This window comes from Aliidongia dinghuensis (assembly GCF_014643535.1).
Taxonomy (GTDB): Bacteria; Pseudomonadota; Alphaproteobacteria; order ATCC43930; family CGMCC-115725; genus Aliidongia; species Aliidongia dinghuensis.
Genome location: NZ_BMJQ01000008.1, coordinates 222,501 through 278,388, shown reverse-complemented (window position 1 = coordinate 278,388; position 55,888 = coordinate 222,501). Strand labels below are relative to the sequence as shown.

55 protein-coding genes (2 of these 55 only partly in view) are annotated in these 55,888 nt (G+C 65.9%); 28 read left to right on the top strand and 27 right to left on the bottom strand.

From position 1 onward, the window contains the following. Nucleotides 1–51: the beginning of a YicC/YloC family endoribonuclease gene (locus IEY58_RS16995; protein WP_189047867.1), read on the bottom strand. 822 nt of this gene lie to the left of the window's left edge; the window shows 51 of its 873 coding nt (coding positions 1–51); it begins with the start codon at nt 49–51; its stop codon lies beyond the left edge, outside the window. Between the two features lie 124 nt (nt 52–175). Here IEY58_RS16995 and IEY58_RS16990 point away from each other — a divergent pair, with 124 nt between their 5' ends. Next, complete coding sequence (locus IEY58_RS16990; protein ID WP_189047866.1) at nt 176–943, top strand: SDR family NAD(P)-dependent oxidoreductase; 768 nt, start codon at nt 176–178, stop codon at nt 941–943. 1 nt (nt 944) lies between these two features. On the opposite strand, the gene IEY58_RS16985 is transcribed toward IEY58_RS16990, so the two are convergent. The 6 genes from IEY58_RS16985 to fabD all read right to left on the bottom strand — a co-directional run bounded on the left by IEY58_RS16985 (nt 945) and on the right by fabD (nt 6,232). Next, complete coding sequence (locus IEY58_RS16985) at nt 945–1,586, bottom strand: glutathione S-transferase family protein (protein WP_189047865.1); 642 nt, start codon at nt 1,584–1,586, stop codon at nt 945–947. An 11-nt stretch (nt 1,587–1,597) separates the two neighbouring features. Next, the gene (mltG, locus tag IEY58_RS16980) at nt 1,598–2,575 is read right to left on the bottom strand and encodes an endolytic transglycosylase MltG (protein WP_189047864.1); all 978 of its coding nucleotides are present in this window, start codon (nt 2,573–2,575) and stop codon (nt 1,598–1,600) included. Nucleotides 2,576–2,598: 23 nt separating this feature from the next. Further along, a complete protein-coding gene (gene fabF, locus IEY58_RS16975) occupies nt 2,599–3,861 on the bottom strand; it encodes a beta-ketoacyl-ACP synthase II (protein WP_189047863.1) in 1,263 nt (420 codons plus the stop codon). A 103-nt stretch (nt 3,862–3,964) separates the two neighbouring features. Continuing rightward, on the bottom strand, nt 3,965–4,198 hold the full coding sequence (locus IEY58_RS16970; RefSeq protein WP_189047862.1) for an acyl carrier protein: 234 nt from the start codon (nt 4,196–4,198) through the stop codon (nt 3,965–3,967). 301 nt (nt 4,199–4,499) lie between these two features. After that, a complete protein-coding gene (fabG, locus tag IEY58_RS16965; protein ID WP_189047861.1) occupies nt 4,500–5,237 on the bottom strand; it encodes a 3-oxoacyl-[acyl-carrier-protein] reductase in 738 nt (245 codons plus the stop codon). A gap of 35 nt (nt 5,238–5,272) precedes the next feature. Then, complete coding sequence (gene fabD, locus IEY58_RS16960) at nt 5,273–6,232, bottom strand: ACP S-malonyltransferase (protein WP_189047860.1); 960 nt, start codon at nt 6,230–6,232, stop codon at nt 5,273–5,275. A 194-nt stretch (nt 6,233–6,426) separates the two neighbouring features. Between fabD and rpsF the strand changes: the two genes are divergently transcribed. The 13 genes from rpsF to IEY58_RS16895 all read left to right on the top strand — a co-directional run bounded on the left by rpsF (nt 6,427) and on the right by IEY58_RS16895 (nt 18,794). Next, the gene (rpsF, locus tag IEY58_RS16955; RefSeq protein WP_189047859.1) at nt 6,427–6,879 is read left to right on the top strand and encodes a 30S ribosomal protein S6; all 453 of its coding nucleotides are present in this window, start codon (nt 6,427–6,429) and stop codon (nt 6,877–6,879) included. Beyond that, nucleotides 6,879–7,166, top strand: coding sequence for a 30S ribosomal protein S18 (gene rpsR, locus IEY58_RS16950; RefSeq protein WP_189047858.1), 288 nt, complete (start codon nt 6,879–6,881; stop codon nt 7,164–7,166). The genes rpsF and rpsR overlap by 1 nt, the downstream gene beginning before the upstream one ends. 23 nt (nt 7,167–7,189) lie before the next feature. Further along, nucleotides 7,190–8,146: a DUF2232 domain-containing protein gene (locus IEY58_RS16945; RefSeq protein WP_189047856.1), complete on the top strand. Its 957-nt coding sequence runs from the start codon at nt 7,190–7,192 to the stop codon at nt 8,144–8,146. Then, nucleotides 8,139–8,696 carry a 50S ribosomal protein L9 gene (gene rplI, locus IEY58_RS16940; RefSeq protein ID WP_189047854.1) on the top strand — a complete coding sequence of 186 codons (558 nt, stop codon included), beginning with the start codon at nt 8,139–8,141 and terminating at the stop codon, nt 8,694–8,696. The genes IEY58_RS16945 and rplI overlap by 8 nt, the downstream gene beginning before the upstream one ends. A gap of 262 nt (nt 8,697–8,958) precedes the next feature. Beyond that, nucleotides 8,959–10,209 (top strand): SAM-dependent methyltransferase, encoded by a 1,251-nt coding sequence (locus IEY58_RS16935; RefSeq protein WP_189047852.1) that lies wholly within the window; start codon nt 8,959–8,961, stop codon nt 10,207–10,209. 75 nt (nt 10,210–10,284) lie between these two features. Continuing rightward, a complete protein-coding gene (locus IEY58_RS16930; RefSeq protein ID WP_189047850.1) occupies nt 10,285–11,814 on the top strand; it encodes a replicative DNA helicase in 1,530 nt (509 codons plus the stop codon). Nucleotides 11,815–11,851: 37 nt separating this feature from the next. Then, nucleotides 11,852–12,976: an alanine racemase gene (alr, locus tag IEY58_RS16925; protein WP_229743773.1), complete on the top strand. Its 1,125-nt coding sequence runs from the start codon at nt 11,852–11,854 to the stop codon at nt 12,974–12,976. Beyond that, nucleotides 12,977–13,750: an MlaE family ABC transporter permease gene (locus IEY58_RS16920; RefSeq protein ID WP_189047846.1), complete on the top strand. Its 774-nt coding sequence runs from the start codon at nt 12,977–12,979 to the stop codon at nt 13,748–13,750. Next, entirely contained in the window at nt 13,747–14,517 is a 771-nt protein-coding gene (locus IEY58_RS16915; protein ID WP_189047844.1) for an ABC transporter ATP-binding protein, read from the top strand. Before IEY58_RS16920 ends, IEY58_RS16915 begins: the two co-directional genes overlap by 4 nt. A 41-nt stretch (nt 14,518–14,558) precedes the next feature. Further along, nucleotides 14,559–15,962 (top strand): DNA repair protein RadA, encoded by a 1,404-nt coding sequence (radA, locus tag IEY58_RS16910; protein ID WP_189047843.1) that lies wholly within the window; start codon nt 14,559–14,561, stop codon nt 15,960–15,962. A gap of 8 nt (nt 15,963–15,970) precedes the next feature. Further along, nucleotides 15,971–16,636 carry a CvpA family protein gene (locus IEY58_RS16905; protein WP_189047841.1) on the top strand — a complete coding sequence of 222 codons (666 nt, stop codon included), beginning with the start codon at nt 15,971–15,973 and terminating at the stop codon, nt 16,634–16,636. After that, nucleotides 16,633–18,090 carry an amidophosphoribosyltransferase gene (purF, locus tag IEY58_RS16900; RefSeq protein ID WP_189047839.1) on the top strand — a complete coding sequence of 486 codons (1,458 nt, stop codon included), beginning with the start codon at nt 16,633–16,635 and terminating at the stop codon, nt 18,088–18,090. Before IEY58_RS16905 ends, purF begins: the two co-directional genes overlap by 4 nt. 2 nt (nt 18,091–18,092) lie before the next feature. Beyond that, nucleotides 18,093–18,794, top strand: a complete 702-nt coding sequence (locus tag IEY58_RS16895) for an SDR family NAD(P)-dependent oxidoreductase (protein WP_189047837.1) — start codon at nt 18,093–18,095, stop codon at nt 18,792–18,794. A 12-nt stretch (nt 18,795–18,806) separates the two neighbouring features. Here IEY58_RS16895 and IEY58_RS16890 read toward each other — a convergent pair whose 3' ends face one another. The 4 genes from IEY58_RS16890 to IEY58_RS16875 all read right to left on the bottom strand — a co-directional run bounded on the left by IEY58_RS16890 (nt 18,807) and on the right by IEY58_RS16875 (nt 23,753). Continuing rightward, a complete protein-coding gene (locus IEY58_RS16890; RefSeq protein ID WP_189047835.1) occupies nt 18,807–20,123 on the bottom strand; it encodes a sensor histidine kinase in 1,317 nt (438 codons plus the stop codon). Between the two features lie 187 nt (nt 20,124–20,310). Further along, nucleotides 20,311–21,696: a ribosome biogenesis GTPase Der gene (der, locus tag IEY58_RS16885; RefSeq protein WP_189047833.1), complete on the bottom strand. Its 1,386-nt coding sequence runs from the start codon at nt 21,694–21,696 to the stop codon at nt 20,311–20,313. A 70-nt stretch (nt 21,697–21,766) separates the two neighbouring features. Continuing rightward, nucleotides 21,767–23,086: an outer membrane protein assembly factor BamB family protein gene (locus IEY58_RS16880; RefSeq protein WP_189047831.1), complete on the bottom strand. Its 1,320-nt coding sequence runs from the start codon at nt 23,084–23,086 to the stop codon at nt 21,767–21,769. 28 nt (nt 23,087–23,114) lie between these two features. Continuing rightward, nucleotides 23,115–23,753: a tetratricopeptide repeat protein gene (locus IEY58_RS16875; protein WP_189047829.1), complete on the bottom strand. Its 639-nt coding sequence runs from the start codon at nt 23,751–23,753 to the stop codon at nt 23,115–23,117. Between the two features lie 395 nt (nt 23,754–24,148). On the opposite strand from IEY58_RS16875, the gene IEY58_RS16870 reads away from it, so the two are divergent. Together IEY58_RS16870 and IEY58_RS16865 are read left to right on the top strand one after the other, a co-directional pair. Continuing rightward, nucleotides 24,149–24,634 carry a response regulator gene (locus IEY58_RS16870; RefSeq protein WP_308422435.1) on the top strand — a complete coding sequence of 162 codons (486 nt, stop codon included), beginning with the start codon at nt 24,149–24,151 and terminating at the stop codon, nt 24,632–24,634. A gap of 178 nt (nt 24,635–24,812) precedes the next feature. Then, the gene (locus IEY58_RS16865; RefSeq protein ID WP_189047825.1) at nt 24,813–25,802 is read left to right on the top strand and encodes a phosphoribosylaminoimidazolesuccinocarboxamide synthase; all 990 of its coding nucleotides are present in this window, start codon (nt 24,813–24,815) and stop codon (nt 25,800–25,802) included. On the opposite strand, the gene IEY58_RS34725 is transcribed toward IEY58_RS16865, so the two are convergent. Both IEY58_RS34725 and IEY58_RS16855 read right to left on the bottom strand, forming a co-directional pair. Further along, on the bottom strand, nt 25,799–25,990 hold the full coding sequence (locus tag IEY58_RS34725) for a helix-turn-helix domain-containing protein (RefSeq protein ID WP_308422438.1): 192 nt from the start codon (nt 25,988–25,990) through the stop codon (nt 25,799–25,801). The two genes, IEY58_RS16865 and IEY58_RS34725, sit on opposite strands and share 4 nt — an antisense overlap. Nucleotides 25,991–26,046: 56 nt before the next feature. Beyond that, nucleotides 26,047–26,748, bottom strand: a complete 702-nt coding sequence (locus IEY58_RS16855; RefSeq protein ID WP_189047823.1) for a GntR family transcriptional regulator — start codon at nt 26,746–26,748, stop codon at nt 26,047–26,049. Between the two features lie 173 nt (nt 26,749–26,921). Here IEY58_RS16855 and IEY58_RS16850 point away from each other — a divergent pair, with 173 nt between their 5' ends. From IEY58_RS16850 to IEY58_RS16835, 4 genes are read left to right on the top strand one after another with little or no spacing between them, the layout of a single operon-like run. Continuing rightward, complete coding sequence (locus IEY58_RS16850) at nt 26,922–27,749, top strand: substrate-binding periplasmic protein (protein WP_229743772.1); 828 nt, start codon at nt 26,922–26,924, stop codon at nt 27,747–27,749. Between the two features lie 22 nt (nt 27,750–27,771). After that, a complete protein-coding gene (locus IEY58_RS16845; protein ID WP_189047821.1) occupies nt 27,772–28,437 on the top strand; it encodes an amino acid ABC transporter permease in 666 nt (221 codons plus the stop codon). A 10-nt stretch (nt 28,438–28,447) separates the two neighbouring features. Next, a complete protein-coding gene (locus IEY58_RS16840) occupies nt 28,448–29,107 on the top strand; it encodes an amino acid ABC transporter permease (protein ID WP_189047819.1) in 660 nt (219 codons plus the stop codon). After that, nucleotides 29,104–29,874, top strand: coding sequence for an amino acid ABC transporter ATP-binding protein (locus IEY58_RS16835; RefSeq protein WP_308422434.1), 771 nt, complete (start codon nt 29,104–29,106; stop codon nt 29,872–29,874). Before IEY58_RS16840 ends, IEY58_RS16835 begins: the two co-directional genes overlap by 4 nt. A gap of 99 nt (nt 29,875–29,973) precedes the next feature. On the opposite strand, the gene IEY58_RS16830 is transcribed toward IEY58_RS16835, so the two are convergent. The 9 genes from IEY58_RS16830 to IEY58_RS16790 all read right to left on the bottom strand — a co-directional run bounded on the left by IEY58_RS16830 (nt 29,974) and on the right by IEY58_RS16790 (nt 40,555). Continuing rightward, nucleotides 29,974–31,077 (bottom strand): quaternary amine ABC transporter ATP-binding protein, encoded by a 1,104-nt coding sequence (locus tag IEY58_RS16830; RefSeq protein ID WP_229743771.1) that lies wholly within the window; start codon nt 31,075–31,077, stop codon nt 29,974–29,976. Continuing rightward, nucleotides 31,013–31,900, bottom strand: coding sequence for an ABC transporter permease (locus IEY58_RS16825; RefSeq protein WP_189047817.1), 888 nt, complete (start codon nt 31,898–31,900; stop codon nt 31,013–31,015). Before IEY58_RS16825 ends, IEY58_RS16830 begins: the two co-directional genes overlap by 65 nt. 108 nt (nt 31,901–32,008) lie before the next feature. Then, a complete protein-coding gene (locus IEY58_RS16820) occupies nt 32,009–33,013 on the bottom strand; it encodes a glycine betaine ABC transporter substrate-binding protein (protein ID WP_189047816.1) in 1,005 nt (334 codons plus the stop codon). Nucleotides 33,014–33,187: 174 nt separating this feature from the next. After that, nucleotides 33,188–34,189: a GlxA family transcriptional regulator gene (locus IEY58_RS16815; RefSeq protein WP_189047814.1), complete on the bottom strand. Its 1,002-nt coding sequence runs from the start codon at nt 34,187–34,189 to the stop codon at nt 33,188–33,190. A 226-nt stretch (nt 34,190–34,415) separates the two neighbouring features. Then, nucleotides 34,416–36,977: a GcvT family protein gene (locus IEY58_RS16810; RefSeq protein WP_189047812.1), complete on the bottom strand. Its 2,562-nt coding sequence runs from the start codon at nt 36,975–36,977 to the stop codon at nt 34,416–34,418. Nucleotides 36,978–37,062: 85 nt separating this feature from the next. Next, nucleotides 37,063–37,947 (bottom strand): bifunctional methylenetetrahydrofolate dehydrogenase/methenyltetrahydrofolate cyclohydrolase FolD, encoded by an 885-nt coding sequence (folD, locus tag IEY58_RS16805; protein WP_189047954.1) that lies wholly within the window; start codon nt 37,945–37,947, stop codon nt 37,063–37,065. 48 nt (nt 37,948–37,995) lie between these two features. Continuing rightward, nucleotides 37,996–38,853: a formyltetrahydrofolate deformylase gene (purU, locus tag IEY58_RS16800; protein ID WP_189047953.1), complete on the bottom strand. Its 858-nt coding sequence runs from the start codon at nt 38,851–38,853 to the stop codon at nt 37,996–37,998. Continuing rightward, a complete protein-coding gene (locus tag IEY58_RS16795; protein ID WP_189047810.1) occupies nt 38,853–39,809 on the bottom strand; it encodes an electron transfer flavoprotein subunit alpha/FixB family protein in 957 nt (318 codons plus the stop codon). The genes purU and IEY58_RS16795 overlap by 1 nt, the downstream gene beginning before the upstream one ends. Further along, nucleotides 39,809–40,555 (bottom strand): electron transfer flavoprotein subunit beta/FixA family protein, encoded by a 747-nt coding sequence (locus tag IEY58_RS16790; RefSeq protein ID WP_189047809.1) that lies wholly within the window; start codon nt 40,553–40,555, stop codon nt 39,809–39,811. The genes IEY58_RS16795 and IEY58_RS16790 overlap by 1 nt, the downstream gene beginning before the upstream one ends. Nucleotides 40,556–40,825: 270 nt before the next feature. Here IEY58_RS16790 and IEY58_RS16785 point away from each other — a divergent pair, with 270 nt between their 5' ends. The 7 genes from IEY58_RS16785 to IEY58_RS16755 all read left to right on the top strand — a co-directional run bounded on the left by IEY58_RS16785 (nt 40,826) and on the right by IEY58_RS16755 (nt 50,000). Continuing rightward, nucleotides 40,826–41,893, top strand: a complete 1,068-nt coding sequence (locus tag IEY58_RS16785; protein ID WP_308422433.1) for a GlxA family transcriptional regulator — start codon at nt 40,826–40,828, stop codon at nt 41,891–41,893. A gap of 173 nt (nt 41,894–42,066) precedes the next feature. Then, nucleotides 42,067–43,320, top strand: a complete 1,254-nt coding sequence (locus tag IEY58_RS16780) for a sarcosine oxidase subunit beta family protein (protein WP_189047805.1) — start codon at nt 42,067–42,069, stop codon at nt 43,318–43,320. Between the two features lie 12 nt (nt 43,321–43,332). Beyond that, nucleotides 43,333–43,647: a sarcosine oxidase subunit delta gene (locus IEY58_RS16775; protein ID WP_189047803.1), complete on the top strand. Its 315-nt coding sequence runs from the start codon at nt 43,333–43,335 to the stop codon at nt 43,645–43,647. After that, entirely contained in the window at nt 43,644–46,676 is a 3,033-nt protein-coding gene (locus tag IEY58_RS16770) for a sarcosine oxidase subunit alpha (RefSeq protein WP_189047801.1), read from the top strand. The genes IEY58_RS16775 and IEY58_RS16770 overlap by 4 nt, the downstream gene beginning before the upstream one ends. Nucleotides 46,677–46,688: 12 nt before the next feature. Then, a complete protein-coding gene (locus tag IEY58_RS16765) occupies nt 46,689–47,246 on the top strand; it encodes a sarcosine oxidase subunit gamma (protein ID WP_229743769.1) in 558 nt (185 codons plus the stop codon). Between the two features lie 19 nt (nt 47,247–47,265). Next, on the top strand, nt 47,266–48,534 hold the full coding sequence (gene glyA / locus IEY58_RS16760) for a serine hydroxymethyltransferase (protein WP_189047800.1): 1,269 nt from the start codon (nt 47,266–47,268) through the stop codon (nt 48,532–48,534). An 80-nt stretch (nt 48,535–48,614) separates the two neighbouring features. Further along, on the top strand, nt 48,615–50,000 hold the full coding sequence (locus IEY58_RS16755; RefSeq protein WP_189047798.1) for an L-serine ammonia-lyase: 1,386 nt from the start codon (nt 48,615–48,617) through the stop codon (nt 49,998–50,000). 50 nt (nt 50,001–50,050) lie between these two features. On the opposite strand, the gene IEY58_RS16750 is transcribed toward IEY58_RS16755, so the two are convergent. Both IEY58_RS16750 and IEY58_RS16745 read right to left on the bottom strand, forming a co-directional pair. After that, nucleotides 50,051–51,151, bottom strand: a complete 1,101-nt coding sequence (locus IEY58_RS16750; protein ID WP_189047796.1) for a hybrid-cluster NAD(P)-dependent oxidoreductase — start codon at nt 51,149–51,151, stop codon at nt 50,051–50,053. Nucleotides 51,152–51,172: 21 nt separating this feature from the next. Beyond that, nucleotides 51,173–52,402, bottom strand: a complete 1,230-nt coding sequence (locus IEY58_RS16745; protein WP_229743768.1) for an aromatic ring-hydroxylating oxygenase subunit alpha — start codon at nt 52,400–52,402, stop codon at nt 51,173–51,175. 449 nt (nt 52,403–52,851) lie between these two features. Here IEY58_RS16745 and folB point away from each other — a divergent pair, with 449 nt between their 5' ends. Then, nucleotides 52,852–53,211 (top strand): dihydroneopterin aldolase, encoded by a 360-nt coding sequence (folB, locus tag IEY58_RS16740; protein ID WP_189047792.1) that lies wholly within the window; start codon nt 52,852–52,854, stop codon nt 53,209–53,211. A gap of 11 nt (nt 53,212–53,222) precedes the next feature. On the opposite strand, the gene IEY58_RS16735 is transcribed toward folB, so the two are convergent. The 3 genes from IEY58_RS16735 to IEY58_RS16725 form a co-directional block, all read right to left on the bottom strand. Beyond that, a complete protein-coding gene (locus tag IEY58_RS16735; RefSeq protein ID WP_189047790.1) occupies nt 53,223–54,038 on the bottom strand; it encodes an aminotransferase class IV in 816 nt (271 codons plus the stop codon). Then, nucleotides 54,035–55,426, bottom strand: coding sequence for an aminodeoxychorismate synthase component I (gene pabB / locus IEY58_RS16730; RefSeq protein WP_189047788.1), 1,392 nt, complete (start codon nt 55,424–55,426; stop codon nt 54,035–54,037). Before pabB ends, IEY58_RS16735 begins: the two co-directional genes overlap by 4 nt. A gap of 341 nt (nt 55,427–55,767) precedes the next feature. Next, nucleotides 55,768–55,888: the 3' portion of an ArsC family reductase gene (locus IEY58_RS16725; protein WP_189047786.1), read on the bottom strand. The gene runs 230 nt beyond the window's last position; the window shows 121 of its 351 coding nt (coding positions 231–351); its start codon lies beyond the right edge, outside the window; its stop codon occupies nt 55,768–55,770.

Genomic DNA, 55,888 nt, shown 5'->3' with positions numbered 1-55,888 from the left:
AACCCAGGCGAAGCCGTCCGTCTGGCCTTCGACCCGCGCGAAGCCGGTCATGCTCGAAACCGCCACGCCTGCCACCCCATCCCGTTTGAAACCACTTACCGGCTTATAGCCTCGCCTTCGGGATCGCAACAATCGTAGAGCGACAAATCCGACCTGCCATGCGATACAGCCGCGCATGCCTAAGAATTTCCGCAGCATCCTGATCACCGGAGCCAGTAGCGGGCTCGGCGCCGCCCTCGCCCGGCGCTATGCCGCACCCGGCGTGCGGCTGGCGCTGCACGGCCGCGACGAGTCGCGGCTCGCCCAGGTCGCGGCCGACTGCATCGGGCGCGGTGCACTCGTCGAGCAGATATCGATCGACGTCACCGACCAGGCGGCCCTTGCCGCCTGGATCGTCGCGATCGACGAGGCAGCACCGGTCGACCTGGTGATCGCGAACGCCGGCATCTCCGGCGGCACGTCGGGCCTCGGCGGCAACCGCGATCCATCCCGCCGCATCCTCGCCGTCAACATCGACGGCGTGTTCAACACGATCGAACCCATCCTGCCGCGCATGCGCGCCCGCGGCGCCGGCACGGTGGCACTGATGAGCTCGCTCGCGGGCTTCCGCGGTCTGCCGGGCTCGGCCGCCTACAGCGCCAGCAAGGCGGCGGTCCGCGTGCTGGGCGAATCGCTACGCGGCGACTATCTGCCGAGCGGCGTCGAGGTCGTGGTGATCTGTCCCGGCTTCGTCGTGACGCCGATGACGGCGCGCAACCGGTTCCACATGCCGTTCCTGCTGGGTGCCGAGCGCGCGGCCGAGATCATGGCGCGCGGCCTGGCCCAGGGCCGCGCCCGCATCGCCTTTCCCTGGCAGACCTATGTGCTGAGCCGACTGGTCGCAGCATTGCCAGCACCGCTCATCGACCGCTTCGTCGCTCGCCTGCCGCGCAAGGGCGCATAGCTCAAAGGACGCGCAGGTCCTCGTAGGACACCATGACGTGCTCACGGAAGGCCGCTCGTGCCGCGAGCCGATCATAGTAACGCCGCAACGCCGGGCGATCCGGCCGCTCGATCGCAATGTCGAAGTAGCGATAGAGGCAATGGCCGAACTGAATGTCGGCGAGCGTCAGATCGTCGCCGCACAGGAACCGACCGACCGCCAGCCGGTTCTCGGCGATGTCCAGATACTTGCCGAGCACGGCAAGTGCCTCCGCGATGAGCGCCGAATTTCGATCCCTGGGCGCGGTCCTGACGACGCGCCAGAAGACCGGAGCGGTAAATTTGAGCGCAATGTTGATCTTGGACCATTCGGCCCATTTGTCGACCTGGGCGCGCGCCGCCGGGTCTTGCGGCCAGAATCGGTCATCGGCATAGCGGCCAGCCAGATAGCGCAGGATCGCGCCGGTTTCCCACAGCGGCTCGTCGTCGCCGTCGCGCAGCACCGGCACGGTGCCGTTGGGATTCATCGCCAGGAATTCCGGCGTATCGTTGCCGCCGTACTTGTGGCCGATGTCGTGCCGCTCGTAGGCCAGCCCCAACTCGCCGACGCACCACATCAGCGCCTGGACGTTCGACGAGGTCTTCCGCCCCCAGATCGTCAACATTCTTGTCCCCGCTAGTTCTTCGGCGTCTGGATCTCGCGCCAATGCTGGACGGCTCGGTTGTGCTCGTCGAGCGTCGTCGAGAACCGATGGCCGCCCGAACCGTCCGCCACGAAATAGAGCGCGTCGGTCGCGGCCGGATCGAGCACGGCCTTCAAGGCCGCTTTCCCGGGATTGGCGATCGGGCCTGGCGGCAAGCCCTTCGTCACGTAGGTGTTGTAGGGCGACGGCAGCTCGAGATCCGCATGGGACAGGGTGCGGCCTAGCGGATGCTCGCCCTGGGTCAGCGCGTAGCTCACCGTCGGATCCGACTGCAGTCGCATGCCGAGCTTCAGGCGGTTGTAGAATACGCCGGCGATGAGCGGCCGCTCGGCCTCGACGCCGGTCTCCTTCTCGACCATCGAGGCAAGCGTCACCGCTTCCGCCGGATTGCCGAGCGGCAGGCCCGGCCGGCGCTGGGCCCACAGTTCGCCCACCAGCTTCGTCATGCCGCGATGCATCCGGTCGACCAGCGCCTGCCGCTTGTCGCCCCGGGAATAGAAATAGGTCGCGGGCAGCAGCTGCCCCTCGGCCGGCGTCTCGGCGATCTCGCCCGTGAGGGCATCCGCCTCGTTCACGAGCGCCACGATCTCGGGACTGGTCAGCCCCTCCGGCACGACCAGGCGATGGACCACCGTCCTGCCGGACCGCAGCAGGTCGAGGATGCCTGCGGGCGAGATGCCGGCCGGAAAGAGATATTCGCCGGCCTTGAGCTCGCCCGCACCGCCGCTCAACCGGGCGGCAAGCATGAACAGCCGGACATGGGTCAGGATGCCGGCCCCCTCGAGCGTACCGCCGATCGCCTCGGTCCCGCGGGGCTCCAGCACAATCGTCTTGGGTGCGGTAGAGGGTCCCGGCGCCTCGTACCAGCGAAGGCCCCCCCAGGTGCCCAAAACGCCGATCGCCGCCGCCAGGATGAATCCGGCGACGGCGATCGATAGGAGGCGACGCATCACGGGAACGCCGTGGCGCGGGCTCAGGGAGCCGGGGCGAAGATCAACGAGGCGTTGGTGCCGCCGAAGCCGAAGGAGTTCGACAGCACGTAGCGCACCCGCCGCTCCTTGGCGACCATCGGAACCAGGTCGATGTCACAGCCTTCCGACGGGTTCTCGAGATTGATCGTCGGCGGCACGACCTGGTCGCGCAGCGCCAGGAGCGAATAGATTGCCTCGACCGAGCCGGCAGCACCCAGGAGATGGCCGATCGCCGACTTGGTCGACGACATCGAGAGCTTGTAGGCGTCCTCACCGAACAGGCGCTTGACCGCGCCGACCTCGATGACGTCGCCGACGGGCGTCGACGTGCCGTGGGCGTTGATGTAGTCGATCTGGTCGGTGCCGAGGCCCGAGCGCTTGAGCGCCATCTGCATGGAGCGGAAGGCGCCGCTGCCGTCCTCGGCCGGGGCGGTCAGATGATAGGCGTCGCCCGCCATGCCGTAGCCGATGAGCTCGCCGTAGATCTTGGCGCCGCGCTTCTTCGCGTGCTCGTATTCCTCGAGCACGACGATGCCGGCACCCTCGCCCATCACGAACCCGTCGCGATCCCGGTCGAACGGACGGGACGCCCGGGTCGGCTCGTCGTTGAAATCCGTCGAGAGCGCGCGGGCGGCGGCGAACCCGGCGATGCCGAGCCGGCAGATCGCGGCTTCGGCGCCACCGGCGATCATGACGTCGGCGTCATCGTACTGGATGATCCGCGCGGCATCGCCGATCGCGTGCGCGCCGGTCGAGCAAGCCGTCACCGCCGAATGGTTCGGGCCCTTGAAGCCGTGCACGATCGAGATGTGGCCCGAGGCGAGGTTGATGAGCGCCGACGGGATGAAGAACGGGCTGACGCGGCGGGGCCCGCGCTCATGCAGCGTCACTGCCGTGTCGGAGATGGTGCTGAGGCCGCCGATGCCCGAGCCGACCTGGACGCCGGTGCGGTACTGCTCGACCTCGTTCGCCGGCTGCCAGCCGGAATCCTTGACCGCCTGGGCCGCCGCGGCAAGCGCGTAGACGATGAACTCGTCCATCTTGCGCTGGTCCTTGGGCTCGACCCAGTCGTCCGCGTGGAACAGATTGTCCGCGGTCGCACCGCGCGGCACGATGCCCGCGATCTTCGCCGGCAGATCGGACACATCGAAGGACTGGATCCGGTCAAGGCCGGACTTGCCGGCGGTCAGGGCCTGCCAATTGTGCTCGATACCAATGCCGAGCGGCGTAACCAGCCCCACGCCGGTAACTACGACACGTCTCATCTTAATCCACGCAATGGTTTCATCTTAAGGGCCTGAGCCCTTCCGTGGCTGAAGCCACGATTGGAATTGCCCCCGGAACGGAGCAATTCCAACCCCTGGATACTCAGCTATGCGCCGTAATGAAGCTCACCGCATCCTTGACGGTGACGATCTTCTCGGCCGCCTCGTCCGGGATCTCACAGCCGAATTCCTCTTCGAACGCCATCACCAGCTCGACCGTGTCGAGGCTGTCGGCACCGAGATCGTCGATGAAGCTCGCGTTCTCCGTCACCTTGGCCTCGTCGACGCCCAGGTGCTCGACCACAATCTTCTTAACCCGATCGGCGATGTCACTCATGTCTCTGTTCCTTGATGTAATGGCAATGATCTTTGGCGGGAAGACCGTCAGGCCCACAAAAAGGGCATGTGCACCCCTAGTCTGCACGGTCTTATGAGAGCAATCCGCTTCCTTGATCGGTCGAACTACACGACGCCAGGGCCCGGGCACCTGCCTGGCCGATGATCCGGTCGATCGCCGGGCCCCTCCTGCGGGCCGCTCGACATGGCCCTGCCGGACTCGGTCCCGCGACCGAAGGTGGCGTGCCTTAACATAGATTATTCCGCAATGCCAGTAGCCGCACTGCACCAAACTACCCGCATCAGACCATGAGCATGCCGCCGTTGACATGGATGGTCTGTCCGGTGACGTAAGCCGCCTCGTTGCTTGCGAGATACAACACCGCCGCGGCGATTTCGTCGGCATCGCCCATGCGGCCTGCCGGAATGCCGGCCAGGATCCGCTCGCGCTGCTGCTCGTTCAGCGCATCGGTCATGGCCGTCGCGATGAAGCCGGGCGCCACGCAGTTCACCGTGATCCCGCGCGAGGCGACTTCGACCGCCAGTGCCTTCGACATGCCGATGAGGCCCGCCTTGGACGCCACATAGTTGGCCTGGCCCGGATTGCCGGCAACGCCGACCACCGACGAGATCGAGATGATGCGTCCTTCGCGGCGCTTCATCATGCCCTTGAGACTGGCGCGGGCGAGGCGGAACGCCGCCGTCAGGTTGACCTCGAGCACGTCGGACCAGTCCTCGTCCTTCATGCGGATGGCAAGCCCGTCGCGCGTGAAGCCGGCGTTGTTGACCAGGATGTCGAGCCGGCCGAATTCCGTCTCGGCCTTCTTGATCAGGGCCTCGCCCGCTGCCGGGTCCTTGAGGTCGGCAGGCGCCGCCACCGCCCGCTCACCCAGCTCCGAGACGAGCTGGTCCAGCACCTGGGCGCGCGTGCCGGCGCAGAGGACGGTGGCGCCGGCGCCATGCAGCACGCGGGCGATGGCGGCACCGATGCCGCCGGTGGCGCCGGTGACGAGAGCGACCTTGCCGGTCAGATCGAACATTTGTGTTGTTCCCCTGGAATTGAAGCGCCAGCTGCTTAGAGCGTAGCCAGGAAGGCCTCGACGTCGGCGGGCGACCCGACCGAGCGCGTCGCGATGTCCTTGTCAATCCGGCGGACGAGGCCGGCCAGCACCTTGCCGGCGCCGAGTTCGACGATCTCGGTGACGCCCTGCTCCTTCAGATAAAGCACGGTCTCACGCCAGCGCACCATGCCGGTCACCTGATTGACGAGCAGCGTACGGATCGTTTCCGTCTCGCGCACGGCGCTCGCCGATACGTTCGCAACCACCGGGGCAGCCGGCACCGTCATTGCGATGGCGCCCAGCGCCTCGGCCATGACATCCGCGGCCGGCGCCATCAGCGGCGAATGGAACGGCGCCGAGACCGGCAGCATGATCGCCTTCTTGAAGCCCTTCTCGGCGGCAACCGCGACCGCCTTCTCGACGGCGCCCTTGTGGCCGGACAGCACGAGCTGGCCACCGCCATTGTCGTTCGCAACGGCGCAGATCTCCCCCGACGCCTCGGATGCCTCCTTGGCAATCGCGAGTCCCGTCTCGAGCTCGACGCCGAGGAGCGCCACCATGGCACCGGTGCCGACCGGCACCGCCGCCTGCATGGCCTGGCCGCGCCGCTTGACGAGGCGCACGGCATCGGCGAGCGCGAAGGTGCCGGCAGCGGCGAGTGCTGAATATTCGCCCAGCGAATGGCCCGCCACATAGGCGGCGCCCGCACCGAGATCGAAGCCACCCTCCTTCGCGAGCACGCGCGTGACCGCGACCGACATGGCGAGCAGCGCCGGCTGCGCGTTCTCGGTCAGGGTCAGGGTCTCGATCGGCCCTTCGGCCATCAGGCCCGAGAGCTTCTGGCCGAGGGCGTCGTCGGCCTCCTCGAAGACCTCCCGCGCGACCGGGAAAGCAGCGGCGAGGTCGACCCCCATGCCGACGACCTGCGATCCCTGCCCGGGAAATACCAACGCACGCTTCGTCACGATGTTCATGCCTTTCGATGGGCGAAAATGGCCGCAAGTGATAGCGCGGGCCAGAAGCGTGTCAAGCGCGCTTGCAGCCGAAATCGATTTGTGTATAGTCCGCGCCCTCAACTCCTTGCCGGTCGTACCGGCTGAGGTCCGTTTGGCTTTGCCGAAGGTTCGGCTGGCTTGGACCAGGAATAGCCATAAGGGGTTCACGCTAGATGGCGTTATACGAGTGCGTGTTCATCGCACGCCAGGATGTGTCCGGCACTCAGGTCGAGACACTGATCGAAACCTTCGCCCAGGTCATCGTCGACCAGGGCGGCACGGTTCCGAAGAAAGAGTACTGGGGTTTGAAGAACCTCGCGTACCGGATGAAGAAGAATCGCAAGGGCCACTATGCCCTCATGAACATCGACGCGCCGCCCGCCGCCGTGAAGGAGATGGAGCGGACGATGTCGATCAATGAGGACATCATCCGTGTGCTCACGATCCGCGTCGACGAGCTCGAAGAGGGGCCGTCGGTGGCGATGCAGAACAAGGGTCGGGCCGAAGAGCGTCCGCGTCGCAGCTTCGGCGATCGCGGTGGCTTCGGCGGCGAGCGTGGCGGCTTCGGCGGCGAGCGTGGTTTTGGTGATCGGGGCGATCGCGCCCCGGCGGGAGCGGTGGAATAATGCGTAACGTCGAACGTCCCCAGGGCCGCGAGGGCGAAGCCGCCCCGGGCGCCCGCCCGGCCGCGCGCCGTCCGTTCTTCCGCCGTCACAAGACCTGCCCGTTCTCGGGTCCGAATGCGCCGAAGATCGACTACAAGGACGTCAAGCTCCTGCAGCGCTTCATTTCCGAGCGCGGCAAGATCGTCCCGAGCCGGATCACGGCGGTGTCGGCCAAGAAGCAGCGCGAGTTGTCCCAGGCAATCAAGCGCGCGCGTTTCCTGGGGCTGCTGCCGTATCTGATTCAATAGGCCCGCGCACGTCCGGCGGCGCCATGTCGATCGTCCGATCGGCTGCGTTCGCCGTAGCAGGCGGCCTCGCGGCTGCCTTGCTGTTCGTGTCGCTGGTCAAGGGCAATGTCGGCGGCGTCATCCTCATGGGCATGACGCCTCTGCCGTTGTTTCTGGTCGGGTTGTCGCTCGGCATTGCGCCGGCGGCGATCGCTTCGGTGGTGGGTACCGCGGTCATCCTGGCGGTCGACACGCTCTACGGCATGGTGTTCCTTGCCGATTTTGCGTTGCCGGTCATGGTCGTGGTGCCGTTGGCGCTCTGGCGCCGACGGGTTGAAACGGAATGGCCCTCCGCGGGCCGCCTGGTGCTCGGCCTCACGGCATTGGCCGCGGTCGTCTTCCTTGCCTCCCAGCTGAGCCTTGTGGGTCAGCCGGGCGGAATGGAGGGCAGCCTGCGGGCCGCGGTCGGCACGCTCGCCAAGGAACTGCGGAATCAAGATCCGCAGGTCGGCGCGCAGGCGGAGGAGATGCTGCAGTCGGCGGTGCGCTGGCTGCCCGGCATGGGGGCGACGGTCTGGATGGGCTTGATCGCCGTCAACGGCGTCCTGGCCCAAGGCGCTCTCGCCGGTTTCGGCTGGGCGCGCCGTCCGGCGCCGACGATCGCGTCGATCACGGTCCCATGGCTCGTCCTGGTGCCGTTGGCCGCGGCGATCGCCGCGGCGGCGTTGGGTGACAGGTTGCCCTATGGCGGGGAGATCGCGTTCGCGGGATCGAACCTGTCGGTCATCCTGGCGGTGCCGTTTCTGTTTCAGGGCCTGGGCGTGATCCACGCCTCGGCCGCACGGTCGTCGAAGCGGGCCTGGCTCTTGGCCGGGGTCTATGTCGCGGTTCTTGTTTTTGGGTGGCCGATCCCGTTGATCGTCGCCCTCGGTGTGATCGAGCAATGGGTCGGGTTGCGGCGCCGGATCGCCGCAACGGACCAGGAGAAGAGTGATGGTTGACGTCATCCTGCTGGAGCGGGTCGAGAAGCTGGGCCATCTGGGCCAGATCGTTAAGGTCCGTCCGGGCTATGCCCGCAATTTCCTCCTGCCGCAGAAGAAGGCTCTGCGCGCGACCAAGGAGAACCTCGCCTATTTCGAGACGCAGCGTGCTGTGCTCGAGGCGAACAACCTGCGCCTCAAGGCCGAGGCCGAAGAAGTCGCCGCCAAGATGGGCGACCTCTCCGTCGTCGTGATCCGCCAGGCCGGCGAGACCGGCCAGCTCTACGGCTCGGTTTCGGCGCGTGACGTGGCCGACGGCATCGGCGAACTCGGCTACAAGGTCGAGCGCTCGCAGGTCTCGCTCGACCACCCGATCAAGACGCTGGGCGTGCACAAGGTGAAGATCACCCTGCACCCGGAAGTGTCGCTGATCGTCCAGGTCAACGTGGCGCAGTCGGCCGACGAAGCCGCGGCCCAGGCCAAGGGCCTGACGGCGGCCGATCTCGAGGCCGCTCGCGAGGCCCAAGAGGCCGAGGCCGAGACGGTTGCCGAGGAGACGGCCGAGGCCTGATCGCCCCGGCCAGCGTCCAGGTCGGTCGAGCTCTGCGGCGGTGGTCATTCGGCCATTGCTTTTCAAGGGCTTGATAGTCGACGCGAAGCTTGCTTGACTATTCGCGTCGGAGCCTGGCTCCGATGCGTGACGCCGCACGGGATATCGGCATCCTGTGCGGCGTTTTTGTTTTGCGATCCATTTTCCTTGCCCGCACCTTCCCGGTTGGGCCCGCCTCCGCGCCCCAACCCTGACGTTTCGACATGCAGAACGGGGGTAGCGTATGCTGTTGGCCCATCTGTTGCGTCACCTCATCCGTCGCGGACGGCTGACCGTCATCGATTCTTCCGGACGAACCCACATCTTCGGCGAGCTGCCCGGACCGGTCTCGACGATTCGCCTGCATACCAAGACGCTCGAGCGGCGCTTGTTCTTCAATCCGCGCCTGGCCGTCGGCGAAGCCTACATGGATGGCTCGATGACGCTCGTTGAGGGCGACATCTACGATTTCCTGAGCCTCCTCATGGGCAACATCTCGACCGCGCCCCGGTCGGTGGCGCTCTCGCCGCTCTATAACGGCGTTGATCGCTGGGCGCGCTGGATGCAGCAACATAATCCCGTCGGCCGCGCCCAGCAGAACGTCGCCCATCACTACGATCTCTCGTCGACGCTCTACGACCTGTTCCTGGACGCGGACCGGCAATATTCCTGCGCCTATTTCGAGCGGACGACCGACGATCTCGAGACGGCACAAGCCAACAAGAAGCGGCATATCGCCTCCAAGCTGCTCTTGAAGCCCGGCCAGAAGCTGCTCGACATCGGCTCCGGCTGGGGCGGGCTCGGGCTCTATCTGGCGCAGGCGGCGGGCGTCGACGTCACCGGCCTCACGCTCTCGACCGAGCAGCACAAGATGTCGAACGACCGGGCCGCCACGGCCGGGCTCTCAGACCGCGTGCGCTTTGAGATGCGCGACTATCGTCTCGACCAGGGCCGCTATGACCGCATCGTCTCGGTCGGCATGTTCGAGCATGTCGGGGTCAATCACTACGGCGAATATTTCGACAAGATCCACGACCTTCTGACCGATGACGGCGTGGCGCTCATCCACGCGATCGGCCGCCAGGACGGGCCCGGCACGACCAACCCCTGGATCCGGAAATACATCTTCCCCGGCGGCTACTGCCCGGCGCTCTCCGAGGTGCTGCCGGCGATCGAGCGCGCCCGCCTGCAGCTCATGGACATCGAGATCCTGCGGCTGCACTACGCCGAGACGCTGCGCCACTGGCGCCAGCGCTTCCTCACCCACTGGGAGAAGGTGAAGGCGCTCTACGACGAGCGGTTCTGCCGCATGTGGGAGTTCTATCTCGCGGCGTCGGAGGCGGGCTTCCGCGTCCAGGACTTGATGGTGTTCCAGATCCAGCTGGCGAAGCGCGTCGACGCGGTGCCGATGACCCGCGACTACATGAACGAGTGGAAGGCGGCGCATCCGCTCGTCTCGGCCCTGCCGCCGCGCCAGGCGGGCTGCGCCGACTGATCCCCGTTATCCACAGGCCTGTGGATGGAATAGCCGTGGTCTGAGCCGGCCGGTCGGCAGTAGGTTGTGGGCAACATGGACCCAGCCCGCTCGCCCGCGCCGGTCGTCCCGGCGCAGCCGGACGTCCCCGCCTATCGTACGCCACCGCAGAACCTCGAAGCCGAGCAGGCGCTTCTGGGCGCGCTGCTCGTCAATAACGCGGCCTATCACCGGGTCTCGGAGTTTCTCCGGCCCGAGTATTTCTACGAGCCGGTGCACCAGCGGATCTATGGCGCGGTCGAGAAGCTGATCGAGCGCGGCCAGATCGCGAGTCCCGTCACGCTGAAACCGTTCTTCGAGCAGGACGGCGCCTTGGTCGACATCGGCGGTGCGCGCTATCTGGCCCAGCTCGCGGCCTCGGTCGTCACCATCATCAACGCCGCGGACTACGGCCGGCAGATCTATGATCTGCACTTGCGCCGCGAGCTGATCGAGATCGGCGGCGACGTGGTCAACGAGGCCTACGAGCAAGACCTCGACCTCGACGCCAAGAAGCAGATCGAAGTCGCGGAAAAGAAGCTGTTCGACCTGGCGACCGCCGGCGCCGCGGACGGCGGCTTCCAGCCGTTCAAGCAGGCGCTGCTTTCAGCCACCGAAATCGCCGAGGCTGCCTACAAGCGCAACGGCAAGACCTCGGGCGTCTCGTCCGGCTTCCGCGACCTCGACAAGAAGCTGGGCGGGCTCCATCCGTCGGACCTGATGATCCTTGCGGGCCGCCCGTCCATGGGCAAGACCACACTTGCGACCAACATCGCGTTCAACGTCGCCCGCGCCTATCGCCAGGGCCGCGGCGCTACCGGCGAGGCGATCGCCGAGGACGGCGGCGTCGTCGCCTTCTACTCGCTCGAAATGTCGGCCGAGCAGCTGGCGACCCGCATCCTGTCCGAGGCCTCGGGCGTGTCGGGCGACAAGATCCGCCGCGGCGAGGTTTCGCGCGACGAGTTCGACCAGTTCGTGCAGGCCTCGCTCGAGCTGCAGAGCATCCCGCTGTTCATCGACGACACGCCGGCGCTGTCGATCGCCGCCGTGCGCACGCGCGCCCGGCGCCTGAAGCGCCAGCAGGGGCTCGACCTCATCATCGTCGACTACCTGCAACTGCTCCAGGGCACGCCCGGGCGCGGCGCGGAAGTGAACCGCGTGCAGGAGATTTCCGAGATCACCCGCGGCCTGAAGGCGCTCGCCAAGGAGCTGAGCGTGCCGGTCATTGCGCTCTCGCAGCTCAGCCGTGCGGTCGAGCAGCGCGAGGACAAGCGGCCGCAGCTCGCCGACCTCCGCGAGTCGGGCTCGATCGAGCAGGACGCCGACGTCGTCATGTTCGTCTATCGCGAGGAATATTACCTCGGCCGAGCGGAACCCGCGCGCCGACCCGAGGAATCCGCGGAAAAGCACTTGGAGCGCTATACCGAATGGCAGCAGCGCTTTAGCGCCGCCCATGGCAAGGCCGAAGTGATCATCGGCAAGCAGCGCCACGGCCCCATCGGCATCATCACCTTGAGTTTCGACGGTGCTACGACCAAATTTGGTGACTATGTCGGCGCCGACCACCTCCCCGAGATCCACGAGTAGCCCAGAGGCTAATGTCTCTCAGGCGCTGGCCGGCTGGGTGCCCCCAACCGTCGACGCGCCGCCCGGGGTCACCGGACTTATCACCGTCGATCTGCAGGCGATCGTCGACAATTGGCGCCAGCTCGCCTTTCGCGTCGGCCCCGGCTGCCTGACCGGCGCCGCGGTCAAGGCCGACGCCTACGGGCTGGGCGTGCTGCCGGTTGCAACCGCTCTCGCCGCTGCCGGCTGCCGCTGGTTCTTCGTCGCAACGCCGGACGAGGGCGTGACGCTGGCCCAGAGCCTGGCCAAGACAGCGCCCGACGCGCGCGTCGCCGTGCTGTCCGGCCCCATCCCCGGCACGGCGCGCGAGCTTGCCGCCTATGCGAACCTGCTGCCGGTGCTGAACGATCTTGGCCAGATCGCGGCCTGGCGGACGGCGGCGCCCGGCCGGCCGGCACTGCTGCAGCTCGACACCGGCATGGCGCGCCTGGGCCTGCCGCCCGAGGAGATCGATCGCCTCGCCGCCGACCCGACGCTCATCGAAGGCATGCCGGTCACGGCGATCATCAGCCACCTCGCCTGCGCCGACGAGCCCGACCATCCGTTGAACGCGCTGCAGCACGCGAGCTTCACGGCCGCAGCCGCCCGCCTGCCCCAGGCGATGCGCAGCCTCTCAGCCTCGAGCGGCATCTTCCTCGGCCCCGACTATCATTTCGAGCTGGTGCGCCCGGGGGCGGCACTGTTCGGCCTCAATCCGACGCCGACACAGGCGAACCCGATGCGTCAAGTCGTTGGGATCAAAGCAAAAATCCTGCAAGTTCGCGAGATTGACGCTGGACGGACCGTTGGCTATGGTGCGACCTACGCTGCAGACCGGCCGCGCCGGGTCGCGACGCTGGGCGTCGGCTACGCCGACGGCGTCCTGCGGGCCGGCAGCAATGCTGCGCGCGTCTTCCTAGGCCCGGTGGCCATTCCCGTCATCGGCCGCATTTCGATGGATCTCGTCACAGTGGATGTCAGCGCCGTGCCGCCGCAATGGGTGCTCCCCGGCGGCTTTGTCGATGTGCTGGGGCCGCAATACGGCGCCGACGATCTGGCCCGCGACTGCGGCACGATCGGCTACGAGGTGCTGACCCGCCTCTCCCGGCGCCTGATGCGCCTCTACGGACCGGTTGCCGCCTAGATGGGCGACATTCTCGCGACCATCGGTCGGTCGGCGCTCACCTTCTTCGCCAGTGTCGGGCGCCTCATCCTGTTTGCGGGCGTGGCCTTGAGCCACATCGTCCGCCTGCCGCTCTATTGGAAGCTTCTGCTGAGGCAGATGATCCAGATCGGCTACAACTCGCTGCCGGTCGTGGGCCTGACCTCGCTCTTCACCGGCATGGTGCTGGCGCTGCAGAGCCATACCGGCTTCTCCGGACTGGGCGGCGACGCGGCCGTGGCGCTGCTCGTCGTGCTGTCGGTGACGCGCGAGCTTGGGCCCGTCATCGCCGGACTGATGGTCGCGGGGCGCGTCGGCGCCGCCATCGCGGCCGAGCTCGGCACCATGAGCGTCACGGACCAGATCGCGGCACTCTCGACGCTCTCGACCAATCCGTTCAAATACCTGGTGGTGCCGCGCGTGCTGGCCGGCGTCGTCTGCATGCCGCTCCTGGTCGTGATCGCCGACATCATCGGCATCCTGGGCGGCTATATCGTCGCGGTCTACCTGCTCGACTACAATCCGTCGAGCTACCTGCACCAGACCTGGGTGGCCTTGAAGACGCCGGACGTCGTCTCGGGCCTGGTCAAGGCCGCGGTATTCGGCTTCATCGTGACGCTGCTCGGCTGCTATCACGGCTACCATTCGCGCGGCGGCGCCCAGGGTGTGGGTTCCGCCACGACCAATGCCGTGGTCTCGAGCTCGATCGTGATCCTGCTCATGGACTATCTCTTGACGTCGGTATTCTTCTCATGACCGCCAAGATCGTCATCCGGAACCTTTACAAGGCGTTCGGCCGCAAGAAGGTGCTGCAGGGCATCAATCTGGAGATTGACCAGGGCGAGAGCGTCGTCGTGATCGGCGGTTCCGGCTCCGGCAAGTCCGTGCTGCTGAAATGCATCTTGGGGCTGATCCATCCGGATTCGGGCGAGATCCTGGTCGACGGGCAGCCGACGGCCCGCCTGACAGGCTCGGAGCGCGCGCGGCTCATGGCGAAGTTCGGCATGCTGTTCCAGGGGGCGGCCCTCTTCGACTCCCTGCCCGTCTGGCAGAATGTCGCCTTCGGCCTGATCCAGGGTGAAGGCATGCGAGCGGCGGAAGCCAAGCGCGTCGCCATCGAGACGCTCGCCAAGGTCGGGCTCGGCGCCGACGTCGCCGACCTGACGCCGGCCGAGCTCTCGGGCGGCATGCAGAAGCGCGTCGGCCTCGCCCGCGCCATCGCCGCCAAGCCTGAGATCATCTTCTTCGACGAGCCGACGACCGGGCTCGACCCGATCATGAGCGACGTGATCAACGAGCTCATCGTCGGCTGCGTGCGCGACCTGGGCGCCACGGCGCTCTCGATCACCCACGACATGGCGAGCGCCCGCAAGATCTCGGACCGCATCGCGATGCTCTACCACGGCAGGATCATCTGGCAGGGCGAGACCGCCGAGATCGACAAGTCCGGCAATCCCTACGTCGATCAGTTCATCCACGGCCGCGCCGAAGGGCCAATCAAGATGGAGATCCGCGCGTCGTGATCGCGAGACGCGCGCCCCTGCCGGGCAGGAGCCACTGAGCCATGGCTCGCCCCCGCAGCCGGTTCGTCTGCCAGGAATGCGGGGCAGTCCATAGCAAGTGGGGCGGCCGCTGCGAGGCCTGCGGCGGCTGGAACTCCCTGATCGAGGAGGCCGAACCCGAGGGCCCGCCCAAGGGGCTGGGCGCATCGGGGGCGGCCAAGGGCAAGCGCATCGCCTTCGTCGGGCTCGAGGGCTCGAGCGAGGCGGCGCCGCGTCGGCTGACGGGGATCGCCGAGTTCGACCGGGTGTGCGGCGGCGGCCTCGTGCCGGGTTCGGCCCTCCTGGTCGGCGGCGACCCCGGCATCGGCAAGTCGACGCTGCTGCTGCAGGTCGTGGCCTCGCTCGCGCGCAACAACGCCAAATGCGTCTATATCTCAGGCGAAGAGGCGGTCGACCAGGTGCGGCTCCGCGCGAGCCGCCTCGGCGTCACCGACGCGCCGGTCGAGCTCGCGGCGGCGACCAGCATCCGAGACATCGCGGCCTCGCTCGACCACGCCCACGCTGCCGACATCGTCGTCATCGACTCGATCCAGACCATGTATCTCGACATGCTGGATTCGTCGCCCGGTACCGTCAGCCAGGTGCGCGCGGCAGCCCAAGAGCTGATCCGGCTCGCCAAGCGCGTGGGCTTCACCCTCATCCTGGTCGGCCACGTGACGAAGGACGGCGCCATCGCCGGCCCGCGCGTGCTCGAGCACATGGTCGATGCCGTGCTCTATTTCGAGGGCGAGCGCGGCCACCAGTTCCGCATCCTGCGCGGCGTCAAGAACCGGTTCGGGGCAACCGACGAGATCGGCGTATTCGAGATGACCGACGCGGGCCTGAGCGAGGTCGCGAACCCCTCCGCCCTGTTCCTGGCCGATCGCCATGGGGCCGTCAGCGGTGCCGCAGTCTTCGCCGGCATGGAAGGAACACGGCCGGTGCTGGTCGAGATCCAGGCGCTCGTCGCCCCATCGCCGCTCGGTACACCCAGGCGTGCCGTCGTCGGTTGGGACTCCGCGCGGCTTGCAATGGTGATGGCCGTTCTGGACGCACGTTGCGGCCTTGCAATCGGATCGAACGACGTATACCTGAACGTCGCCGGAGGCCTTAGAATTTCGGAGCCGGCGGCGGATCTCGCAGTGGCCGCGGCGCTGGTGTCGGCGTTGACGGGGCAGCCCGTGCCGACGGACATGGTCGTGTTCGGCGAGATCGGTCTGTCGGGCGAGATCCGGCCGGTCAGCCAGTCGGACGCACGGTTGAAAGAGGCGGGCAAGCTTGGCTTCGAACGCGCGCTCGGACCGGCGCGACGGGGACGACAGAAACCGGCATCGGCCGGCATCGTCCAGAACGAGATCGGTCATTTGCAGGAGCTCGTCGACATGTTCGACACCGAGCGCGTTACCACCCCGGCGATGAGGGCCTGAATACCGTCATGAATGTGCTCGACATCATTGTCGTCGCCGTGGTCGCGATCTCGGGCCTGTTCGCTTTCGTGCGCGGCTTCGCCCGCGAACTCCTGTCGATCGCCGCCTGGGTCGGCGCCTTCGTCGTCACGTTCTATCTGTTCGACCCGGCGCGCACTATCGCGCGCGGCTTCATGAAGCCGTGGCTCGCCGACGTGGTGGCTCCGGCCGCCGTCTTCGTGGTCTGCCTCATCATCTTTTCCATCGTCACCGGCGTGCTGTCGAACCAAGTCCGGCAATCGAGCCTCGGCGCCATCGATCGGGCGCTCGGCATGATCTTCGGCGTCGCGCGCGGCGTCCTCGTCGCCTGCGCCGCCTATCTCGTCATGACCCGGTTCCTCGCGCCCGAGGATCGCCCCAACTGGGTGGTCCAGGCCCATACCCAGCCCCTGCTCGAGGCCGGGGCGCAGCGCTTGAACGCGCTCATCCCGCGCAACGTGCTCGACCGCGGCACTCAGGCTGCGAGCGAAGCGGCCCAGAAAGTGAACCAGGCGAACCAGGTGAAGCAGGACCTGGACAAGCTCAACGCGCCGATGGGCGCCAACAAGGCCCCGCCCGCCGGCCCGTCCCAACAGGACGAGACCGATCTTACCCATCTCGTCGACAAAGCCCTGCAGACCGGATCAAAACCATGACGCTTACGACCGTGCCGTTCGACGACGACCACTTTCATGAAGAATGTGGCGTGTTCGGCGTGTTCGGACATGCCGAGGCCGCTGCCCTCACCGCTCTCGGGCTGCATGCGCTCCAGCATCGCGGCCAGGAAGCTGCCGGCATCGTCACCTACGACGGCGCCCAGTTCCACGCCCACCGCGGCCTGGGCCAGGTCGGCGAGAACTTCAGCTCGCCCGCGGTCATGGAGCGCCTGCCCGGCAACGCCGCGATCGGCCACAACCGCTATGCCACGACCGGCGAGGTCGCGATCCGCAACGTCCAACCGCTGTTCGGCGATTTCGAGTTCGGCGGCCTCGCCATCTGCCACAACGGCAACCTCACCAATTCCTACCAGCTCCGCAACCAGCTGGTCCGGCGCGGCAGCCTGTTCCAGTCGACCAGCGACACCGAGGTGATTATCCACCTGATCGCGACCAGTCTCCGGCGCACGGTGCTGGAACGGATGGTCGATTCGCTGCGCCAGGTCGAGGGCGCGTATTCGCTCGTCGCCCTGTCCAAGGAAGGACTCATCGGCGTGCGCGATCCGCTGGGCGTGCGCCCGCTCGTCCTGGGCAAGCTCGGCGATTCGCACGTGCTGGCGTCCGAGACGGTGGCGCTCGACATCATCGGCGCGGACTTCGTGCGCGACGTCGAGCCGGGCGAGATCGTCGTCATCAACGAGAGCGGCGTGCAGAGCCACCATCCGTTCGGCAACCGGCCGAGCCGCTTCTGCGTGTTCGAGTACATCTACTTCGCCCGCCCCGACAGCATCGTCGAGGGGACCGGCGTCTATGAGGTGAGAAAGCGCATCGGCATGGAGCTGGCGCGCGAGACCCCGGTCGAGGCCGACACGGTCATCCCGGTGCCGGATTCCGGCGTGCCCGCGGCGCTTGGCTATTCGCTCGAGAGCGGCATCCCGTTCGAGCTCGGCATCATTCGCAACCATTACGTCGGCCGCACCTTCATCGAGCCGACCGACCAGATCCGCCATCTGGGCGTCAAGCTGAAGCATAACGCCAACCGCCGCCACATCGAGGGCAAGCGTGTCGTGCTGGTCGACGATTCGATCGTCCGTGGCACGACCTCGCTCAAGATCGTCGAGATGGTCCGCCAAGCCGGCGCCAAGGAGGTCCATATGCGGATCTCGAGCCCGCCGACCAACAATTCCTGCTTCTACGGCATCGCGACGCCGGAGCGCGAGAAGCTGCTCGCCTCGCGCTTCGACACCGAAGGCATGGCGAAGTTCATCGGCGCCGATAGCTTGGCCTTCGTGTCGATCGACGGGCTCTACCGCGCCTTGGGCGAGGTGAAGCGCGATCCGAAGGCGCCGCGCTATTGCGACGCCTGCTTCACCGGCGACTATCCGATCCCGCTGCTCGACTTCGAGCAGGGCAGTCTCGCGACCAATCTTTCGCTCATGAACGAGATCGCCTGAACATGGCGGGCATTCGGGAAGAGAGTGGGCAGAGGGGTGGCCGGCTCGCCGGCCGCGTGGCACTCGTGACCGGCGCTTCGCGCGGCATCGGTGCGGCCGTTGCCCGCTGCTTCGCCGCCGAGGGCGCTCATTGCGTGCTGGTCGCGCGCACGGTCGGCGCACTCGAAGAGGTCGACGACCAGGTCCGGGCATTGGGCGGCAGCGCCACGCTGGTGCCGCTCGACCTGCGCGAGTTCGACAAGATCGACCAGATGGGCGCCGCCCTCTACGAGCGGTTCGGCCGGCTCGACATCCTCGTCGGCAATGCCGGCCATCTGGGCTCGCTCGGGCCGATGAGCCATCAGGACCCGAAGGTCTTCCAGCAGGTCATCGAGACCAATCTCCTCGCCAACTGGCGTCTTATCCGCGCGATGGAGCCGCTCCTGAAGCTGGCGCCGGCCGGCCGAGCGCTCTTCACCGGCTGTGCCGCGGGCCGCGAGCCGATCGCCTATTGGAGCGCCTATGCCGTGTCCAAGGCGGCGCTCGAGATGATGGTCCATGTCTGGGCGGCCGAGCTCACCAAGACGAACGTTCGCGTTGGCCTCGTCGACCCCGGGCCGGTCGCGACCAAGCTGCGCCGCACTGCCTTCCCAGGCGAGGACCAGGCCATCATGGCGCAGCCCGACGAGATCGCCAGCCTCTTCCTTGATCGCGTATTGGTTTAAGCGCGTACTGGTTTAGGCGAGCGCCGTCGCCGTCCGCCAGGGCGGCAGTTTGAAGACGACGCGCGTGCCGCGGCCCGGTGCGGAATCGACCGTCAGTTCGCCGCCATGCAGTTCGACGAAAGATTTGGCAAGCGGCAGGCCTAGGCCGACCCCGTCGCGCGTGCGCACGAACGCGCTTTGCACCCGCCCGAACGGCCTGAGCGCCACCGCCGCCTCCGCCGCCGTCATGCCGATGCCGGTATCCTCGACCGTGAAGGCGAACTCGCCGCCGGCCGTGCGCCCGACCCGGATGCCGACGCGCCCGCCGGCCGGCGTGAACTTGATCGCGTTCGAGGCGAGATTGATCAGCACCTGACGCAGCAGCCGCTCGTCGCCGATACACCAGGATGCATCGCTCTCGAACTCGGCCTCCAGCCGGAGGCCCGCGTCGCCCGCGCGCCCGCGCAGCATGCGGGTGCAATCATCAATCATGCGCCGGACATCGATGCGGGCTTCCTTGAGCTCGACCCGGCCGGCCTCAATGCGCGCGATATCCAGGATATCGTTGATGATGAGCAGCAGATGCTGCGCGCTGCTGTGGATGTCGCCCAGATATTCCCGGTATTTCGCGACGGTGACCGGTCCCAGGATCTCCTCGCGCATGATCTCGGAAAAGCCCATGATCGCGTTCAAGGGCGTGCGCAGCTCGTGGCTCATGCTGGCCAGGAACTCGGACTTCGCCCGGCTGCTGCGCTCCGCCGCGTCGCGCGCGTCGCGCAGCGCCTGCTCCATCTGCTTGCGTTCGGTGATGTCTTGGATGATGCCGTCGACGGCGATCGGCACGCCGACATCGTCGAGCTCAGGCGTGCCCATGGCATGGACATGGCGCATGTCGCCGTGGGCATCGACGATGCGGAAATCGAGCCCATACGAGCGGCCTTCCTGTGCCGAGCGCAGCTTGTCTCCGACCATCTCGAGATCGTCCGGATGGACCAGCGCCAGGAACCGCTCGAGCGAATTCGGCGCCATGCCCGGTGGATAACCCAGAATGCGGCAGGCCTCGGCCGACCAGGCGAGCTCCTGCGTCGCGAGCACGCGGCGGTAGCTGCCGAGCTGGGCCAAGGTCTGCGCCTTCATCAGCACCCGGCGCGACTCCGCGAGCTCGTTCGCCTGCTCCTGCCCCTCGTCCAGCAGCCGCACCAGCCACCAGGCGAGCGCCACGAGCGAGACCAACAGCAACCCGACGAAGCTCATCGAGAAGGCGAGTTCTCGCCGGTTGAGCGTCAGCCAATAGGCGGCACTCCCCCACACAGCGCCCAACGCCAACGCGGTGACGAGCACCGTCGCCATCACCACACGCCATCGTGCAGCCGGCCAGGCCAGACGGAGAAATGGGGGAACTGGCATTGCGATGCCTCGGGCGAACGTTCTTGGCAGCGGCCGTCAACGCCGAAAACAGCGGCACTGCCTCAATGTTGCACAACCGAGCGCTGCCGTCAGTTCCGATCGGACGATCGGAGGCGGCGGTATAGTCCGTCTAATCCTTATCTGCGTAAGGATTAGCCCCCTTGCGCAGCATGACGCGGATGGGCGTACCAGGCATATCGAAGGTCTCGCGCATAAGGTTGACCAGATAACGCCGGTAGGAGTCGGGTAGCTCACCCGGCTTGGACGAGAAAAGCGCGAAGGTCGGCGGACGGGTATTGGCCTGCGTCATGTAACGCAGGCGCAACCGTCGGCCGTCGACCAGCGGCGGCGGATGACGTTCCTGCACTTCCGCCAACCATCGATTGAGTTTGGGTGTCGGGATGCGGCGATTCCATACGGCGTGGGCGTCGAGACCAGCCTTCATCAACTTGTCGAGCCCGGCGCCGGTGGCACCCGAAACGGGAATGCAGGTAAGGCCCTGCAGCTGCGGCAGGGAAATCTGCAGCCGGTCGCGCAGCTTCTCGAGCGCTGCGGGTTTGTTCTCGATCAGGTCCCACTTGTTGACCGCAAGCACGATCGAGCGGCCCTCGTCCTCGATCATTCGCGCGATCGTCAGATCCTGCTTCTCCAGCATCTGCGTTGCGTCGACCACGAGCACCACCAGCTCGGCGAAGCGGATGGCGCGCAACGTATCGGCCACCGAGAGTTTTTCGAGCTTGTGCTCGATGACCGACTTGCGCCGGAGCCCTGCCGTGTCGATCAGCTTGATCGGCCGCCCGCGCCAGGCCCACTCGATCGCGATCGAATCGCGGGTGATGCCCGCCTCGGGCCCGGTCAGCAGCCGGTCCTCGCCGAGCAGGCGGTTGATGAGCGTCGACTTGCCGACGTTGGGCCGGCCGACGATCGCAAGCTGGATCGGCTTCGCCGGATCGTCCTCCACCGCCTCGCCATCAGCGGCCGACGGCGCGTCCGCCAGCGCCCCTTCCGCCGCGTCGACCGGCTCGCCGGCATAGGGGACCAGGGCGTCGAACAGGTCGCTCAGGCCCTCGCCATGCTCGGCCGAGATGGCGATCGGGTCGCCCAACCCCAGCTCGAACGATTCATAGGCGCCGGCGATGCCGCCCTTGCCCTCGGATTTGTTGGCGACCAGGAGCACCGGCACGCTGCGGCGGCGTAGCAGATCGGCGAAATGCCGGTCCATCGGTGTGACACCCGCCCGGGCGTCGATCACCATCAGCACCACGTCGGCATCATCGATCGCCCGCTCGGTCTGCTCGCGCATGCGGCCGGCGAGGCTCTGGTCGGTGACGTCCTCGAGCCCGGCGGTGTCGATCACGCGGAACTCGATGTCGCCGAGACGCGCCTTGCCTTCCCGCCGGTCGCGGGTGACACCCGGCAGGTCGTCGACCAGCGCCAGCCGCTGGCCGACCAGCCGGTTGAACAGCGTCGACTTGCCGACGTTGGGTCGACCGATGATGGCCGCCGTAAAGCTCATACTCTTCGCAGTCCTTCCGACCGGCACCCCTGCTCCGATGAGCAATGATGTGGCGCCGGTCTCTTCAGCTTCAGCGCAACGCGGTCAGCTGTCCATCATTGGTCATGAGGTAGAGCGTGTTGTCGGCGACAACCGGCGAGAGGAAGCTGCCCTCCGGCAGATCGATCCGCCCCAGCGCCTTGCCGGTGTAGGGCGACAGCGACCAGGCCTGGCCGTTCGAGGCGACGACGATCAGCCGGTCGCCCGCCAGGATCGGCCCGGCCCAATGGATCGGGCCGCTCTTGTCCTCCATGTCCTCCCACTGGTCGAGCTGGGTCAGCCAGCGGACGCGGCCGTCGGCACGCGTCAGGCAGATGACCTCGCCGCCGGTCGACAGCAGATAGATGAAGTCGCCGGCGACCCACGGCGTATAGGTGCCGCCGACCTCCTGCTCCCAGGCGCGCTCGCCCGTGCGCAGGTCGATGGACGCAACGCGGCCGGAATGGCTGACCGCGATGACGCGGCCCCGATCGATGACAGGACGGCCATGGATGTCGGCCAGCGTCGAGATGGCGTCGAACCGGCGCGTCGCGGCGAGGCTGTCCTGCCACACAGTGCGGCCGTTCTCGATGCGCAGCGCCACGAGCTCGCCCGAGCTGAACGGCACCACCACCGTGCCGTTCTCGACGGCCGGGCTCGACCCGCCCGCGAGTTCCGCCGTCTCCGGGATGCCGGCATAGGTCCACTGTTTCTCGCCGGTCGCCTCATTGAGCGCGAAGATCTCGTTGTCGACATCGACCACCAGCACATGACCGTCGGCGATCGTCGGCGCTTCGCGCATGGGAATGCCAAGGTTGGTGCGCCAGGCTTCCTTGCCGTCGGCCGCGTTAAGCGCCACCACCTGGCCGTAGCCGGTGGTGACGAACAGCTTGCCGCCATCGTACGAGATGCCGCCGCCCCAAGCCTGACCGTCGTTGTCCTCCGGCGCCACGTCGACCTGCCACTGCTGCTTGCCGTCGGCGGCGCGGAAGGCGGTGACCTGGGACTTCGAGTCCTTCGCATAGACGACGCCATCGGCCACGACGGGGCCGGCCAGCACCTCGGCATAGCGCGAGGCGCCCTCGCCGACGTCGGCCTGCCAGGCCTCCTTCAGGCTGTCGGACAGCGCCGGGTGCTCCATGACATGCGCCGGCACGCCGCTCGCCTGCGGCCAGTTCTGATTGACAGCCGGCCGCGGCAGCTCGACCTGCAGCGATGCCAGGTCGGGATCGGGTTCGAGCTGCTTCTCGAGCGCCAGGACGGAGATCCGTTCGCCCGGAATGGGATCCTTCTTCTTTTTGCCGAAGGTGTCGCAGGCGGCGAGCGCCAGCGGCAAGACCAGGAGAACCGTCAGTTTCTTCACGCTCAGCACCGATCGCAATCCTTGAGTTCCTCTGGCCTCAGTTCTTCAGGCCGTTGACGATTTCGGTGGCGCGCGCACGGACCGACTCCGGCGCACCCAGATCATCCGCCAGCCCCTGATAGGTCTTGAGCGCCGCGGCCTTGTCGCCGGCCTTCAATTGCGCGAGCGCCGTCACCTCGAGCGCGGTATAGTGCCACGGTCCCTCGGCGAGCGGCTTCATGCGGGTGATGACGTCCTCCGGCTTCGCCTGGTCGACGCTGTAGAGGCCGGCCAGCACGGTCGCGAGATCGCGATAAACCTGATCGACCCCGCCGTCGGCGGCAATCGCGTTCAAGGCTGCAAGCCCGCCGTCCTTGTCGGTTCCCTTGGCCTTGAGGGCAGCGGCCTGAATCCGAGCGAGCAAGCCGTAGCTGCCCTTGTCCGTCGCCGCGAGCGCCTCGAACCCATTAACAGCCTTGGCGGTATCGCCATCCCGGAGCTGGAAGCTGGTCTCCGCATATTTGAGGCCGAGCGCCTGGTACTGCTGCTGGCGCCAGTTCTGATAGGCGACGCCGGCAGCGGTTGCCACCACGATCAGGACGGCCAGACCGATGATGTATTTGCCGTAGCGCGCCCACAGCTTGGCCATACGGTCGCGCCGCAGGTCCTCGTCGATCTCTTGGAAGATGTCCGCCAATGCGAGACTCCAGGGGGTAGCGGTATTACAGCGAGGCCCGATTCCGGTCGGCGCAAGCGCACGGGCCGGCAAACGAACCACGAGAACGGGGCCGGACCATAGCGGGTCACGCCGCCGGACGCAATTGCGCGCCGCCGCAGCCATTCAGTGGCTCACCAGCTTCTGTAAAAGAAGCAGAAAGAGACACGGCCTACGCAAGAAAATACCAGTCCCTGGACCGAACAGCGACGCGAATTGAACTGCCGAACGCCATCGCTTTGTTTCAAAAGGTCGCATACCCGGCTGCACCCCCTCGTCCGGGGCCGAGCCGGCCCGAGCCCGCGCCGGAGACCGGAACCATTCAGCGAGATCGGTGTTTGCGTTCGCGTGTGTTGGGCCCGGAATCGGCCAGGCCCATGCGACACGCCTCGCGAGACTTTATGAGCGTCGCTCCTCCTGACGAGCCAAGCCCCGCCGCCGAGCCGGCGCCTCCTCAACCACGCGTCCTGATCGTCGAGGATGACTCGATGGTGGCGACCTATGTCGCCGATGTGCTCGCCGAGGCCGGCTTCGAGGTCGCCGGCGTCGCAGCGACCGCGTCCGAGGCCTTTACACTCGCGGCCGAGCGGCCCTGCGCGCTGGCCCTCGTCGACATCCGCCTGCCCGGACCGCGCGACGGCATCGAGATCGCAGGCGAGCTGCGCCGCCGCTTCGGCATCGGCGCCATCTTCTTGAGCGGCACCAGCGACCCGGACCATGTGGCGCGCGCCAAGCGCGTCAGCCCCTATGGCTTTCTGCAGAAGCCGTTCCTGCCGAGCCAAATGTTCAAGGCACTCGAGCAGGCGCTGAAGCAGCGCCGGGCCGAACGCGGCGAGGAGCCGTCGCGCCCGGGCCCTCGCTGATACAAAGCCCTTCGAAGGAAGCTGAACCGCCAAGCAATGGTTGCTCGGCAACCGCGCAATCATTGCCGAACCGACCTCGATGATTTGCGTTATGGTGGCGGCCGCATCGACCGGCGCTCCGCCATTCCGCGTGGGAGACGCCGCCCTTTCCGCCGTCGAGCAATCGGGAAATGGAACAATGGCGACGAACGACAAGCTGACGATTCAGGATCTCGCGGCCTATGCCCGCAACGTGCTGCGCGACGCCACCATCCCCGAACTGCCCAATCACTACCGCGGCAAGGTGCGCGAGAATTACGAGCTGTCGGACGGACGCCGGATCATCGTCGCGACCGATCGCTTGAGCGCCTTCGACCGTATCCTGACGGCCGTGCCGCTCAAGGGGCAGGTCCTGACCCAGATCGCCCGCTTCTGGTTCGACCGCACGCGCGACATCTGCCCGAACCACGTCATCGAATATCCCGACCCGAACGTGCTGGTCTGCCGCAACCTCAAGATCATGCCGGTCGAGATCGTCGTGCGCGACTACCTGGCCGGCACGACCTCGACCTCGATCCTGTCCATGTACAAGGCTGGCCGGCGCGACATGTACGGCCATCATTTCCCGGACGGCATGCGGCCCAACGAAAAGCTGCCGCAACCGATCATCACGCCCACGACCAAGGCGTTCGACGCCGGTCATGACGAGGAGCTGACGCCCGACCAGATCGTCACCCAAGGCCTGCTCTCGGCCGAGCAATGGGCGCATGTCTCGAAGCTGGCGCTGGCGCTCTTCGCGCGTGGCCAGGAGATCGCGCGCCAGCACGGCCTGATCCTGGTCGACACGAAATACGAGTTCGGCTTCGACGCCGACGGTAGCATCGTGCTGGCCGACGAGATCCACACCCCCGATTCGAGCCGCTACTGGTACGCCGAAAGCTATCCGGCCCGCTTCGCCACCGGTGAGAAGCCCGAAAGCTTCGACAAGGATTTCGTCCGCAGCTGGGTCGTCGCACGCTGCGACCCCTATGCCGATGCGATCCCCGAGATCCCGGACGAGATCAACCTCGAAGCGGCGCGCATCTATATCAGCGTCTACGAGCAGATCACGGGCGAGAAATTCCCGCTGCCGGCGGCCGACCAGCCGGTGCTGGAGCGGATCCGCGCCAACCTCGAGCGATATTTTTAACGGCGTAAGCCCTGGCCGACCTCTGCCCGCAGCCATCGGCGCAACGCTTCGATGGCCGCGGGCTTGGGGTTGTTCGCGCGCCACACGACGAAATGGGCGTGCACGTCGCTGATCGCGATGTCCGAGAGCCGTTCGCCGAGCTCGGCCTCGAGCGCGCGGACATGCTGGCAGACGGCGCTCTGGGTCAGCGCCAGTTCGTCCGCCGCGCGCGTGAAGGCGTCCAGATCGATCGGTAAGCGCCGGCTCAGTCCTCGTCGTCCGCCACCAGCTCCGGATGCGTCTGCCGGAGTGCCGTCGCCGTTTCGTCCACGATCGACAGATGGGCGCGCAGGACCGCCTCCGCGCGGTCGGCGTCGCGGGCGATCACCGCGTTCAGGATGGCGCAATGCTGGCGGATCAGCAGGTCGACCGGTGTCACGTCAGGCAGGCTCAGGAGCCGGATCCGGTCGAACTGCGCCTTCTGGCTCTCGACCACGGACCAGAGGTCGCCATAGCCGATGGCGTCGGCGAAGGCGCGGTGGAACCGGTCGTCGGCCTCTTTGAAGCGATGGGCGTCGCCGCCCGCCGCCTGCTGCTCCGCGATCGCGCGCTCCGCCTCTTTCAGGCCCGCGGCCGGCAGGCCCTGGCTCGCCGCCTCGCGGATGATCGCGAGCTCGAGCGCGCTGCGGATGAAGCGGGCGCGCTTGACACCCTTGAGCGAAATCCGGCTGACAAAGGAACCGCGCTGCGGCCGCACCTCGATCAACCCTTCGTCGACCAGGCGGAACAGCGCCTCGCGCACCGGCGTCCGGCTGGTCCGGAAGCGCAGGGCCAACTCGTTCTCGGATAGGCGCGCGCCCGGCAGCAGCTGCAGCCCGACGATCTCCTTGCGGAGCGTTTCGTAGATCGCGCTCGCGCCCGCCGGCATGGCCCCCGGCCTGGGCGAAAGCGCCCGCTTTTCACTCATGCCCCCTCCCGTCATCGCTCCCGGGGCCGGACGGCGCCGCTTGACAGCGCTCAACTTGTATACAAGTCTTGGCTCCGCTTGTCGACGCACGCGACCGCCCTGCCGGCGCGCGACGGGACGAGACCCGAACGCGGCCGAGAGAGAGCCGCCGGCCTCAAATGGGGGGAAGTCAGATGATTTCAGTGAAGAACGGCATGCTCGCCCTGGCCCTCGCCGCCGGTCTCGTCACGCCTCACGCCCGTGCCGACGAGCCGCTGCCGACCAACAGCCCGCGCGTCCAGGCGATCCAGAAGGCCGGGGTGTTCCGCGTCGGCGTACTCGCCAACCCGCCCTGGCTGGTCGAGAACACCAGCGGCAACGGCGACCAATGGTCCGGCCCGGGCTGGACGCTCGCCAAGGAATATGCGCGGCTCTTGGGCGTGAAGCTCGAGCCGGTCGCCGTTTCGCACGAGACCAAGGTGCCGGTGCTGGCGGCGAACCAGGTCGACATGACCATCTCGCCGCTGTCGGTGACGCCCGAGCGGCTCAAGGTCATCGATTTCGTGACATATTCGTCCACCAGCCTGTGCGTGTTCGGCCGGGCCGACAATCCCAAGGTCGCGAGCGCCAAGAGCATCGACGATTTCAACAAGGCCGGCGTCGTCGTCGCGTACTACACCGGCGGCGGCGAGGAGCATTGGGTGCAGCAGCGTTTCCCGAACGCGACGCTGCGTGGCGTCTCGACCGCCGGCACGGCCGCCCCGGTCGAGGAAATCATGGCGAAGCGCGCGGACGTGTCGCCGATCAACCGCATTCCCTGGGTCGCCCTCAACAAGAAGGTGAAGGGCCTGAAAGCCTTCCCCGAGGGCAACAACTGCCAGGACAGCAAGGAGATGGGCACCGACGTCGGCTCCGCCATCGACAAGAACCAGCCGGAATTCCTGGCCTGGCTCAAGGCGGTCGAAACCCGGATGCAGCCGCAGCTGACGGCCGAGGAAAAGAAAGCGATCGACGGCATGTGACGCCCCAGAAGTCGGCGGCATCATGGATTTCGACTTCTCACCGCTCGTCGACAGCTGGCGCTTCCTCGCCGCCGGGCTGGGACTGACGCTCCTCCTGTCCGTGACCGCAGTGCTGACGAGCTTCATCGTCGGCCTCGCGGTCGGCCTCGGCCGGCTCTACGGGCCGGCCTGGCTGCGCGTGCCGCTGGTGTTCTACATCGACTCCATGCGGGCCATTCCGGTCTTCGTCGTGCTGGTCTGGATCTATTTCTCCGTGCCGATCCTGACCGGCCATACGTTCCAGCCGTTCTGGGCGGCCTTGACCGGCATCACGATCCATGTCGCGGCCTATGTCGCCGAGATCGTGCGGGCCGGCATCGGCTCGATCCGCAAGGGCCAGTTCCAGGCCGGTCTGGCACTCGGCATGTCGCGGCCGCAGATCGTCCGCGACATCCTGCTGCCGCAGGCGATCGTCCGCATGCTGCCGGCGCTGGGCTCGATCGTCTCGGTCACGATCAAGGACACGGCGATCGCCGCGGTCATCGCCGTGCCGGAGCTGATGCGCCAGGCCGAGACCTTGGCCGGCGAGACCTATCGGCCGATCGAGATCTTCACGACGGTCATGCTGGTCTATTTCCTGATCATCTTCCCGGTCACGCGCGCGATCGACCGGTTCTACGGGCGCGTCGCCCATCTCGGCCGGTCATGAAGCTCGCCCCATGAAACTCGAGTGGTCCATCGTCTGGCAGAGCCGCTGGCTGCTCCTCGACGGGGCGCTCGTCACCGTGCTCCTGACCCTGCTCACCATGGCGATCGCGGTGCCGGGCGGCATCCTCTTGGCGCTCATGCGCGGCTCGCGCTTCCGGCCGGTGGCGCTGGCGGCGACCGGCTTCGTCGAGCTATTCCGCAACCTGCCGCTGCTGCTGCTGGTCTATTGGGCGTTCTACGTCATGCCGGTGCTGACCGGCTTGAGCCTCTCGCCGTTCACGACGGGCTTGACCGCCTTGTGCCTCAATGTCTCGGCCTATAATTCCGAGACGTTCCGTTCCGGCATCAACTCGATCCGCAAGGGCCAGACCGAGGCCGGTCTGGCGCTCGGCATGAGCCGCGGCGAAGTGTTCCGCCAGATCATCCTGCCGCAATCCTGGCGCCGCGTGCTGCCGGTCCTGGCCAGCACCTGGGTCTCGCTGTTCAAGGACACCTCGCTCGTCTCCGTCATCGCGGTCGGCGAGCTCGCCCATACGGCGATGCAGATCCGCTCCCAGAGCTTCCGCGTGCTCGAGATGCTGACGGCGATGGCGGCGATCTATTGGGCGATGGGCTATCCGCAGGCGAAGCTGGTCGACTGGATTCATCGAAAATATGGAGTGCGGGAATGACCGACTTCGCCCGCAAGAACGCCGACAAGGCGCCGATGCTGGTCTATGAGGACGTGCGCAAGCGCTATGGCGGCTTCACGGCCTTGGACGGCGTGTCGCTGCACGTCAATGCCGGCGAGGTCGTCTGCCTGATCGGCCCGTCCGGCTCGGGCAAGTCGACGCTCTTGCGCTGCACGAACGCGCTCGAGGCGATCGACGGCGGCGAGGTCCGGTTCGAGGGCGCGCCGCTGCCCAAGGCCGAGGCGGAGATCCGCCGGGTGCGCCAGCGCATGGGCATGGTGTTCCAGAGCTTCGAGCTGTTTCCGCACAAGTCGGCGCTCGACAATGTGGCGATGGGCCTCGTGACCGTGAAGAAGCTGGCGGCGGACGAGGCGCGCAAGCGCGCCCAGGCGCTCCTCGCCAAGGTCGGCCTCGCCGACAAGACCGCGAACTACCCGGCGAACCTGTCGGGCGGCCAGCAGCAGCGCGTCGCGATCGCCCGCGCGCTCGCCATGGAGCCGCACGTCATGCTGTTCGACGAGCCGACCTCGGCGCTCGACCCCGAGACGGTCGGCGAAGTGCTGAACGTGATGCGGGCACTCGCCGAGGAAGGCATGACCATGATCGTGGTCACGCACGAGATGAGCTTCGCACGCCGCGTCGCCAACTGGGTCGTCGTGTTCGAGCGCGGCCGCGTGCTGGAGCAGGGCCCGCCGCACCAGATCTTCGAGACGCCGACGGTCGAGCGGACCCGCGACTTCCTGAGCCACCTCGGTTGGAACGGCTAGAGCCGGGCGCGACGGGCTTGAGGCCGGTCAGTTGCCTTCGAGATCGGCAGTGAGCGGTTGAGCAGGCCCAAGCGGCGGGACCGGCCCTGCCATGACGGATCAGGCGGAACCCGTGACCATGGCCGAGAGGATTCGGTGAAGCGAAACCGTCCCGATCTGGACGTCATGTCCATTGGTAACCACGAGGTGATTGGCCCCGACGGACACCAGGCGCTCTGCCGCAGATTCGAGCACCGTGCCAGCCGGAACCTTGACGTGCCCGGCTGTTTCGCCCTCGACCACAGGGCTCATGATCGTCTCGACCTGGATCACGCGTCCGCGATTGACGTGGCGGACGAAGCTCATGATGTAGTCGTTTGCGGGCTTGAGCACGATATCTTGCGCGGTTCCCTGCTGGACGACCTCGCCATCCCGCAGGATCGCGATGCGATCGCCGAGGCGCAGCGCCTCGTCCAGATCGTGGGTGATGAAGACGATCGTCTTCTTGATCTCCTTTTGGAGATCCAGAAGGATCGACTGCATATCGATGCGGATCAGCGGGTCGAGCGCCGAGAATGCCTCGTCCATGAGCAGGACGGGCGCATTGTTGGCCAGGGCACGCGCGAGACCGACCCGTTGCCGCATGCCGCCGGAAAGCTGGTTGGGATACCGCGTCTCGAACCCTTTCAGCCCGACGCGTTCCAGCCAGTGCATGGCGGCCTCGACCTGCTTGGCGCGCGGCAGCCCCTGAACCTCGAGGCCATAGACCGTGTTGTCCAGCACGGTGCGATGCGGCAGCAACCCGAAATTCTGGAACACCATCGCGGTCTTGAGGCGCCGGAATTCGCGCAGCTCGCGGGGCGACATCTTCACCACGTCATCGCCGCCGACCAGGATGGTTCCGACGCTGGGCTCGATCAATCGGTTGATATGACGGATCAGCGTCGACTTGCCGGAACCGGAGAGTCCCATGATGACCTGGATGCCGCCGGCCAACATCGAGATGTTGATGTTCCTGAGACCGACCACATGGCCGTGGTGCTGGATCATCTCCGTCTTGGTGATGCCCTGTTCAAGCAAAGGGACCATCTTCTGGGGATTGACGCCGAAGATCTTCGAAAGACCCTTGATTTCGATCCCGTAGCAGTTTTGCGGAGCCTCAGCCATGGACGACCTCCCGGTGCTTCTGGAGCCGCCGGCCGAAGGCCTGACTGACGCGGTCAAAGATGATCGCGATGCCGACGATAGCCAAGCCATTGAAGACCCCGAGCGTGAAATATTGATTGGCGATGGCCTTCAGCACGGGCTGCCCAAGTCCCTGCACGCCGATCATGGAGGCGATGACGACCATGGCGAGCGCCATCATGATCGTCTGGTTGATGCCGGCCATGATGGTCGGCAGGGCGAGTGGCAGCTGCACGTTCTTCAAACGCTGCCAGCTGGAAGAGCCGAACGCGTCGGCCGCCTCCAAAACCTCCTTGTCGACAAGGCGAATGCCGAGATTGGTCAATCGGATCATCGGCGGTATCGCGTAGATGACCACGGCGATCAGGCCCGGGACCTTGCCGATGCCGAGCAGCATGACCACCGGTATCAGATAGACGAAGCTCGGCATCGTCTGCATGACGTCGAGCACCGGATTGATCGCGCTCTGCAGCCTGTCAGAGCGCGACATGGCGATGCCAATGGGCATGCCGATCACAATCGAAAGCACGGTGCAGACGAAGATCATCGATATGGTCTTCATCGTATCGTCCCACATGTCGAAAAGGCCGATAACGACGAGGGTTGCGATGCTGCCAAGCACGATCCGCCAGCTATGGCTGGCGAACCATGCGATGGCAGCGATCAGCAGCAGAATGATCGGCCACGGCGTGGTGAGCATGAATTGTTCGGAATGGATGAGAAACTGCTGGAGCGGATTGAAGAAGGACTCAATTCCATCTCCATAAGCACGAGTAAAGGCGCGGAAGCCTTCATCGATGCCCTTCTTTAGCTTCTGGAGGAAATCATCGTCCAGATGCGGGAAGCTCGATAACCATTCCATAGCTGCTGTACCTTTTTGCACCGTGCTCTTTCCGGGCGAATCGCGCCGCGCCCGAGCACAAAGCCGAGCCACCGCCTCCGTTCGAGTCAGAAGACCCGGGTGTCAGGTCTACCTCACGGCCTTCTTGATCTTTTCAGCCGCATCCGCGGACACCCACTTGATCCAGATCGGCTCGTTGTTCTTGATGAAGTATTTCGCCGCATCATCGCCGGTCGCCTGGTTGTCGGTCATCCAGGCGAGGAGCTTGTTCACGGTGGTGGTCGACCAGCCACGAGCCTTCAAATAATTCATCACCGGCTCACCGGCCTTTGCCGCGAAACTCACCGACACCAGCGTCTGAACATGATCCTTCGACCAGGCGTTCGGCTTCGGATCCGGGCAGGTGGCAACGGTGTTGCAGCGCTTCCACTCGGCCGCATCGTGGGGGACGCCGGCGTCGAGCCTCACCATGTCGTATTTGCCGAGAATGGAGGTCGGGGACCAGTAGTAGCCCAGCCAGCCTTCCTTGTGCTCGTAGGCCTTGGCGATCGAGCCGTCGAGGCCGGCGGCAGAACCGGTATCGACCAGCACGAAGCCGGCCTTCTCCGCGCCATAGGCCTTGAAAAGCTGTGTCGTGACGACCGTCCCACCCCAGCCCTGCGGGCCGTTTATGACGGCACCCTTCGAGTGGTCCTCGGGTGCAGGGAACAGCTCGGGATGCTTGAGCGCATCGGCGATCGTCTTAATGTCGGGGTGAGCATCCGCGACGTATTTCGGGATGTACCAGCCCTGAATCGCGCCGTCCGTAATAGAATCGCCGGCGACGATCAGCTTCTTTTCGGTAACGCCGCGCTGCACGACGTCCGGCAGCAGATCGACCCACCCTTCCGGTGCGATGTCCGGCTTGCCCTTCTCGGTCATCGCGGTAATCGTCGGTACCGTATCGCCGACAATCACGGTGGCGTTGCAGCCATAGGCCGTGTTGAGGATGAACTTGTCCACGCTGGCCAGCGCCTCGGCGCTTTGCCAATTCATGCTGGCGATGGTCACTTCGCCGCATTGAGCCGCCTTGGCGGTTGTGGCCGAGGCGGCGAGCCCGATGGTCAGGCACGCTGCTGTCGCAAGATACTTCATTTGTTTTACCTCCCGTGGCGGTTTGGTTGACAATTATCGGCGCCACCACATTCGCCGACAGTCTTAGGCAGTAAAAACTCAACAGATTTAGGCAGAAAAGCGTCCAAGTCACCGGTACGAATACGCGGCAATATTTTATTCTTTTTGGTTCTTCGCGCCCTGGAGCAAGCCTGCCTAAGCAGCGCCGAGGGCTAAACTCTTATGTTTTCGCGTCTGCTGAGGCGAACAGCCGTAAGTTTCCCGGTAGCATTTCGAGAAATGAGACGCTGAGCTAAACCCACTCGCGATGGCCACCTCGACGATCGGGGTCGTCATCTGCGACAGCAGCAGCTTGGCGCGCTCCAGCCGCAGCTTCATGTAGTAGCGCGCGGGCGAGCAGCTGAGCTCGTTCCTGAACAGGCGCTCGATCTGCCGCCGCGTAAGCCGTATCCCCACCATCAGCTCGTCGACCGGAAGCGGCTCCGTCAGCGTCTCCTGCATTCGCTCGATCAGGCTCGTGATCTCGGGGTGAAGCGCTCCAGTTCGGCGAGCGAACGGCAGCCGCTGCCGGTCCGAGGGACTGCGGACGCGGTCGACGAACGCGAGCTCGCACACGCCGCTGACGACGACTTCGCCAAAATCCCGCTGAATGATGTGAAGCATCATGTCGAAAGATGCCGTCCCGCCGGCACAGGTGTGAATGCCGCCATCGATTGCGAAGAGACTGGTCCTGACGCAGGCACCTCTGAATTGTTCGACGAAGCTCGGAAAGTTCTCCCAATGGATCACGCATTTTTTGTCGTCGAGCAGCTTCGCCCGGGCGAGGATATGCGCTCCCGTGCACAGGCTCGCGATCGCCACCCCGTTCTGCCGGCACTCCCGCAACCAAGCTTCCGTCGGCTTGTTGGCATGCCGTTCCACATGGTGGCCGGCACAGATCACCGTCATGAAGGGCCGCTGCCCGCGCGCGAGCATCTGGCGCTCGGCCGCAACGTCATTGTCGGTGTCGAACGAAACGCCACAACTCGCCCAAACCTTGCCGCCGTCGGCAGAAACGAGCCGCCAGGCATAGGCTTCGTACCCAAGGACGTAATTGGCCAGTCGCAGCGCTTCAACCGCAGATGAAAAGGCCAGCAACGTGAAGTCAGGCACGAGATAAAATACGAACAAACGTTGCCTGGTAACGACGGTGTCCATGGCGCTTCACCACTAAGCCACGAGAGGCAGTACACGTCTTGGGAAGGGGCACATCATCAGTCTGCGATAGGATATCCCGCACCCCGAAGCTCGAAAGAACATTTGCGTCACAATCACGGTCGATTTGGGACAGCCGGGCGCCCCGGGCCGCTGCCCGTTCGCCATCACCGGACGGAGCCGCATTCTCCTTAGGGAGAAGGCGGGCCCCGATCGGCGCGTGAAAGTCTCAGCTTCTCGGCTTCAGGTTGTCCGGGTCATAGAGCGGCTTGTAGCCGACCGAGGCCACTTCGACCGGATAGAGCTCCCCGAAGTACTCGACCACCAGCTTGCGCCCTGCCTGGCAATGGGACCAGGGCAGGTACGCGAGCGCGATGTTCTTTCCGATCGTCGGCCCGAAGGCGATCGACGTCGTGTAGGAACGACGGCCGTGCGCGTCGACGAGAGTCTCGCCCGTTTCCGGCTCGATGACCGGCAACGTGCCGACCGGATACCGCGCCACCCCCGTCTTATCCACATTGTTGATCATTACCAGCGTGCATAGCATGGCAGGCTGATGCTCGCGCGCCCGGTACTCGAGGTGCTTGGCCTTGCCGCAAAACTCGGCGTCCTTGACCTTGGGGCGGGCGAGATCGGCTTCGAGCAGATTGTATTCGGTCAGTAGATCGGCGTTTTGCAGGCGAAGGCTTTTTTCCATGCGGCGAGTATTCGCGTAAGTCTCGACGCCGACCGCGATCACACCGGTCGAGCGCAGCGCATCCCAGACGGCGAGGCCATCCTCGTAGCGCATGTGGAGCTCCCAGCCCTGCTCGCCCACATAGGAGATGCGGAAGGCGGTCACATCTTTCCCGGCAATCCGGATCGGCTTGATTGCGGCGAACGGAAAATTCGCCGACAGGAGTCCGTCGGGGTCGTCGACCACCTTCTGCAGGTTCACGCGGGCATTGGGCCCCCAAAAGCCGATGGTGACGAACCTTTCCGAGACATCGGTGATCGTGACATCGAAGCCTTTGTCCTCGGCCGTGCGCTTCAGGTAGTTGAAGTCGCGCGGGCCCGCATCGGCACCGTCCACGATGCGGCAACGGTCCGCCATGCGGAAGACTGTCAGGTCGGCGCGCACCATGCCTTCCTGATCCAGGAAATGCGTATAGATGCCCTTGCCGATGTTGGCGTCGCCACCGATCTTCGCGGCGCAGACCCACTCCATCAAGGCGACGTGATCGGGTCCTTCGACATCGTACATGGCGAAGTGCGAGAGGTTGATGATGCCGCAATCGTCGCTGAGCGCCAGATGCTCGGCGTTGGACACGCGCCAGAAATGCCGGCCGTCCCACTCGTTCTCGCGTACCGGCACACGGTCGGCATACTTGTCCAGCAGGTGTTCGTTGGCCGCATAGCCATGCGCGCGCTCCCAACCGCCCAGTTCCATGAAATAGCCGCCGAGCGCCTTTTCACGCTCGTAGAACGGGGAGCGGCGGACATTGCGCCCGCCGGCGAACGGCTCGCGCGGGTGGACCGCCGGGTTATAGATCTTCATCGCGGTTTCGGTGCACCGCTCGAAGATGTGCTGCTCTTCCAACTGGTGCGGATTGAAGCGCGCATAGTCGATGCGGTTGTGGTCGATCGGCGTCCGGCCGTCCGTCATCCAGTCGGCGATCAACTTGCCCATGCCGGGCCCGTCCTTCACCCAGATGCCGACGGCGTACCAGAGCCCCCTCACCTTCTGGCTCTCGCCCATGGACGGGCCGCCATCCGTGGTGGTCTGCAGCAGGCCGTTGAACGAGTGGCCCTCGTTGTAGCCAAGCTCGCCCAGGATCGGCGTCAGCTCCATGGCGCGCTCGAGCGGCGCCAGGATCTGCTCCATGTCGAGATCGCGCTGCGAAGGCGACAGCCGCGCCTCCTCCTTCTCCAGAAGATCGCGCGGGTGCACCAGGCGCGGATTTTTCTCCTCGTAATAGCCCCACTCGATCTGCCCGCCTTCAGCAGTTCTGGGATCGCCCGTATCGCGCATATAGGCCGAGTTGCCCTGATCCCGCAGCAAGGGCCAGCCGATCTCCTTGCCCGTGCCGGCGAACTCGTTATACGGACCGAAGAAGGTCAGCGGATGATCGACCGGCATGACCGGCAGGTCCTCCCCGGCCATCGCCGCGATCAGCCGGCCCCAGAGGCCGGCGCAGACGACCACGTAGTCGGCCCTGACCGTGCCGCGGTCGGTCACCACGCCCGTGATCCGACCCTTCTCGATGATGAGCGAGCGGGCCGAGGTGTTGGCGAAGGCGGTGAGCTTGCTGGCGGCAACGCCCTGGTCGACGAGCTTGCCGGTCACGGTCTGCGAGCGAGGGATGACGAGGCCGGCGTCGGGGTCCCAGAGTCCGCCCTGCACCAGGCTCTCCTCGATCAGCGGAAATTTTTCCTTGATCTCGGCCGGCTCGATAAGGCGGGCCCTGGTGCCGAAAGCCTTGCCGGACGCGACCTTGCGCTTGATCTCGTCCATGCGCGCATCATCGCCGACGCGCGCGACCTCGATGCCGCCGACACGCGCGTAATGGCCCATCTTCTCGTAAAACTCGATGGAGTAGAGCGTGGTCCAGCACGACAGGAAGTCGTGGCTCGTCGTGTAGCAGAAATCCGAGGCGTGCGCCGTCGAGCCGATGTCGGTCGGGATCGCCGACTTGTCGATGCCGACAATGTCGGTCCAGCCGCGCTCGATCAGATGATGGGCGACGGAAGCGCCGACGATCCCGCCCAAGCCGACGATGACGACCTTCGCGGTCTCCGGGAAACCTGTCATGGCACACTCCTCTTAGTATGGGTGGCGGGACCGTAAGCGGATGCGGGCGAACGAGCGAAGCGGCGCTCCCATCTCCTGGGCGCGGCTAGCATAGTTGCGGCACCGCCAACCGGCTTCTGCGGTGCGCCGCCACCACCGTGTTGTGCATCAAGGTCATGATGGTCATCGGCCCCACGCCGCCCGGCACAGGCGTGATCGCGGCGGCCGTCTGCATCGCAGCCTCGAACTCGACATCGCCGACAAGCTTCTTCTTGCCGCCCCGCTCGACGCGGGTGGTTCCGACATCGATCACTGTTGCGCCGGGCTTGATCCAATCGCCCTTGATCATCTCGGCCTGCCCAACAGCGGCCACAACGATGTCGGCCTGCCTGACCTTGTCCGGCAGATTGCGGGTTCGGGAGTGCGCGATGGTGACCGTGCAATTCGCCCGCAGCAGCAAGGCCGCCATGGGCTTGCCGACGAGGATCGAGCGGCCGACCACGATCGCATCGAGGCCCGACAAGTCCCCCAGTTGGGCCTGGAGCAGCATGAGGCAGCCGAGGGGCGTGCAGGAGATGAGACCGGAGAGGCCGGCCGTGAGCCGCCCGGCGTTTTCCGGATGCAACCCGTCGACGTCCTTGCTCGGGTCGATCGCTGAAACGACCGCATTCTCGTCGAGGTGCTTCGGCAGCGGAAGCTGGACGAGAATGCCGTCGACCGCGTCATCCGCGTTCAAATCCGTGACGAGGCGCAGCAGGTCCTCCTGCTTCGTGTCGCTCGGGAGGATATGCTCGAAGCTGCGCATGCCGAGTTCGCGCGTCTTCAGCACTTTGCTGCGCACATAGATTTCGCTGGCGGGATCAGAGCCGACCAGGACGACGGCGAGCCCGGGCAGACGGCCAGTTGCGGTATTGAACGAGGGAACCGCTGCCGTGATCTTGCTGGCAAGACCGTTGGCATAGGCCTTCCCGTCGATGATTTTGGCACTCATTGGCTTCTCTTCCGGGATCTTCGTGAGGGCCTGATCCACCGCTCGCAGCTATGGCGCGAAGACGACGGTGCGGTGGCGGTTCAGCATGACCCGCCCTTCCAGGTGATACTTGACCGCCCGTGCGAGGACGCGTGCTTCGATATCCCGCCCCGCGGCAACGAAGTCCTCCGACGTCATGCCGTGGCTGACGCGCTCCGTCTCCTGCTCGATGATCGGCCCTTCGTCGAGATCCGCCGTCACGTAGTGGGCCGTGGCGCCGATCAGCTTGACGCCGCGCTCATGCGCCTGGTGATAGGGCTTGGCGCCCTTGAAGCTCGGCAGGAACGAATGGTGGATGTTGATGATCATGCCGAACAGGCGATTGGACAGCGTGTTCGACAGCACCTGCATATATCGAGCGAGGATGACGAGCTCGGCCCCTGTCTCCCTCACGAGATGCAACAGCCTTTCCTCCTGCTCGTCCTTGTTTTCCTTGTTCACCGGCCAGTAGTGATAAGGGATATTCTTGCTCTCGGCCGAGACCCGCGAACCTTCGTGGTTCGACACGATGGCGACGACTTCCGCGTTCAGCCAACCGACCTGGATCTGATAGAGCAGATGCAAGAGAGCATGGTCGAACTTGGAGACCATGATGATGATCTTTGGCCGGCGCGACAAATCGTCGAGACCGACCTTCATGCCGAAGCGCTCCGACGCCGGCTTCAAGGCAAGCTCCAGCGCGGCCCGATCGACGGTTGCCGGCGTGCTGAACGCGACCCTCAGGAAAAACCGGTTGGTCTGCCGATCCCAGAATTGATTGGATTCGACAATGTTGGCGCCCCGGGCCGCCAGCTCCGTCGTCACAGCGGCGATGATGCCGGCTTGGTCGTCGCAGGTCAGTTTGAGGAGGAAGGAGTTCTCGGACATCATGACTTGCCTTCTGGCAGCGTTGCTTGAAGTTCCCGATCCAGCTGCGGCAGGATTTCGAACAGGTCGCCGACCAGGCCGTAGTCGGCGATCCGAAAGATCGGCGCCTCCTCGTCCTTGTTGATGGCGACGATGACTTTCGAGTCCTTCATGCCGGCCAGATGCTGGATGGCGCCGGAGATGCCGACGGCGATGTAGAGTTCGGGCGCCACGATCTTGCCGGTCTGGCCCACCTGCCAGTCGTTCGGCGCGTAGCCGGCATCGACCGCCGCCCGCGACGCTCCCATGGCGGCGCCGAGCTTGTCGGCGACCGGTGCTATCACCTTGGCGAAGTTCTCGGCTGAACCCAGCGCACGGCCGCCCGAGACGACGATCTTCGCCGAGGCCAGCTCCGGGCGATCGGACTTTGCAACCTGCTCGCCCTTGAAGCGCGAGGAGCCTGGGTTCGCCGCGCCGGAGACGATCTCGATTGCAGCCGAGCCGCCCTCGCCGGCCGCCGCGAAGGAGGCGGTGCGGATGGTGAGCAGCCGCTTCGCCTCGGTGCTCTGCACCGTCTGGATGGCGTTCCCGGCATAGATCGGGCGCTCGAAGGTGTCGGGCGAGACGACCTTGATCACGTCCGAGACCTGCATCACGTCGAGCAAGGCGGCGACGCGCGGCAGCACGTTCTTGCCCGCCGTGGTCGAGGGCGCGACGATGGCGTCGTAGCCATCGGCCAGGCTGACGATCAGCGCCGCGAGCGGCTCGGCCAGCGCGTGGCCGTAAGCCGGGTCGTCCGCCAGCAGCACCTTCTCGACGCCGGCAAGCTTGCCGGCGGCGTCCGCAACAGCCCTGGCGCCTTCGCAGGCAACGAGGATATGGACGGGCGCGCCCAACTCCTTGGCGGCGGTCAGTGCCTTCGCCGTCGCGTCCTTGAGCGAGCTGTTGTCGTGCTCGGCGATCAGCAGCGTGGTCATCAGATCACCCCGGCGGCCTTGAGTTTGGAAACGAGTTCGGCGGTATTCGCGACCTTGACGCCGGCGGTGCGACCGACGGGCTCCGCCGTCTTCAGGACCTTGAGGCGCGGACTGACGTTGACGCCGAGCGCCTCGGCCGTCGTCTCGTCGAGCGGCTTCTTCTTCGCCTTCATGATGCTGGGCAGCGAGGCGTAGCGCGGCTCGTTCAGGCGCAGATCCGTGGTCACGATGGCCGGCAGATCGAGCGAGACCGTCTGCAGGCCGCCATCGACCTCGCGCGTCACGTCGACCGAACCGTCGCCGACCACGAGCTTCGAGGCGAAGGTCCCCTGGGGCCGGCCGAGCAGGGCGGCCAGCATCTGGCCGGTCTGGTTGCAGTCGTCGTCGATCGCTTGCTTGCCGAGGATGATAAGGCCAGGGTTTTCCTGCTCCGCCACCTTCTTCAGCAGCTTGGCGACGGCCAGCGGCTCGACGACGCCATCGACCTTGACCAGGATGCCGCGATCGGCGCCCATGGCGAGGCTGGTGCGGATCGTCTCGGCGGCCTGGGCCGGGCCGATCGAGACCACGACCACTTCCGTCGCCTTGCCCGCCTCTTTCAGACGCAGCGCCTCTTCGACCGCGATCTCGTCGAACGGGTTCATCGACATCTTCACGTTGGCGAGCTCTACACCGGCGCCATCCGCCTTCACACGGATCTTCACGTTGTAGTCAACCACCCGCTTTACGGGCACCAAGACCTTCATATTTGGTTCCCTTTTTACCGGCTTATTACGCAAGAACCTGGGAAAAGGTGACGTTGTCTATATTTTATTTGGAGTTCCATCTTGCGACCGGGGCGCGTGGCATCGCTCCGTTCGAAAGCATCAGTCGAGGACATGAAGACGAAGGTCGAGCCTTGGCTCATTCCCACGCGATATGATGGGAATATTGCGACATTGCCCGATGCTGGACAGAATATTTGCGTCAAAGTAGGATGATCGGCACGACATGCGCTGCATTCGACATGCGCTGCGATGGGAGAGCGTATGGAAGTTGCCAGCGAAAGCGGCATCGCCTCTAGGAACCTTGAGACCGGCCGGCACTGGAGGGCATCCGCGGCCAGGCCACGCCTGTCAGTGGGATTTATCCTTGCCCGGCGCTTCACGCTTTGCGCCTTCGCCAATTTCGTCGACGTCCTCCGGCTCGCCGCCGATGAGGGCGATCGCAGCCGGCAGATCCTGTGCCGTTGGGCAATCCTGTCCGACACGATGAGCGCGCTGCCGTCGAGTAGCGGCGTGCTGGTGCAGCCGAACGAGCGGCTGGGCGACCCGAGGGATTTCGACTACATCGTCGTCGTCGGCGGATTGATCGACGAAATTCCCAATCTGAGCCCGGAATACACCCGATATCTGCGGCGGGCCGCCGAGGCCGGCGTGCCGCTGGTCGGCGTCTGCACCGGCGCCTTCATCCTGCACCGGGCCGGCCTGATGGATGGCTACCGCTGCTGCATCAGCTGGTTCCATCATGCGGATTTCCTCGAGCAGTTCGACGGGCTCGAGCCCGTTTCCGACCAGATCTTCATCGTGGATCGCGATCGCCTGACCTGCTCGGGTGGGGCAAGTTCGGCCCATCTCGCAGCGTATCTCGTGGAGAAGCATGTCGGTTGCGCGCAGGCGAGCAAGAGCCTGCACATCATGATCATCGACGAGGCGATGAGGGCCGAGAAGCCTCAGCCGGGCATTCCGCTGACCCTCAGAACCGACGATCCGGTGGTCAAGAAGGCCCTGCTGCTGATGCAGCAGAACTTCGACATGCCGCTCTCGGTGGCCGAGATCGCGCGGCGTTTGGGAACGGGCAAGCGCCAGCTGGAACGGCATTTCAGGCACGCGCTCGGCAGTTCGCCACAAGCGGCGTGCCTAGAAATGCGGCTGTCGCTCGCCCTTCATCTGCTCGAACACTCAGAAAAATCGGTGGCACTCATCGCCGCGGAATGCGGCTTCTGTGACACGTCCCATCTCAGCCGGATGTTCCGCCGCCGCTTTGCCGCGACGCCGCAGGAATTCCGCAAGGCGCACCCAGCGGCTTCGCTGGCCGAGGCATAGAAGCTGTCCCTGAAGCATTGAGCAGTTTGGGGGCTCGCGATATGCCCCCCCGCCCGCCGCCGCGGCCGCTGACCGCCCGCGCGTCGTATGGGTGACATCCATCTGACGCAAATATTCTGTCCCGCACCCGGCGGTGCCGCAATACTTCGGCCAAGTAAAATTCCGGGGGCACGATGACCCGCTTTTCCTTTCTGTCGCTGCTTTCCAACGCGCTCACTGCCAACAAGAACTGGCAGCCGCAATGGCCCGACGCCGAGCCGAAGGCGGAGTACGACGCGATCATCGTCGGTGCGGGCGGCCATGGGCTTGGTGCCGCCTATTACCTCGCCAAGGAGCACGGCCTCACCAACATCGCCGTGATCGACAAGGGCTGGCTGGGCGGTGGCAATACCGGCCGCAACACCACGATCATTCGCTCCAACTATCTCTATGACGAAAGCGCCATGCTCTATGAGCATGCGATGAAGCTGTGGGAAGGCCTCGCCCAGGAGCTCAACTACAACGTCATGTTCTCGCAGCGCGGCGTGATGATGCTCGCGCACAATGTTCATGACGTGCAGAGCTTCAAGCGTCACATCCACTCGAACCGGCTGAATGGCATCGACAACGAGTGGCTGACGCCGGAGCAGGCCAAGGAATACTGCCCGCCGCTCAACATAGCGGCCAACGCCCGCTATCCGGTCATGGGCGCCGCACTCCAGCGCCGCGGCGGCGTCGCCCGCCACGATGCCGTGGCCTGGGGCTACGCCCGCGGCGCCGCAGCGCTGGGCGTCGACATCATTCAGAACTGCCCGGTGACGGCGATCCGCCGCGGCGTGTCCGGCGGGGTCATCGGTGTCGAGACCGCCAAGGGCTTCATCAAGGCGAAGAAGGTCGCGGTCTCGGCCGCCGGCAACACATCGGTGGTGATGGATACGGCCGGCGTGCGGTTGCCGCTGGAGAGCTTCCCGTTGCAGGCGCTGGTGTCGGAACCGGTGAAGCCGATTTTCCCGTGCGTGGTCATGTCCAACACCGTGCACGCGTATATCTCGCAGTCGGACAAGGGCGAGCTCGTCATCGGCTCCGGCACTGATCAATACATCTCTTACAGCCAGCGCGGGGGCCTGCCGCTGATCGAGCACACGGTGGCGGCGATCTGCGAAGTGTTCCCGATCTTCAGCCGCATGCGCATGCTGCGCAAATGGGGCGGCATCGTCGACGTGACGCCCGACCGCTCGCCCATTCTCGGCAAGACGCCGGTGCCCGGCCTCTATGTCAACTGCGGCTGGGGCACGGGCGGCTTCAAGGCGACGCCGGGCTCGGCGCATGTGTTCGCCCACACCATCGCGCGCGACGAGCCGCACCCGATCAACGCGCCCTTCACGCTCGAGCGCTTCACCACCGGTCGACTGATCGACGAGGCGGCCGCTGCCGCCGTCGCCCACTGAGAGCACCCAAACATGCTGCTCATCCGCTGCCCCTATTGCCAGGCCGAGCGCCCGGAACTCGAATTCACCTATGCCGGCGAGGCTCACATCGCCCGTCCGCTCGATCCCTCGAAGCTGACGGACGATGAGTGGCGGGATTTCCTCTACACCCGCTCGAACCCGCGCGGCATCCATGCCGAGCGCTGGCGCCACCAGCACGGCTGCGGCCGGTTCTTCAACGCGTTGCGCGACACCGTCAGCGACAAATTCCTGGCGACCTACAAGGCCGGCCTGCCCCGCCCGAGCGAACTTCCGAGCGAAGCCGAACTCGAGGAAGCCCGGTCATGACCAGCTATCGCATCCCCGGCCGAGGCCGGATCGACTACGGCAAGAAGGTCCGCTTCACCTTCAACGGCATCGCCTATGACGGTTTCGAGGGCGATACGCTCGCCTCGGCCCTGCTCGCCAACGGCGTCCATCTCGTCGGCCGCTCGTTCAAGTACCATCGGCCGCGCGGCATCCTGTCGGCCGGTTCGGAGGAGCCCAACGCGCTGGTCGGCACCGATCGCGGAGCGGGCCGGTTCGAGCCCAACACACGGGCAACCGTGCTGGAGGTGTTCGATGGGCTTCGCGCCAGCAGCCAGAACCACTGGCCATCGCTGGAGCGCGACATCGGCGCGGTCAACGACGCGTTCCACAGGCTGTTCGCCGCCGGCTTCTACTACAAGACCTTCATGTGGCCGAAGTCGTTCTGGAACAAGGTCTATGAGCCGTTTATCCGAGGTGCTGCCGGCCTCGGCAAGTCGCCGACGGAGCCCGACCCGGACAGCTATGCCAGCCGTTTCGCTCATTGCGATGTGCTGGTGATCGGCGCAGGTCCTGCGGGTCTTGCGGCGGCACTCGAAAGCGGCCGCAGCGGCGCCAAGGTCATGCTCGTCGACGAGCAGGCCGAGCTCGGCGGCTCGCTTCTGTCCGAGACGGACGCCACGGTCGATGACCTGTCCGGATGGGGCTGGCTCGCGAACGTCACCGCCGAGCTCGCGGCGCTGAAAAACGTCACGGTCCTGCCCCGCACCACGGCGATCGGCTATTACCACCAGAATTTCGTCGGCCTCTGCCAGCGCTTGACCGACCACCTCGCCAACCCGCCGCAAGGCGCGCCGCGCGAGCGGATGTGGAAGGTGCGCGCCAGGCAGGTCGTGTTGGCGCAGGGTGCCATCGAGAAGCCGCTCGTCTTCGACGGCAACGACCGTCCGGGCGTCATGCTCGCCGGTGCCGCGCGCAGCTATCTCAACCGCTATGGCGTCAGGGTCGGCGAGCGCCCGGTCGTCGTCACCTCCCATGACAGCGCCTGGCTGGCGGCCTTCGATCTGGCCCGGGCCGGCGTCAAGGTGGCGGCCATCGTCGACATCCGGCCCGCGGTTGCGAGCCACCTGACATCGCAGGCCGCCACGCTGGGCATCGAGGTCCTGCTCGGTTGGACCGCGACCGCGACCAGCGGTCGGCTCCGCATCGCCGCCGTGCGCGTCAATCCGGTGAGCCGTGCCGGCGCGGTCGGCGAGGCCCGAACGATCGCCTGCGATACGCTGCTGATGAGCGGCGGCTGGACCCCGAGCGTGCACCTGTTCTCGCACACGAAAGGCAAGCTCGAGTGGAACGAGGAGCTTCAGGCCTTCCTGCCGGGCGAGCACGCGGAGGCAAGCCGCTGTGCCGGTGCCTGCAACGGCTCCTTTGGCCTTGCGACAGCACTGGGCGAAGGTGCCGCGGCGGGGCTGGCAGCGGCGGCCAATGCCGGCTTCAAGGCTTCGGCCACAAGGGTGGACCGCGCGGCCAAGACCAGGGTCGAGATCTACAGGGTCGAGGGTGAGGAGCGGCTCACCGGCGTCAGCAATCGCGAATTGCCGACCGACCGGAACGCGTCGAGCGCCAGGGCCTTCGTCGATTTCCAGAATGACGTGACCGCAAAGGACATTCGCCTGGCGGTGCGCGAAGGCTTCAGGTCGATCGAGCACATCAAGCGCTACACCACGACGGGCATGGCGACCGACCAGGGCAAGACGTCCAACATCAACGGCCTCGCCATCGCCTCGGATGCGGTCAAGAAGCCCGTACCCGCGGTTGGCCTGACCACCTTCCGCCCGCCCTATACGCCAACCACGTTCGGCGCGTTCATCGGCTACAACCGCGGCGAATTGTTCGAGGTCACGCGCAAGACGCCGATCGACGGCTGGGCCGAGGAGAACGGCGCCGTCTTCGAGCCGGTGTCGCTCTGGCGCCGCGCCTGGTACTTCCCGCGCAAGGGCGAGGACATGCATGCCGCCGTGGCGCGGGAATGCAAGGCGGTGCGCGAGTCGCTCGGCATCTTCGACGCCTCGACCTTGGGCAAGATCGAGATCGTCGGCCCGGACGCGGCCGAATTCATGAACCGGATGTACACGAACGCCTGGACCAAGCTCGCCCCCGGCCGCTGCCGCTATGGCGTGCTCCTGGGCGAGGATGGCTTCATCCGCGACGACGGCGTGATCGGCCGCCTGACCAGCGACCGCTTCCACGTGACGACGACCACGGGCGGTGCCGCCCGCGTGCTGGCCATGATGGAGGACTACCTCCAGACCGAATGGCCGGACCTCAAGGTCTGGCTGACGTCGACCACCGAGCAATGGGCGGTCATCGCGCTCAACGGCCCGAACGCGCGCCGGCTGATCGAGCCGCTCGTCGAAGGCATCGACCTCTCCGACGAGGCGTTCCCTCATATGTCGGTGGCGGAAGGCCGCATCTGCGGCACGCCGATGCGGCTGTTCCGCGTGAGCTTCACCGGCGAGCGCGGATACGAGATCAACGTGCCGGCGCGCTTCGGCCGCGCCATCTGGGAACGGCTTTATCAGGCGGGGCAGGCCTACGGCATCACGCCGTACGGCACCGAGACCATGCACGTTCTCAGGGCCGAAAAAGGCTACATCATCGTCGGCCAGGACACGGATGGCACGCTCACGCCGGACGACGCCGGGCTTGGCTGGGCGATCGGCAAGACGAAGCCGGACTTCGTCGGCAAGCGCTCGCTCGCCCGGCCGGACATGCTGAAGCCCGACCGCAAGCAGCTCGTCGGCCTCTTGACCCAGGACCCGAAGGTCGTTCTGGAGGAAGGCGCCCAGATCGTGCTGGATCCGCACCAGCCGCTGCCGATGAAGATGGTCGGCCACGTCACCTCCGCCTATTGGAGTGCCGCGCTCGGACGCTCGATCGCCTTCGCGGTGATCGAAGGGGGACGGGCACTCGAGGGACGGACCGTACACATCCCGATGCCCGACCGCACCCATGCGGCCAGCATCACCGGAATGGTCTTCGTCGATCCCGAGAACAAGCGGCTGAGCGCATAGGAGCGCGGTCTGATGTACGAATATCATCCATTGTCGGGCCGCGAGATCGCCATCCAGAAGCCGGCGCCGCTGACCATCCGCGCGGCGCCGGACTGTGCGCGGTTCAGCTTCAGGATCGATCCGGCAGCGCTTGGCCGTGCCTCTGAGGCCTTCGGGCTGGCCCTGCCCGCCAAGATCGGCGATGCCGTTGCGGCCGACGGAAAGATCGCGGTCTGCATCGGCCCCGATGAATGGTACCTGATCGCGCCATCCGCCGCACAGCAGGCCGTGGAGCGCGCCTTTGCCGCCCTTTACGACACGGTGCCGCACAGCCTGGTCGATATTGGCCACCGCGAGGTCGGCATCGAGATCGAGGGGGCCGATGCCGCGCTGGCGCTGCGCTCGGCGATCCCGTTCGACATCGAGGCAATGCCGGTCAACACCGGCTGCCGCACGATCTTCGACAAGGCGCAGATCGTGCTCGTGCGGGAAACCGAGCAGCGGTTCCGCATCGAGGTCTGGCGCACCTTCGCCAGTCACGTCTGGGGCGTTCTGACGGCAGCCGGCCGCGAGATCGAACTCGAAATCTAGTTCTCAAGGGAGAAAACCCATGCTGCAAATCGATCCGGCCGCCTCGCTGGCGGACACGGCGATCGCCGCCGCCATCGGGCGCGAACTCGACCGCCAGAAGAATCAGATCGAACTGATCGCCTCGGAAAACATCGTCTCCGTCGATGTGCTGACCGCGCAGGGCTCGGTCCTGACCAACAAGTACGCCGAAGGCTATCCCGGCCGGCGCTACTACGGCGGCTGCGAGTTCGTCGACGAGGTCGAGACCATCGCGATCGAACGCGCCAAGCAACTGTTCGGCGCGGCATTCGCCAACGTGCAGCCGCATTCGGGTGCGCAGGCCAATCAGGCCGTGTTCTTCGCGTTGCTGCAGCCGGGCGACCGGATCATGGGCATGTCGCTTGCCCACGGCGGCCATCTGACCCACGGCTCGCCGGTGACGATGTCCGGCAAGTGGTTCGACGTGGTGAGCTATGAGGTCCGCCAGTCCGACCAGCGGATCGACTATGAGGATCTCCGCGCCCGAGCCCTCGAGACGCGGCCGAAATTGATCGTCGCCGGCGCCTCCGCCTATCCGCGCGCGATCGACTTCGCGGCTTTCCGCCAGGTCGCCGACGAGATCGGGGCGTATCTCATGGTCGACATGGCGCATTATGCCGGCCTCATCGCCGCAGGGCTCTATCCCGACCCGATGCCGCACGCCCATGTCGTGACGACCACCACCCACAAGACATTGCGCGGCCCGCGCGGCGGGATGATCCTGACGAACGACGAGGCGCTGGCCAAGAAATTCAACTCGGCGGTGTTCCCCGGCAACCAGGGCGGCCCGCTGATGCATGTGATCGCCGCCAAGGCCGTCGCCCTCGGCGAGGCGCTCAGACCCGAGTTCAAGACCTACGCCGCTCAGGTCATCAACAACGCGAAGGCGCTCAGCGAAACGCTGATCGCCGGCGGGCTCAACATCACTTCCGGCGGCACGGACTGCCATCTGGTGCTGGTCGACCTGCGCCCCAAGGGCGTCAAGGGCCGCGATGCGGAGCGTGCGCTGGAGCGGGCCGGCCTCACCTGCAACAAGAATGCGATCCCCTTCGATCCCGAGAAGCCGGCGGTTACCTCGGGCATCCGCCTCGGCACCTCGGCCGGGACCACGCGCGGCTTCGGCGAAGCGGAGTTCCGCCGGATCGGCGAGCTGATCCTCAAGGTGATCGACGCGTTGGCCGAAGAGGGCGAGCACGGCGACGCGATGGTGGAGCAGGAGGTGCTCACCGAAGTCAAGGAGCTGTGCCGCCGTTTCCCGGTCTACGGCTGACCTCGGCTCAAATAACCACAACCGGCCCTTGAGACCAGCATCGCCAGGCCTCAAGGGCCGCTGAGACCGATGGATCCGGCATGTTCCTCAGCGTCTTCGATGTGTTCAAGATCGGCATAGGCCCCTCCTCCTCGCACACGATGGGGCCCATGACGGCGGCTGCACGCTTCCTCGCGATGCTGCGACAGTCGCCGCAGGGTCAGCGCCTGGCGAAGCTCAAGGTGACGCTCTATGGCTCGCTCGCCTTCACCGGCAAGGGCCACGCCACGGACCGCGCCGTGACGCTTGGTCTCTTGGGTTATTTGCCGGCCGATCTCGATCCGGATCGGGCGGAGTGCCAGCTCGAAGCGCTCCGTGAAACGCGGACATTGCAGCTGCAGGGCCTGCCCATTCTGGCCTTTGATCCTGCCGTCGATATCGTCTTCGACTATGGCGCCCCGCTGCCTGGCCACGCCAACGGGCTCGTCTTCGCGGCACTCGATGCTCACGACGAGCCGCTCGTCACGGAGACCTATTATTCGATTGGCGGCGGCTTCGTCGTGACCGCCGCCGAGCGCGAGGCGCCGAAGGTCCCGGTGCCCGAAGATGCTCCGCAATGGCCCTATCCGTTCGAGAACGCGGCGGCGATGCTGCGCATGGCACGGGCGAGCGGCCTCACGATCGCGGCGATGAAGTACCAGAACGAAGTAGCTGTGCGCCCGGCCGGTGAGGTCGAACAGGGGCTCGAGCGCATCTGGGCAGTGATGACCGGCTGCATCGAACGGGGGCTCGCGCAGGAGGGCGACCTGCCCGGAGGACTGCGGGTGCGCCGGCGGGCACGAAAGATCCAGCAGCAGCTCCTTGCCGAACGACTGGCCAATTCGAGCCAGCCCCATGCGGCCTCCGACTGGCTGAGCGTCTATGCCATGGCGGTCAACGAGGAAAATGCCGCCGGCGGCAAGGTGGTGACCGCGCCCACCAACGGTGCCGCCGGCGTCGTTCCGGCGGTGCTTCGGTACTATCTCGACCATTGCACCGGCGCGCAGCCTGCCAGGATCCAAGACTTCCTGCTGACCGCCGCCGCGATCGGCGGCCTCATCAAGCACAATGCCTCGATCTCCGGTGCCGAGGCGGGATGCCAAGGCGAGGTCGGCTCCGCGGCGGCCATGGCCGCCGCGGGGCTGTGCGCCGTGCTCGGCGGCACGCCCGAGCAGGTGGAGAACGCGGCCGAGATCGCGCTCGAGCATCACCTCGGCATGACGTGCGATCCCGTGGCCGGGCTGGTGCAGGTGCCGTGCATCGAGCGCAACGGCATTGGGGCCACCAAGGCCGTGGCGGCCGCCTCGCTGGCACTCCGCGGCGACGGCTCCCATTTCATGCCGCTCGACAACTGCATCAAGGCGATGCGCCAGACCGGCGAGGAAATGAGCGCCAAGTTCAAGGAAACGAGCTTGGGCGGATTGGCGGTGAACCTACCGGAGTGCTAGGCCGAGGTTGCCGCCCCCTGCCTTTCGAGGCATGAGCTCAAGGGTGACGGTCAAGCCTCGATCTCGACTTTGCCGCGCGGGTGTGAGCAGCAGGCGAGGATGAAGCCCTCGTCGATCTCCTCGTCGAGGATGCCGCCATTGTCATTCATGGTGACGTCGCCCGATAGTTTCCGCACCTTGCACGTGCCGCACAAGCCGGACTCGCAAGCGGATGCGATCCGAACGCCGCAGGCGCGAGCCGTCTGCAGGATCGTCTGGCCGGGCGGACACTCGGCCTCGACAGCGGAGAGCGCAAAGAGGACTGGCGTCGCCCCTTCCGCCGGGCTCCCGCCGGCCTCTTCGCTTGTGGCGGATTGCGGGGCGGGCACGTCCTCGAGCACAGGGGCGCCGAAACTCTCCTGTTGGTAGTGCCGCATGTCAAAGCCGGCCGCACCCAACAGCTCGCGGACGACGGCCATGAAGGGCTCCGGCCCGCAGCAGAACACTTCCCGCTCGTGCAGATCGGGGGCGAAGAGCTTGAGCCGCGCCGCATCGATCCGCCCCACATGGCCGGACCAGCAGTCGCGCTTCGAGCGCTCATGCACCATGAAGCTCAGCGCCAACCGCGGCATGCGCCCGTCGAGCAGTTCCAGTTCCTTGCGGAAGATGATGTCTTCGGGGCGATGCGCGCAGTGGACGAACGCGACGTCGGTCGCTGGCGCGCAGTCCTGGAACCAGCGCAGCATCGACATCATCGGCGTGACGCCGGAGCCGCCGGAGAGGAACAGGTACTTCGACGCCGGATGCGCACAATGCGTGAACCGGCCGGCCGGGCCAAAGGCCTTGATACGGTCACCGAGCTTCAGATGGTCGAACATCCACCGCGTGCCGACACTCGTCGGCTGGGCCTTCACGGTCACGGCGATGGCGAACGGCCGCGAGGGTGAAGACGCCAGCGTGTAGGTCCGCATGAGCACGCCTTCGGTCCTCGGCAGTTCGAGGGTGATGAACTGGCCCGGCTGGTAGCGAAACCACGTCCGCGCATCGGCACGGAAGGTGAAGGTCTTCACCTCCGGCGCCTCGTCCGCGATGCCGATCACCTCGAGCAACTGAAGGCGATCGTTCCACGGTTTCATCTCGTCCAGAGGGATGTGCGCACCGGGGTCGGTCATTGCCCGTCCTGTCTCCAACCGTTAGGCGACGTCCTTGAGACCGGGTTTCTTCTGCCCCCCGAGCCGCGACGCCATGAAGCTCACGTACCAGTCCACGAACTGCTCCGTGCCGCCCTCGTGCACTTGGGAATAGGGCCCGGGTTCATAGGCCGGCGAGCGGATACCGAAGGCGTTCTCCTCCACGATGCGGCGGTCTTCGTGGTTGGTCGCCGTCCACACGTGGGTCAGTTCCTGGAGGTCATAGTCGACGCCCTCGACCGCATCCTTGTGCACGAGCCATTTCGTCGTGAGCGCCGTCTCCTCGGCGCTGATCGGAATGACCCGGAAGGTCACCGCATGGTCGATCATCACGTGGTTCCACGTGGTGGGATAGTGGAACAGCATCAGCGAGCCGATGCGGTCCGTGTTCACCTGGTCCGAGAGGTTGGGCCGCACGGCGCGCTTGCCGGTCATGGTATAGCTCTCGGTGCCAGGCAGCAGCGGCGCCCGCGTGGCGCGATACTGCCCGGCCGCATCGATGTTGAAACGCGACGGCAGGCCGGCCGCCTCGCACCTCGTCCAATGCTCGACCATCTCGGGGTCGCTGTCCGTCCCGCTGACACCGGTCATGGTCGGTGCCTCCGAGTAAGTCTTGCAGAGCTCAGGGTGATTGGCGGCGCAGTGGTAGCACTCGCGGTTGTTTTCCCACACGAGCTTCCAGTTGCCCTTCTCGATGGTCGTCTCCTCATGGGCGATCTTCGCCTCGGTCAACCGATGCGGCGCGAAATAGGGCGCCATCACTTGCCGGAAGGGCGCAAAGTCGGCCGGTTCGCTCGCCAGGCAGATGAAGATGTACCCGCCCACGCTCTCGCAAGCGACCGGCTTCAGCGAATGCGCGGCGGGATCGAAATCGTCCGCCACCTGGCGGGCGAAGAGCAGCTTGCCGTCGAGGTCATAGGTCCATTGGTGGTAGGGACATACCAATCGCGCCGAGCCGCCCTTCGCAGAGGTGCAGACGCGGCTGCCGCGATGGCGGCAGGTATTGTGGAATGCCCGGATCCGGCCTTCGCGATCACGCACCACGACGACCGGATAGGCCCCGACCTGCACCGTGAAATAGTTACCGGGCTTCTTGACCTCGCAATCATGGCCAACGAACAGCCAATCGCGATACCAGATCAGCTCCATATCGACCTTGAAGAATTCAGGATCGATATAGAAAGGTTGCTGCAGCGCATGACCAGGCTTGCGCGTCCTGATCAAGTTGCTCATTTCATTATGAACACTCATGTCCTGCCCTCCGCAAAGCCTCGATCGAACCCAATATTGCGCCTGACATCTGCCTGCTGCGCCACCGTTTCGGGCGGCATTCGCCATTTTTTGAGCCTGTGCGAGGCAGGTGCGCATGTTGTACGGATCAAAATTAACGCCATTCGCGCCGGCGGGAGCGCACGCATGCGACATCGCCATGCCGCAAATTGGATAGGTTACTGCAGAGCCGGGCAGTGCTCTCTGCCTGCCCCGACGATGGCCACCCGGCGCCAAGTCCGCTAACGTTGGCCCCGTACCAGAAGACCGGGGCAGGCCCGAAAGCGGCCTGTCATTTTCCCGCGCTCATCATGTCGTGATCAACACAGAGCGACGCCATATCGGGATGTTATCGATGGCGCGCGGCATGGATCATCGAACGCGGCCGATCGAGGGTTGGAGCAGGGCAATCTATGTATGTCATCCGCCTGAAGAACTGCGCGTTCTTCGCTCGCCACGGCGTGCTGGACGAAGAAGAAAGACTGGGTCAGCGATTCTATCTCGACGCGGAGCTGGAGGTCAGGCTGAGCGACGCGATCGAGGCCGATTCGATCGAAGAGACGGTTGACTACGGCATCGTCTTTCTCGAAATCGAGAAGGTCGTGCGCGGGCGCCGCCGCTACCTGATCGAGGCGCTCGCCCTCGACGTCGCCAAAGCCCTCTGCCGCCGCTTCAGCCAGATCGATCGGGCCCGCATCACCGTGCGAAAACCCAATGCACCGGTCCCCGGCGTGCTCGACTACGTCGAAGTCACGGTTGTTTGGCCGCAGTGATTCTGGTCGCCTTATCGGCCTGCAAGCGCCGCCTGGCACGCCGCGACGAGCTGAAGTGACCCATCCGGTGCGGAGCCGATCGGTCGTCGGTCGACGGATGCGATCGCGCGCAGTCCCAAGGCATTGCTGATGAGGGCCGCATCTGCGGCGAACAGATCCGGCGGCGCGATCGTCCGTTCGACGGCGCCGCACACTTCGAGCAGCCTCGCGCGCATGACACCGGGCAGGACGCCATCCGTCACAGGCGGCGTCACCAATTGTCCCCCGGCCTCGATGAACAGGTTGCCGATCGTCGCTTCGGTCAGATCGCCGCGCGTGTTGAGCAGCAGGGCCTCATCGGCGCCGCGCTCTGCCGCCTCGCGGCGCGCCAGCACATTGTCGAGGAAATTGAGCGACTTCACCCGGGTGAGCGGGGAGAACTCATTCCGGCGGGTTCCTGTCGCGAGAACGGCATGGGCCGGTGCCGCAGGCCCGGGCAGAGGCCCTGCGGTGATCAGCAGGGTTGGCTCCGGGGCTGCCGGCGGCAGCACGCCGCGCGGCGCCGGCCCGCGGGTCAGCGTCACACGCACGGCGGCCGAGCCGAGGCCAAGTTCGGCGAGCAGGCGCTCGATCGCTGATCCAATCGCCTGATCCGCCCAGGCCACCGGAATCCCCAAGAGCGCCGCCCCTTGGCGCAATCGAGCCAGATGACGGTCGAGCCCGACGGCCTGTCCCGCCTCGGCCCGGATGGTCTCGAACAGCCCGTCGCCGAGCGTGAAGCCGCGGTCGGCCGGATCGATCCGCGCCGCCGGTCCGGCAACCAGATTGCCATTGAGCCAGACGGTCATGGCGCCCTCGTGCCGACAGCGTCCAGCAGAGGCCCGACCTTGACCATCATCTCGTCATACTCCGCGGATGGGACCGAGTCGGCCACGATGCCGCCGCCAGCCTGGGCGACAACGAGCTCGCGGGTCACGCTGAGGGTGCGGATCGTCACGCTGCTGTCCATGGCGCCATCATAGCCGAGCCAGGCGATCGCGCCGCAATAGGCGCCCCGCCGCGCCATCTCGAGTTCCGCGATGATTTCCATGGCCCGGATTTTCGGTGCCCCGGTAATCGACCCGCCCGGAAACGTGGCACGCAGCAGATCGACCAGGCCCACATTCGGCCGCAATCGCGCCTCGACGGCAGAGACAAGATGGTGAACGGTCGAGAAGCTCTCGACCGCGCAGAGCGACGGGACGTGCACGCTTGCCAGCGCCGCCACTCGGCCGAGATCGTTGCGCAGCAGATCGGTGATCATCAAATTCTCGGCGCGATCCTTGGCGCTCGCGGCGAGTTCATGGGCGAGTGCCGCATCCTCTTCCGCCGTCTTGCCGCGCGGCCGCGTGCCCTTGATCGGCCGTGTCTCGACCCGACCGTCAGGGCTGACCCGGAGGAAGCGCTCGGGTGACGCGCCGGCGAGTGCCAGATCGGCCCCGCAGCCGAGATACGCAGCGAATGGCGCAGCGGTCCGGGCGCGGAGCGCGCAATAGATCTCAGCCGGCCGCGCTGCCAAAGGGCGGGGCAGGAGATGCCGCATGGTGAAATTGGCCTGGTAGATGTCGCCGGCGTAGATGTAGTCGAGAACGCGGGCGACGCGCGCCTCGTAGTCCGCTCGCGTCAGCTCGGCCTGCCAGACCACCCCCGACCGTCGAGCCGGCTCGAGCGCCGGCGCCGGGCGTTCGAGACGTCGGAGTGCCGATACGACGCGGTTCATCGCACGCCGATCTTGCCGGGCCGGATCCGTCTCAGGAAAGCCTGACGACAAGATCCACGCCCGCCGATCGCGCTGATCGAAAGCGATGACGAGATCATAGAACCCCATCACCATGTCGGGCATGTCGAGCCCGGCGGCGGGTGGCGGCGGCAGGCGCTCGAGATGCCGGCCGAGCTCGTAGCCGAGAAAGCCGACGGCGCCGCCCGGGAACGGCACGGGCGTCGCCCCCGGCTCGATCCGGAACCGGGCGAGCTCCCGCTCCAGCACGGCGAACGGGTCAGCGTCATCCGGCGCGCCATCGGTACGAACCGCCCCGCCCTGCGCCTCGACAATGCGAAACGGCTCGACCGCCAGGTAGCTGTAGCGGCTGCGCGGGTCGGCCGCTGCCGCACTGTCGAGGAACGACACATAGGGTTCGTCGGCCCAGTGAGCGAAGACCGCAAGGGGGTCGGTGTAGGGGATCTCTTGGACGATCATCAACCAGGTTCACGAGCGGAATGTCGGCGCTGTCGATTTGCCAGCTGGGCCCCGAAAGAACATCGCGATCCGGCGAGGGCACGAAATTGGCAGCGGAGGTGCTTCAGCTCCGAGGGGCCCAGGTCACGCGCCACGCTGGTTGTTCGGGGCCCACGCTTCAAACTATGGACCATCGCGGTCGCGACAACCTATGCCGTTTGCGGCATGGCGCTGTCGCATGCACGCTTTCGCCGACGCGCCTGCCGCCGGACGGCGCTGAATGTCCGGCTTCGAGAATGTGCGATCATCCGCGAAACGGCTGGGCTGGGTCGTGAGTGACCTTTGTTGGTCGGGTTTCCAGCCTAGAACGCGGCCTCGTAGACCTCGGGCTTGAAGCCGACGATGAGCCGGCCGCCGGCTTCCAGCACCGGGCGCTTGATCATCGACGGCTGCGCCAGCATCAGCGCCACGGCCTTCGCTTGG

Bases quoted from the DNA above. Each gene is read 5' to 3' on its own strand.
- IEY58_RS16990 (WP_189047866.1), top strand. From the start codon at position 176: ATGCCTAAGAATTTCCGCAGCATCCTGATCACCGGAGCCAGTAGCGGG.
- IEY58_RS16985 (WP_189047865.1), bottom strand. From the start codon at position 1,586: ATGTTGACGATCTGGGGGCGGAAGACCTCGTCGAACGTCCAGGCGCTG.
- mltG (WP_189047864.1), bottom strand. From the start codon at position 2,575: ATGCGTCGCCTCCTATCGATCGCCGTCGCCGGATTCATCCTGGCGGCG.
- fabF (WP_189047863.1), bottom strand. From the start codon at position 3,861: ATGAGACGTGTCGTAGTTACCGGCGTGGGGCTGGTTACGCCGCTCGGC.
- IEY58_RS16970 (WP_189047862.1), bottom strand. From the start codon at position 4,198: ATGAGTGACATCGCCGATCGGGTTAAGAAGATTGTGGTCGAGCACCTG.
- fabG (WP_189047861.1), bottom strand. From the start codon at position 5,237: ATGTTCGATCTGACCGGCAAGGTCGCTCTCGTCACCGGCGCCACCGGC.
- fabD (WP_189047860.1), bottom strand. From the start codon at position 6,232: ATGAACATCGTGACGAAGCGTGCGTTGGTATTTCCCGGGCAGGGATCG.
- rpsF (WP_189047859.1), top strand. From the start codon at position 6,427: ATGGCGTTATACGAGTGCGTGTTCATCGCACGCCAGGATGTGTCCGGC.
- rpsR (WP_189047858.1), top strand. From the start codon at position 6,879: ATGCGTAACGTCGAACGTCCCCAGGGCCGCGAGGGCGAAGCCGCCCCG.
- IEY58_RS16945 (WP_189047856.1), top strand. From the start codon at position 7,190: ATGTCGATCGTCCGATCGGCTGCGTTCGCCGTAGCAGGCGGCCTCGCG.
- rplI (WP_189047854.1), top strand. From the start codon at position 8,139: ATGGTTGACGTCATCCTGCTGGAGCGGGTCGAGAAGCTGGGCCATCTG.
- IEY58_RS16935 (WP_189047852.1), top strand. From the start codon at position 8,959: ATGCTGTTGGCCCATCTGTTGCGTCACCTCATCCGTCGCGGACGGCTG.
- IEY58_RS16930 (WP_189047850.1), top strand. From the start codon at position 10,285: ATGGACCCAGCCCGCTCGCCCGCGCCGGTCGTCCCGGCGCAGCCGGAC.
- IEY58_RS16920 (WP_189047846.1), top strand. From the start codon at position 12,977: ATGGGCGACATTCTCGCGACCATCGGTCGGTCGGCGCTCACCTTCTTC.
- IEY58_RS16915 (WP_189047844.1), top strand. From the start codon at position 13,747: ATGACCGCCAAGATCGTCATCCGGAACCTTTACAAGGCGTTCGGCCGC.
- radA (WP_189047843.1), top strand. From the start codon at position 14,559: ATGGCTCGCCCCCGCAGCCGGTTCGTCTGCCAGGAATGCGGGGCAGTC.
- IEY58_RS16905 (WP_189047841.1), top strand. From the start codon at position 15,971: ATGAATGTGCTCGACATCATTGTCGTCGCCGTGGTCGCGATCTCGGGC.
- purF (WP_189047839.1), top strand. From the start codon at position 16,633: ATGACGCTTACGACCGTGCCGTTCGACGACGACCACTTTCATGAAGAA.
- IEY58_RS16895 (WP_189047837.1), top strand. From the start codon at position 18,093: ATGGCGGGCATTCGGGAAGAGAGTGGGCAGAGGGGTGGCCGGCTCGCC.
- IEY58_RS16890 (WP_189047835.1), bottom strand. From the start codon at position 20,123: ATGGCGACGGTGCTCGTCACCGCGTTGGCGTTGGGCGCTGTGTGGGGG.
- der (WP_189047833.1), bottom strand. From the start codon at position 21,696: ATGAGCTTTACGGCGGCCATCATCGGTCGACCCAACGTCGGCAAGTCG.
- IEY58_RS16870 (WP_308422435.1), top strand. From the start codon at position 24,149: ATGCGACACGCCTCGCGAGACTTTATGAGCGTCGCTCCTCCTGACGAG.
- IEY58_RS16865 (WP_189047825.1), top strand. From the start codon at position 24,813: ATGGCGACGAACGACAAGCTGACGATTCAGGATCTCGCGGCCTATGCC.
- IEY58_RS16855 (WP_189047823.1), bottom strand. From the start codon at position 26,748: ATGAGTGAAAAGCGGGCGCTTTCGCCCAGGCCGGGGGCCATGCCGGCG.
- IEY58_RS16850 (WP_229743772.1), top strand. From the start codon at position 26,922: ATGATTTCAGTGAAGAACGGCATGCTCGCCCTGGCCCTCGCCGCCGGT.
- IEY58_RS16845 (WP_189047821.1), top strand. From the start codon at position 27,772: ATGGATTTCGACTTCTCACCGCTCGTCGACAGCTGGCGCTTCCTCGCC.
- IEY58_RS16840 (WP_189047819.1), top strand. From the start codon at position 28,448: ATGAAACTCGAGTGGTCCATCGTCTGGCAGAGCCGCTGGCTGCTCCTC.
- IEY58_RS16835 (WP_308422434.1), top strand. From the start codon at position 29,104: ATGACCGACTTCGCCCGCAAGAACGCCGACAAGGCGCCGATGCTGGTC.
- IEY58_RS16825 (WP_189047817.1), bottom strand. From the start codon at position 31,900: ATGGAATGGTTATCGAGCTTCCCGCATCTGGACGATGATTTCCTCCAG.
- IEY58_RS16820 (WP_189047816.1), bottom strand. From the start codon at position 33,013: ATGAAGTATCTTGCGACAGCAGCGTGCCTGACCATCGGGCTCGCCGCC.
- IEY58_RS16815 (WP_189047814.1), bottom strand. From the start codon at position 34,189: ATGGACACCGTCGTTACCAGGCAACGTTTGTTCGTATTTTATCTCGTG.
- IEY58_RS16810 (WP_189047812.1), bottom strand. From the start codon at position 36,977: ATGACAGGTTTCCCGGAGACCGCGAAGGTCGTCATCGTCGGCTTGGGC.
- folD (WP_189047954.1), bottom strand. From the start codon at position 37,947: ATGAGTGCCAAAATCATCGACGGGAAGGCCTATGCCAACGGTCTTGCC.
- purU (WP_189047953.1), bottom strand. From the start codon at position 38,853: ATGTCCGAGAACTCCTTCCTCCTCAAACTGACCTGCGACGACCAAGCC.
- IEY58_RS16795 (WP_189047810.1), bottom strand. From the start codon at position 39,809: ATGACCACGCTGCTGATCGCCGAGCACGACAACAGCTCGCTCAAGGAC.
- IEY58_RS16790 (WP_189047809.1), bottom strand. From the start codon at position 40,555: ATGAAGGTCTTGGTGCCCGTAAAGCGGGTGGTTGACTACAACGTGAAG.
- IEY58_RS16785 (WP_308422433.1), top strand. From the start codon at position 40,826: ATGGGAGAGCGTATGGAAGTTGCCAGCGAAAGCGGCATCGCCTCTAGG.
- IEY58_RS16780 (WP_189047805.1), top strand. From the start codon at position 42,067: ATGACCCGCTTTTCCTTTCTGTCGCTGCTTTCCAACGCGCTCACTGCC.
- IEY58_RS16775 (WP_189047803.1), top strand. From the start codon at position 43,333: ATGCTGCTCATCCGCTGCCCCTATTGCCAGGCCGAGCGCCCGGAACTC.
- IEY58_RS16770 (WP_189047801.1), top strand. From the start codon at position 43,644: ATGACCAGCTATCGCATCCCCGGCCGAGGCCGGATCGACTACGGCAAG.
- IEY58_RS16765 (WP_229743769.1), top strand. From the start codon at position 46,689: ATGTACGAATATCATCCATTGTCGGGCCGCGAGATCGCCATCCAGAAG.
- glyA (WP_189047800.1), top strand. From the start codon at position 47,266: ATGCTGCAAATCGATCCGGCCGCCTCGCTGGCGGACACGGCGATCGCC.
- IEY58_RS16755 (WP_189047798.1), top strand. From the start codon at position 48,615: ATGTTCCTCAGCGTCTTCGATGTGTTCAAGATCGGCATAGGCCCCTCC.
- IEY58_RS16750 (WP_189047796.1), bottom strand. From the start codon at position 51,151: ATGACCGACCCCGGTGCGCACATCCCTCTGGACGAGATGAAACCGTGG.
- IEY58_RS16745 (WP_229743768.1), bottom strand. From the start codon at position 52,402: ATGAGCAACTTGATCAGGACGCGCAAGCCTGGTCATGCGCTGCAGCAA.
- folB (WP_189047792.1), top strand. From the start codon at position 52,852: ATGTATGTCATCCGCCTGAAGAACTGCGCGTTCTTCGCTCGCCACGGC.
- IEY58_RS16735 (WP_189047790.1), bottom strand. From the start codon at position 54,038: ATGACCGTCTGGCTCAATGGCAATCTGGTTGCCGGACCGGCGGCGCGG.
- pabB (WP_189047788.1), bottom strand. From the start codon at position 55,426: ATGATCGTCCAAGAGATCCCCTACACCGACCCCCTTGCGGTCTTCGCT.